This is a genomic window from Desulfosediminicola flagellatus, assembly GCF_005116655.2.
Lineage (GTDB): Bacteria > Desulfobacterota > Desulfobulbia > Desulfobulbales > Desulfocapsaceae > Desulfopila > Desulfopila flagellata.
The window spans coordinates 1,988,529-2,046,199 of sequence record NZ_CP050698.1; the positions used below are offsets into that span (position 1 = coordinate 1,988,529).

General features: G+C 44.8%; 44 protein-coding genes (1 of these 44 only partly in view). 27 read left to right on the plus strand and 17 right to left on the minus strand.

Annotated features, from left to right (window positions below; translation table 11 throughout):
* The 9 genes from guaD to FCL46_RS08305 form a co-directional block, all read left to right on the plus strand.
* Window positions 1–1,100, plus strand: the 3' portion of a protein-coding gene (gene guaD, locus FCL46_RS08265) for a guanine deaminase (RefSeq protein ID WP_136807275.1). Its footprint begins 232 nt before the window's first position; the window shows 1,100 of its 1,332 coding nt (coding positions 233–1,332); its start codon lies beyond the left edge, outside the window; its stop codon occupies window positions 1,098–1,100.
* Between the two features lie 552 nt (window positions 1,101–1,652).
* Window positions 1,653–3,413: a methyl-accepting chemotaxis protein gene (locus FCL46_RS08270; protein WP_167505861.1), complete on the plus strand. Its 1,761-nt coding sequence runs from the start codon at window positions 1,653–1,655 to the stop codon at window positions 3,411–3,413.
* A gap of 104 nt (window positions 3,414–3,517) precedes the next feature.
* Window positions 3,518–4,249 carry a substrate-binding periplasmic protein gene (locus tag FCL46_RS08275; protein ID WP_167505862.1) on the plus strand — a complete coding sequence of 244 codons (732 nt, stop codon included), beginning with the start codon at window positions 3,518–3,520 and terminating at the stop codon, window positions 4,247–4,249.
* 269 nt (window positions 4,250–4,518) lie between these two features.
* The gene (locus FCL46_RS08280; RefSeq protein ID WP_136807281.1) at window positions 4,519–4,860 is read left to right on the plus strand and encodes a TraR/DksA family transcriptional regulator; all 342 of its coding nucleotides are present in this window, start codon (window positions 4,519–4,521) and stop codon (window positions 4,858–4,860) included.
* A gap of 88 nt (window positions 4,861–4,948) precedes the next feature.
* Entirely contained in the window at window positions 4,949–5,491 is a 543-nt protein-coding gene (locus FCL46_RS08285; protein ID WP_136807283.1) for a hypothetical protein, read from the plus strand.
* 539 nt (window positions 5,492–6,030) lie between these two features.
* Window positions 6,031–7,074 (plus strand): thiamine ABC transporter substrate-binding protein, encoded by a 1,044-nt coding sequence (locus tag FCL46_RS08290; RefSeq protein WP_136807285.1) that lies wholly within the window; start codon window positions 6,031–6,033, stop codon window positions 7,072–7,074.
* A gap of 12 nt (window positions 7,075–7,086) precedes the next feature.
* Window positions 7,087–8,805, plus strand: a complete 1,719-nt coding sequence (locus FCL46_RS08295) for an ABC transporter permease (protein ID WP_136807286.1) — start codon at window positions 7,087–7,089, stop codon at window positions 8,803–8,805.
* A gap of 33 nt (window positions 8,806–8,838) precedes the next feature.
* Complete coding sequence (locus tag FCL46_RS08300; RefSeq protein WP_136807288.1) at window positions 8,839–9,936, plus strand: ABC transporter ATP-binding protein; 1,098 nt, start codon at window positions 8,839–8,841, stop codon at window positions 9,934–9,936.
* 18 nt (window positions 9,937–9,954) lie between these two features.
* Window positions 9,955–10,596, plus strand: a complete 642-nt coding sequence (locus tag FCL46_RS08305; RefSeq protein ID WP_136807290.1) for a thiamine diphosphokinase — start codon at window positions 9,955–9,957, stop codon at window positions 10,594–10,596.
* Here the strand turns inward: FCL46_RS08305 and FCL46_RS08310 are convergent.
* Window positions 10,585–12,264 (minus strand): AMP-binding protein, encoded by a 1,680-nt coding sequence (locus FCL46_RS08310; RefSeq protein ID WP_136807292.1) that lies wholly within the window; start codon window positions 12,262–12,264, stop codon window positions 10,585–10,587. The genes FCL46_RS08305 and FCL46_RS08310 overlap by 12 nt on opposite strands.
* A gap of 580 nt (window positions 12,265–12,844) precedes the next feature.
* Between FCL46_RS08310 and FCL46_RS08315 the strand changes: the two genes are divergently transcribed.
* Both FCL46_RS08315 and FCL46_RS08320 read left to right on the plus strand, forming a co-directional pair.
* Window positions 12,845–13,744 (plus strand): phosphate/phosphite/phosphonate ABC transporter substrate-binding protein, encoded by a 900-nt coding sequence (locus FCL46_RS08315; protein WP_136807294.1) that lies wholly within the window; start codon window positions 12,845–12,847, stop codon window positions 13,742–13,744.
* A gap of 17 nt (window positions 13,745–13,761) precedes the next feature.
* Window positions 13,762–16,056 (plus strand): response regulator, encoded by a 2,295-nt coding sequence (locus FCL46_RS08320; protein ID WP_136807296.1) that lies wholly within the window; start codon window positions 13,762–13,764, stop codon window positions 16,054–16,056.
* A 68-nt stretch (window positions 16,057–16,124) separates the two neighbouring features.
* On the opposite strand, the gene pyrC is transcribed toward FCL46_RS08320, so the two are convergent.
* A complete protein-coding gene (gene pyrC, locus FCL46_RS08325) occupies window positions 16,125–17,114 on the minus strand; it encodes a dihydroorotase (protein ID WP_136807298.1) in 990 nt (329 codons plus the stop codon).
* Window positions 17,115–17,486: 372 nt separating this feature from the next.
* On the opposite strand from pyrC, the gene FCL46_RS08330 reads away from it, so the two are divergent.
* The 14 genes from FCL46_RS08330 to ilvN all read left to right on the plus strand — a co-directional run bounded on the left by FCL46_RS08330 (window position 17,487) and on the right by ilvN (window position 35,646).
* A complete protein-coding gene (locus FCL46_RS08330; RefSeq protein WP_136807300.1) occupies window positions 17,487–18,212 on the plus strand; it encodes a class I SAM-dependent methyltransferase in 726 nt (241 codons plus the stop codon).
* 292 nt (window positions 18,213–18,504) lie between these two features.
* Window positions 18,505–19,830, plus strand: coding sequence for an acetyl-CoA hydrolase/transferase family protein (locus FCL46_RS08335; protein ID WP_228723358.1), 1,326 nt, complete (start codon window positions 18,505–18,507; stop codon window positions 19,828–19,830).
* Between the two features lie 442 nt (window positions 19,831–20,272).
* Window positions 20,273–22,447, plus strand: coding sequence for a cache domain-containing protein (locus FCL46_RS08340; RefSeq protein ID WP_136807302.1), 2,175 nt, complete (start codon window positions 20,273–20,275; stop codon window positions 22,445–22,447).
* A 107-nt stretch (window positions 22,448–22,554) separates the two neighbouring features.
* The gene (locus FCL46_RS08345; RefSeq protein WP_136807304.1) at window positions 22,555–23,217 is read left to right on the plus strand and encodes a response regulator; all 663 of its coding nucleotides are present in this window, start codon (window positions 22,555–22,557) and stop codon (window positions 23,215–23,217) included.
* 536 nt (window positions 23,218–23,753) lie between these two features.
* A complete protein-coding gene (locus FCL46_RS08350; protein ID WP_136807306.1) occupies window positions 23,754–25,367 on the plus strand; it encodes an AMP-binding protein in 1,614 nt (537 codons plus the stop codon).
* 84 nt (window positions 25,368–25,451) lie between these two features.
* Window positions 25,452–26,243, plus strand: coding sequence for an enoyl-CoA hydratase-related protein (locus FCL46_RS08355; protein WP_136807308.1), 792 nt, complete (start codon window positions 25,452–25,454; stop codon window positions 26,241–26,243).
* A 67-nt stretch (window positions 26,244–26,310) separates the two neighbouring features.
* A complete protein-coding gene (locus FCL46_RS08360; RefSeq protein WP_136807310.1) occupies window positions 26,311–27,600 on the plus strand; it encodes a thiolase family protein in 1,290 nt (429 codons plus the stop codon).
* Between the two features lie 232 nt (window positions 27,601–27,832).
* On the plus strand, window positions 27,833–28,681 hold the full coding sequence (locus FCL46_RS08365; protein WP_136807312.1) for a 3-hydroxybutyryl-CoA dehydrogenase: 849 nt from the start codon (window positions 27,833–27,835) through the stop codon (window positions 28,679–28,681).
* A gap of 55 nt (window positions 28,682–28,736) precedes the next feature.
* Window positions 28,737–29,186, plus strand: coding sequence for a PaaI family thioesterase (locus FCL46_RS08370; RefSeq protein WP_136807314.1), 450 nt, complete (start codon window positions 28,737–28,739; stop codon window positions 29,184–29,186).
* A 183-nt stretch (window positions 29,187–29,369) separates the two neighbouring features.
* Window positions 29,370–30,515 (plus strand): acyl-CoA dehydrogenase, encoded by a 1,146-nt coding sequence (locus FCL46_RS08375; protein ID WP_136807316.1) that lies wholly within the window; start codon window positions 29,370–29,372, stop codon window positions 30,513–30,515.
* Window positions 30,516–30,714: 199 nt separating this feature from the next.
* On the plus strand, window positions 30,715–32,700 hold the full coding sequence (locus FCL46_RS08380; protein WP_136807317.1) for a heterodisulfide reductase-related iron-sulfur binding cluster: 1,986 nt from the start codon (window positions 30,715–30,717) through the stop codon (window positions 32,698–32,700).
* Window positions 32,701–32,733: 33 nt separating this feature from the next.
* Window positions 32,734–33,504 carry an electron transfer flavoprotein subunit beta/FixA family protein gene (locus FCL46_RS08385; protein WP_136807319.1) on the plus strand — a complete coding sequence of 257 codons (771 nt, stop codon included), beginning with the start codon at window positions 32,734–32,736 and terminating at the stop codon, window positions 33,502–33,504.
* Window positions 33,505–33,513: 9 nt separating this feature from the next.
* Window positions 33,514–34,434: an electron transfer flavoprotein subunit alpha/FixB family protein gene (locus FCL46_RS08390; protein WP_136807321.1), complete on the plus strand. Its 921-nt coding sequence runs from the start codon at window positions 33,514–33,516 to the stop codon at window positions 34,432–34,434.
* Window positions 34,435–35,136: 702 nt separating this feature from the next.
* The gene (gene ilvN, locus FCL46_RS08395) at window positions 35,137–35,646 is read left to right on the plus strand and encodes an acetolactate synthase small subunit (protein WP_136807323.1); all 510 of its coding nucleotides are present in this window, start codon (window positions 35,137–35,139) and stop codon (window positions 35,644–35,646) included.
* A 213-nt stretch (window positions 35,647–35,859) separates the two neighbouring features.
* On the opposite strand, the gene FCL46_RS08400 is transcribed toward ilvN, so the two are convergent.
* Both FCL46_RS08400 and FCL46_RS08405 read right to left on the minus strand, forming a co-directional pair.
* Entirely contained in the window at window positions 35,860–36,042 is a 183-nt protein-coding gene (locus FCL46_RS08400; protein WP_136807325.1) for a hypothetical protein, read from the minus strand.
* 294 nt (window positions 36,043–36,336) lie between these two features.
* On the minus strand, window positions 36,337–37,158 hold the full coding sequence (locus FCL46_RS08405) for a TSUP family transporter (RefSeq protein WP_217909588.1): 822 nt from the start codon (window positions 37,156–37,158) through the stop codon (window positions 36,337–36,339).
* Window positions 37,159–38,954: 1,796 nt separating this feature from the next.
* Between FCL46_RS08405 and FCL46_RS08410 the strand changes: the two genes are divergently transcribed.
* Entirely contained in the window at window positions 38,955–39,260 is a 306-nt protein-coding gene (locus FCL46_RS08410; RefSeq protein ID WP_136807327.1) for a PilZ domain-containing protein, read from the plus strand.
* A gap of 30 nt (window positions 39,261–39,290) precedes the next feature.
* On the opposite strand, the gene FCL46_RS08415 is transcribed toward FCL46_RS08410, so the two are convergent.
* The 3 genes from FCL46_RS08415 to iorA all read right to left on the minus strand — a co-directional run bounded on the left by FCL46_RS08415 (window position 39,291) and on the right by iorA (window position 44,282).
* Window positions 39,291–41,726: an acetate--CoA ligase family protein gene (locus tag FCL46_RS08415; protein WP_136807329.1), complete on the minus strand. Its 2,436-nt coding sequence runs from the start codon at window positions 41,724–41,726 to the stop codon at window positions 39,291–39,293.
* A 99-nt stretch (window positions 41,727–41,825) separates the two neighbouring features.
* Window positions 41,826–42,422, minus strand: coding sequence for an indolepyruvate oxidoreductase subunit beta (locus tag FCL46_RS08420; RefSeq protein WP_136807331.1), 597 nt, complete (start codon window positions 42,420–42,422; stop codon window positions 41,826–41,828).
* 6 nt (window positions 42,423–42,428) lie between these two features.
* Window positions 42,429–44,282, minus strand: coding sequence for an indolepyruvate ferredoxin oxidoreductase subunit alpha (gene iorA / locus FCL46_RS08425; protein ID WP_136807333.1), 1,854 nt, complete (start codon window positions 44,280–44,282; stop codon window positions 42,429–42,431).
* 273 nt (window positions 44,283–44,555) lie between these two features.
* On the opposite strand from iorA, the gene FCL46_RS08430 reads away from it, so the two are divergent.
* Window positions 44,556–45,518 carry a LysR family transcriptional regulator gene (locus FCL46_RS08430; protein WP_136807335.1) on the plus strand — a complete coding sequence of 321 codons (963 nt, stop codon included), beginning with the start codon at window positions 44,556–44,558 and terminating at the stop codon, window positions 45,516–45,518.
* A 59-nt stretch (window positions 45,519–45,577) separates the two neighbouring features.
* Here the strand turns inward: FCL46_RS08430 and FCL46_RS08435 are convergent, their stop codons facing one another.
* From FCL46_RS08435 to FCL46_RS08480, 10 genes are all read right to left on the minus strand, one after another.
* Entirely contained in the window at window positions 45,578–47,080 is a 1,503-nt protein-coding gene (locus tag FCL46_RS08435) for a hybrid sensor histidine kinase/response regulator (RefSeq protein WP_136807337.1), read from the minus strand.
* A gap of 229 nt (window positions 47,081–47,309) precedes the next feature.
* On the minus strand, window positions 47,310–47,696 hold the full coding sequence (locus FCL46_RS08440) for a response regulator (RefSeq protein ID WP_136807338.1): 387 nt from the start codon (window positions 47,694–47,696) through the stop codon (window positions 47,310–47,312).
* 40 nt (window positions 47,697–47,736) lie between these two features.
* Window positions 47,737–48,663: a methylenetetrahydrofolate reductase gene (locus FCL46_RS08445; protein WP_136807340.1), complete on the minus strand. Its 927-nt coding sequence runs from the start codon at window positions 48,661–48,663 to the stop codon at window positions 47,737–47,739.
* Window positions 48,660–49,328: a methylenetetrahydrofolate reductase C-terminal domain-containing protein gene (locus tag FCL46_RS08450; RefSeq protein WP_136807342.1), complete on the minus strand. Its 669-nt coding sequence runs from the start codon at window positions 49,326–49,328 to the stop codon at window positions 48,660–48,662. The genes FCL46_RS08445 and FCL46_RS08450 overlap by 4 nt, the downstream gene beginning before the upstream one ends.
* A gap of 3 nt (window positions 49,329–49,331) precedes the next feature.
* Window positions 49,332–49,784, minus strand: a complete 453-nt coding sequence (locus FCL46_RS08455) for a hydrogenase iron-sulfur subunit (RefSeq protein ID WP_136807344.1) — start codon at window positions 49,782–49,784, stop codon at window positions 49,332–49,334.
* Window positions 49,781–53,464 (minus strand): 4Fe-4S binding protein, encoded by a 3,684-nt coding sequence (locus tag FCL46_RS08460; RefSeq protein ID WP_136807346.1) that lies wholly within the window; start codon window positions 53,462–53,464, stop codon window positions 49,781–49,783. Before FCL46_RS08460 ends, FCL46_RS08455 begins: the two co-directional genes overlap by 4 nt.
* A complete protein-coding gene (locus FCL46_RS08465; protein WP_136807347.1) occupies window positions 53,461–54,327 on the minus strand; it encodes a CoB--CoM heterodisulfide reductase iron-sulfur subunit B family protein in 867 nt (288 codons plus the stop codon). Before FCL46_RS08465 ends, FCL46_RS08460 begins: the two co-directional genes overlap by 4 nt.
* Window positions 54,324–54,887 carry a 4Fe-4S dicluster domain-containing protein gene (locus FCL46_RS08470; protein ID WP_136807349.1) on the minus strand — a complete coding sequence of 188 codons (564 nt, stop codon included), beginning with the start codon at window positions 54,885–54,887 and terminating at the stop codon, window positions 54,324–54,326. The genes FCL46_RS08465 and FCL46_RS08470 overlap by 4 nt, the downstream gene beginning before the upstream one ends.
* Window positions 54,859–56,421: an ATP-binding protein gene (locus FCL46_RS08475; RefSeq protein ID WP_136807351.1), complete on the minus strand. Its 1,563-nt coding sequence runs from the start codon at window positions 56,419–56,421 to the stop codon at window positions 54,859–54,861. Before FCL46_RS08475 ends, FCL46_RS08470 begins: the two co-directional genes overlap by 29 nt.
* Window positions 56,422–56,430: 9 nt before the next feature.
* Window positions 56,431–57,315, minus strand: a complete 885-nt coding sequence (locus FCL46_RS08480) for a methylenetetrahydrofolate reductase (protein ID WP_136807353.1) — start codon at window positions 57,313–57,315, stop codon at window positions 56,431–56,433.
* Window positions 57,316–57,671 lie beyond the last annotated feature (356 nt).

Sequence of the window (57,671 nt, forward strand, 5' to 3'; positions counted from 1 at the left end):
CGGGTATGATTGATACCCATATCCATTATCCTCAGGTTGAGGTGATCGCCTCATACGGTGAAAAATTACTGGATTGGCTTGAGAATTACACATTTCCCACTGAGGGGAACTTTGCAGACAAAGAACATGCAGCAAAGATTGCCAACTTTTTTCTGGATGAGTTACTTCGATGCGGTACAACCACTGCATTAGTATTTGGAACAGTTCACCCGCAGTCAGTAGATGCCTTTTTTGAAGCCTCAGTGAAGCGGAATACCCGAATGATCTGCGGTAAGGTGATGATGGATCGAAATGCACCTGAGTATTTGTGCGATACCCCTGAAAGCAGTTATGAAGACAGCAAGGTTTTAATTGAGAAATGGCATAACACAGGGCGTCAGTTATATGCGGTAACTCCGCGTTTTGCTATTACCTCAAGCAAAGAACAGCTCGTAAAGGCTGGTGAATTATATAACCAATACCCTGACGTCTATATGCAGACCCACATCTCGGAAGATAGAGACGAGGTTGCATTAGTTAAGGAACTTTTTCCTGAAAACACAGATTATCTTGATGTCTATGACCAGTATGGCCTGTTGGGTAAGCGCAGTGTTTTTTCCCACGGAATATATCTTACGTCACGGGAGCATAAGCGACTGCGGGAGACTGGTTCAAGTGTCTCATTCTGTCCCACATCCAACATGTTTATCGGCAGTGGATTGCTCGATATTACGACTCTGGAACAGGAAGACGTTGCTTACAGCGTTGGCACTGATGTAGGTGGTGGAACGAGTTTCTCAATGCTTAAGACATTACATGAAGCGTATAAAGTAACTCGCCTTAAAGGCAACAAATTATCGCCGTTAAAGAGCGTGTATCTGGCGACGCTGGGTGGCGCGAAGACACTTCAGCTCGAAGACAAAATAGGTTCATTTAAACAGGGTAACGAAGCGGATTTCGCTGTTTTGGATTTTAACTGCACACCACTTATGAGCTTAAAGCAGGGGACGTGTCACACACTGGAAGAAAAACTTTTCTCTATGATTATTCTGGGTGATGATAGAGCTGTTAAGGCTACCTATGTGGCTGGTGTCTGTGTTCATGAGCGCGATAACGCGTAAATATTTTGCTGATTTTCCCTATTTATCAGCTTGGCTTCATTAGAACTGTTTATCTTTTGTTCGTGATTTCCACGCATACTCACCTTGTGTAGTTGAGTATGCGTGGAAATCAGAAATACTTGTGCACTGCTCTCCTCTTGCCTCCCGCCTGCATTTCCCGAATTATAACTGGCAGATTTCAGGCCGATTACTTCAATTTCCACCATATTCGAGTTTTCAATATAACAGGTAATTCAGTTTTCCCCGGAGGTCGCGATATTACAGCTGGCTAGCTGTAATATAGAAATTGAAAATTTTGCATATCAGTCAACTAATTTGATAGGATTACCTTTAGGAGCCTGTCTGAGAATGTCTTTTGGGTCAAACTCTCCGGGATTTTCAAAAAATACTGTTCGCAGATAAGCGAACGAAGTGAGACTTCGATATCGTTTTTATGACTGTGCTTATTTTCTGAAAATGTCTCGATTTAGATCAAAAATCCTATTCTCGGACACTTTCCAGAAAACAAACATAGAGAAAGATTACAGCGTAATGCATCAGAGCATACCTGATATGCCTGGAAAAGCCTTAGGGGATCTAAAGCAAATGCCCATTAAAGAGAAGAGGGAAGAGGGAAGAACGTCATCGGTAACGCTCAAGCTTGCGATTATCAACAGTCTTGTTGTTCTGGTTTTGCTTGCCATAGTTGCAACATTTATCATGACACGCCAGAACGCACTGGTTAACTATATTCTAGGTGAATATCAGGGGATGGTTGAGGAGTCTTTTAATGATCAGGCCAGCCAAAACAGTTCCGATCTGAGTGGACGCCATAACATCAATACAAAAATTAGCAGTGGGATGGCCGGCTTCTTTGTCTATAATTTTGATACTGATGGTTTAAGAAACAATCTGCAAAATTTGATGGCATTGCCGGATATCGCGGCAATTCAGATAAAGGATGTGAGCGATAAGCCTTTTCTGGCTCTTTGGAAAAGTGAAGGTAGCGTAGAGTCAGCCGCAGAGGTAAATGGATCTGTTGTATTGCAGCCAGATAAGCAATTTACCGAAGATATGTACTATGGGGAGGAAAAGGTAGGAACCGTTACCTTGTACTACACTGATTCACTGTTGCTTGCACAAAGGGAAAAGAATCATCAGAAATTGACCAAAAAAGTTAATGGATTACGCAGTGAAATAGATAGCAAAGTTCGTTCTGCAACAATTTCTCAAAGTTCTGCATTTGTATGTATTATATTTGCGCTGGTTCTGTCTATCGTCCTTACCCTGAAAATTCTTGTGATAAACAGGTTGAAAAATATTACAAGCGGTCTTCGGGATATAGCAGAAGGTGAAGGCGACTTAACTAAACGCCTGGTAGATAAAACGAACGATGAAATCGGTGAATTGAGAAAGTGGTTCAATGTTTTTGTAGAAAAAATTCAGGATATTATTGCCGATGTTTCTGCAGGTTCTAAAGATCTCGATAATGAATCTGAGAGGCTCAACTTGCTCTCAACCAATATGAAAGATGATGCTGAGCAGGCATCTGTTAAGGCCGGTAATGTTGCAAACTCTTCTGAAGAGATGAGCACGAACATGAGCTCTGTAGCGGCAGCTATGGAAGAGGCTTCAACCAATATAAATATGGTTGCCGCTGCTGCAGAAGAAATGAATGCGACTATTAACAAGATCTCTGAAAATACTGATCATGCGATGACAATCGCTGTCAGTGCAGTTGATCAGACAGATAGTGCAACACGACAGGTCGATGAATTGGGAAGTGCGGCAGAAGGAATCGGAAAAGTTCTTGAGACAATTTCTGAGATATCTGAACAGGTCAACCTGCTTGCATTAAACGCAACAATTGAGGCAGCACGGGCCGGGGACGCCGGAAAAGGTTTTGCGGTAGTTGCCAACGAGATTAAAGACCTTGCCAAACAAACTGCTGAGGCCACTGGTGAAATCAAGAATAGGATTGAGGGCATACAAAACTCAACCAGAGGAACAGTTTCACATATTGAACAAATAGCCAGAGTGGTCAATGAAGTTAATGAAATAGTTTCGACCATATCTTTAGCAATCACTGAGCAGTCAACTGCCACAGAAGAAATCGCGCGTAATGTCGCACAGGCGAGTGAAGGGATTTCTGAAGTAAACCTGAATGTTGCGCAGTCTAACAGTTCGGTGGGAGCTATTTCAGAAGAAATTCATGAAGTGACTAACGCGGCTGAAAAAATTACAGAGAATAGTGTTGTGGTGAGTGAAAGTGCAGGAAAGCTGTCAAAACTGTCGAGTCAACTCAATACGATGGTAGGCAGATTCAAGGTGTGATTGGTAACCCGATTATGTCTTTCAGGGAAGGCAGGAGGTTGGTGCTTGCTTCTTGTATGAAAAAATACAAATCAATCCGAATCAAATACTCTGAGGAGAACACGATGAAAAAAGTTAACGTATTTCTATCTATTCTTGCTTTTGTACTGATGAGTTATTCTGGTGCGGCATTTGCCGAAGATTTTAAGATTATGACAGAAGAGTTTCCGCCATTCAATTATACTCAGGATGGAAAACTCACTGGGCTATCCAGCGAGGTTATGGTGGAATTGACTAAACGAGTCGGCCATCAGATGAACGCTGAAGTGTTGCCTTGGGCTAGAGCATACGGTTTAATTCAGCGCAAGGATGGCTTGATTCTTTACTCTATGACACGCACTGAAGCACGGGAAGAATTGTTTAAATGGGTAGGGCCGATTGCTTCAAACAAATGGGTGTTTTTCACAAAAAAAGGTAGCGGGATAGTAATCAATTCTCTGGAAGATGCAAAAAAAGTCAAGGCAATTGGCGCATATAAAGAAGATGCTGCTGAAACATTTCTGAAAGAGCAGGGATTTACCAATATTGATAGTGTTCCAAATGATGAACTGAATGTTCCAAAGCTTATGGGGGGCAGAATTGATCTCTGGATTGTAGGAGAGTTGCAGGGAATCCATAAAGCAAAGCAAAAGGGTGAAAGCGATAATCTTGAGAAAGTATTTGATGTTAAGGATACTCAGTTATACATAGCTTTTAGTAAAAACACTCCAGATGAGGTTATAACTACCTGGCAGAGCGCATTAGATGCTATCAAGGCTGACGGAACATACGATGCAATAGTAAAAAAATATATGTAGTTTTGTATCTAAACTACTTGGGTAAAATAGTTGTAGGTGGTTGCTGATTGAGTAACCACCTATGATTGTGTTGGGCTGTAAGATTTTCTTTTTACAGTTTCCAATTGTTACTTTCTTTGCAATTTCTTCGATGTAAACCTTCCTTGCGAATTCTCCTATATGATGATGTCCTTTGCAGTAATGCTTCAATACGCTATGGTAGAAGTTCGTAGCTGAGCTAACAGAAGCGGGAATTGCAAAAAAGAACCATAATTCGGATTGTAAATATTATGACAGAGCAAGAGTTACAGGAATATACGAATGTTCTTTTATCAGAGCAGAGAGAACTGAATGCGCTAAAGGCCAGTGAACAGGCCTCGACTCAGGCGGTAGCTCTTGATCAATCGAGTGTCGGCCGATTATCGAGAATGGATGCAATGCAGTCCCAGGCGATGGCGCTGGAAGGGAAACGCCGTAGAGATATTCAACTTACCAGGATAAAAGCAGCTTTAGAACGCATTGAAGAGGGTGAATATGGCTACTGTGCATCCTGCGATGAGGAGATTAATGTTCGTCGTCTCAAGGTTGATCCTGCCAACCCGTTTTGTGTGGAATGTGCATCGAAAATATGAAGAGCTTTTCGTATTTGTCTTGTGTTCCTCGGACAAGCTCCGAGAAAAAATATCTGCTTATAAATCATAATTCCGGAGTGCTGGCTGTATGCTCAAAGATTCAAATGTATTGCTTATTGGTGGAGTTGGTAGAAATGTTGGTAAAACGGAATTTGTCTGCAGAGTAATTGAAAAAATATCGCAAACCCACCAGGTGTATGGCTTGAAAGTTTCGGTCATTTATCCTGATGAACGACTGTTTCACGGAAGTCACTCTGATGAACTGGAGCAGAGCAGACTATTTGAAGAAACCAGTGCCGATTCCCGAAAAGATACTTCACGTATGCTGCGTGCAGGGGCCTTACGGGTGTTTTACCTGCAAAGTGACGAAGCAGGCATCCTTAAAGGGTATAAGGAATTTAGAAAGATCATTCCTGAAAATGCAGTGATTGTCTGTGAGTCAAACAGCCTCGGAGAAGTGCTGGTACCCGGTCTGAGCATTATGGTCAAATCTGAAACATCAGAGATTAAACCGAGAGCAATAGCGCAGCTTAAACGCGCCGATCTGACAATTGTTTCAGATGGCGTCTCCGGATTTACCGAACTGAACTCAATCGCCTTCGAAGATAAAAAAGGGTGGTATCTAGAATAGTGTAGATACGTGTTTCAAATTACCATTGAAACTCGGCATGTGTTAATGAGTCGCTTTTGTAATGGAGATGCAATCACTGACATAAGCCGGATCGACATGATACTATCTCAACAACATACAGAATATTCTATGTCTGATGAAGCTGGGCAGTTTATGTTTTTTACGCCTTACGCCTCACCTTACAGTTTATATGGTACGGCGATTTGCTGTGGAAGACCTGCAACGAAGTAGATCGGGCTTTTTACACGTCCATCAATGATCCTTGTTGCAAAGTTATGAGCGATAGCCTACTTTGACCGCAAAGAAACGGGAGCTTGAATGTACCGGGCTGAGAGGGGTTAAAAGTACAACCCGACCGTGAAACCTGATCCGGATAATGCCGGCGGAGGAAACATGAAGATCAAAACCGTCTCCTTACCTGAGACGGTTTTTTTTATTGGTTAATAGAATTTTTTATAGAGTGTATTTCCTATTGGGTTCCATCCCTGAATATCAATTGTCAGGGTAAAACTCACTACCACTTGGGAGGAAGATAAGATATGAAAAGAATGTGTTGCTTTGCAGCTACTGCTATCATGACAATGGTATGTCTGCTTGGATCAAATGTTTGGGCAGAGCAGGTAATTACCGTAATGACCCATGACAGTTTTGATGTCAGCAAGGAAGTTATCGCTGAATTTGAACAGGCCAATGGTGCCACGGTTCGTTTTTTGAAAGCAGGCGATGCCGGTGCTGCTCTGGTACAGGCAATTCTTTCCAAATCCAACCCGCTTGCAGATGTGTTTTACGGTGTAGATAATACGTTTTATTCCCGCGCGATTACAGGTGATATCTTTCTTCCTTATGATTCACCACTATTAAAAGACATTGCGCCTGAGCTTAAAATTGATAAAGAAAATCGCTTGATACCTGTTGATTATGGCGATGTCTGTCTCAATTACGACAAAGCCTGGTTTAAAGAAAAGGGTATTGCGCCACCTGCCGATCTTGATGATTTAATTAAACCTGCCTATAAGGGTCTTACTGTAATTGAGAATCCTGCTACCTCATCTCCCGGGCTTGCTTTTCTGCTGACCACAATCGGCAAATATGGCGAAGAAGGATACCTTGATTTCTGGAAAAAACTTCGAGCCAATAATGTCATGATATCAGCAGGGTGGGAAGACGCATATTTTGGTTATTTCACCGCTGCCTCTAAAGGCGACAGGCCTATAATTGTAAGTTACGCATCAAGCCCGCCAGCTGCTGTTTACTATTCTGAAACACCACTCACCGAGGCACCAACCGCTGCTGTTGTTATTGCAAACAATGCATTCCGCCAGATTGAGTTTGTTGGAATTCTAAAAGGAACCAAACAGGAAGAACTGGCCAGAAAACTTGTCGATTTCATGTTAAGTAAACGGTTTCAGGAAGATATTCCTCTTAAAATGTTTGTTTTTCCTGCTAACACCACAGCACAACTTCCTGAAGTTTTTGTTAAACATGCAGTAGTGGCTGAACAACCTGCTCAGGTAGATCCGCAAGCCATTGAAGAGAAGCGCGAGCAGTGGCTTGAGGACTGGACTAACACGATGCTTCGATAACCAGAGTTGCTCATGAGTATTTTGTTCGGTTTATCCGACAATAATGGAAAACGGTATTCCATCGCCTCATCTCAAGTTTGGCGCTGGTTACTGTTTTCGATCCCGCTGATCTTTTTGGCGCTGTTCTATTTTTATCCGCTTATAAAAATAGTTCTGCTGAGTTTTCTGCCAGAAGGCAGTTGGCAGCCGGATAAACTGAGCAGGCTATTCAGTAGTCCTGTCTATGCGCGTATTCTATGGTTTACTACGTGGCAGGCAGCGGTTTCGATGTTGCTAACCGTACTGTTGGCATTACCTGGCGCCTATATCTTTGCACGATACAGCTTTCGGGGTAAAAACATTTTACAGGCGTTGATGACGGTGCCTTTTGTTCTTCCAACAGTGGTAACCGCGGCCGCATTCAGGGCTCTGCTGGGTACAAACGGACTGGTTAACCGTATGCTCATGTCAGTGTTTGAGTTGCAGACTCCACCAATAGCAATAGATCAAACTGTCTATTTTTTCCTTCTGGCTCATATCTTTTATAATTACTCACTGGTTGTTCGAATTGTAGGTGGGTTCTGGGCTGGACTGGATCCTGATTTACGTTCGGCAGCAAAGATGCTTGGAGCTTCGCCCTGGCAGACATTTTATAGAATCACCCTTCCATTACTGCTTCCGGCCATTGGCTCTGCAGCGTTACTGGTGTTTATTTTCTGCTTTACCAGTTTCGGCGTTGTGCTGATACTTGGTGGTCCGGGTTATGCGACTATTGAGGTCGAAATCTACAGGCAGGCGGTACAGATGTTTAATCTGCCGATGGCTGCAGCACTTTCTCTTATTCAGATTGCTGTAAACTTTGCATTGATGTGGATCTATGCAAAGCTGGATGTTCAATCTAAAACCGGATTTTATACCGAATCGGCAAAATCCGTAGAGCCACTTCCTTCAACACTATTTAAACGTATATGGGTTGGCAGCAATATCGTATTTATGGTGCTGCTTCTCGCAACTCCGCTGACTGCGTTGATTGCAAGATCGTTTACAGGTGAAAATGGGGCCACCCTTGTATATTACACAGCACTCTTCACCACACAGGCACGATCTGTGTTTTTTGTTGAGCCGATTAGTGCTGTGGCAAACTCTATCGGATTTGCTGTTGCGGCTATGCTGCTTGCTGTCGTTCTTGGTCTTGCCGCCTCGATATTTTTATCACCTTCAAAAAGGCGCGGCAAATCGTTCTGGGATGCTCTGATTATGCTTCCATTGGCAACTTCTGCGGTAACTCTGGGTTTTGGTTATATCATCACCCTGAACAAACCTCCGCTGAACCTGCGCGATTCAATAGCAATGGTGCCGATTGCACATGCCCTCGTTGCCTTTCCGTTTGTTGTGCGATGCATTCTGCCGACTCTTAGACAAATTCCAGAATCTCTTCGCGAAGCGGCAACTATGCTTGGGGCTTCTCCTGCCCAGGTCTGGAAATATGTAGATCTGCCTATCATTACACGGGCAATTCTTGTAGGTGCTGTATTTGCGTTTTCGATCAGTATGGGGGAGTTCGGGGCTTCAGCGTTTGTCACACGTCCACATACTCCGACAATGCCCGTGGCAATTTTCCGATTTCTGGGCCAGCCAGGCGATTTAAACTACGGGCAGGCAATGGCTATGAGCAGTATTCTCATGCTTGTTACCTGCTCAGGTTTCTGGCTTATTGGTAAGGTCGATTCATCGCGATCACGCTTAAGCTGATATTTTTTACTCTATTCAAATCTTTCTAATAGCATGTCTATCCCAGCGAATAACACAAAAATTCTTGAGGTAAAAAATCTCACCAATCATTACCTCGGGCAAAAGCTTTTAGAGGATGTGAATCTCTCTTTAGTGAAAGGTGAAATTCTTTGTCTGCTTGGACCTTCAGGGTCTGGAAAGACAACATTGCTGCGCCTTATTGCCGGTCTTGAGCAGGAAACATCCGGTGAAGTGATGTTCAATGGCCGAAATATCCTCAAGGTTGCACCGCATAAGCGAAATATCGGTATGATGTTTCAGGAGTATGCACTGTTTCCACATAAGAGTGTGAGCCAGAATATCTCATTTGGGCTGGAAATGAAAAAATGTTCCACCAATCATCAGGAAAATGTAATTAAATCGATGCTTGAGCTGGTCGGCCTGACCGGCTTTGGTGATCGTAAGGTAGATGAACTGAGTGGCGGAGAACGCCAGCGTGTGGCACTGGCGCGAAGCCTTGCTCCTGAGCCTGATCTGCTATTGCTTGATGAGCCATTGGGATCGCTCGACCGGATTTTGCGTGAAAGACTCACCATAGAAATTCGAAGTATCCTCAAAAAAATCGGTGTTACGGCAGTTTTTGTGACCCATGATCAGGCCGAGGCGTTCAGTGTAGCTGACAAGGTCGCAATCCTTCAGGATGGAAGGTTGCAACAGATTGAAACTCCTGAAAACGTATACAGGTTTCCTGCAAACAGGGATGTTGCAGAATTTTTGGGATTTACCAATTTCATTGACGGCCAGATTACAGAAAATGGTAATTTTGTTTGTGGAGTCTCAGGCGTAAAAAATCTGCTGTTGAATGCAGAGAAATGGTGCGGAGATCATACACTTCTTATACGCCCGGAAGGTGCATGCGTGTGTGAAAACGGTGATGTTGAAACAGTTCAACCGACCGTTTCAGGCAGGGTGGTACTGTCCCGATTTCAAGGTTCAACATATAAGGTTGTAGTTGATGCCGGTGGTCAGGAGTGTATTTTTGATTTGCCTCTGGAACCAAAACCACCAGGGCCCGGCGAACACATAGATCTGGTGTTGCAACCATCGTCAATTCTGCTATTACGTTCAAAAAAAAGACTAGAAAATATTTAAAAATGTAAAGGAAGGGTTATGCAGGTCGTCATCTTTGCAAATGGAAAAGAACCATGTCCACCTGATGCAGTACGTAGAGCCAATAGTGCAGATTTCATTATTGCAGCAGATGGTGGAGCTGAGTATTGCGACAATTTCGGAATTGTCCCTGATGTGCTTGTAGGTGATCTGGATTCAATTGCAGCGAATCTTCTCAAACAGTATGAAACAGAGGATGTTGAAATAATTCGTCACCCTGTAAGAAAAGATTCAACTGACTTGGAGCTTGCACTCGAAATTGCCTTGGAAAGAGGCGCGGAACGTATCGAATTATACGGTGCCCTGGGTGGAAGATGGGATATGAGCATCGCCAATATTTTCCTTGCCGGTGCTGGAAAATTCAGTGGTCTTGAAATCACGCTTTACGGGGTTGATTGCCAGATGCATATTCTCCAGCCATTACGCGAACAGCGGTTTAGCAATTACCTGAATACACCGGTCACATTGCTGCCATTATTTGGTGATGTGACCGGTGTATCATTGCAAGGGTTTGAATATCCACTTAGAGGTGCAAAAATTGTCTCAGGATCAACGCATGGCGTCAGTAATGTCATTGTAGAACGGTCTGCCACGATTAATCATCAGGATGGCGTTCTGCTCTGCATTATTTCATGTACCTGATCCTTTCAGTTCTCCTATCATTGCCTCTTTCATTTTGAATTTCTGAATCTTACCTGTAACTGTCATCGGGTATTCCGTTACCATACGAATATGTTTCGGTATTTTATAATGGGCAATGTGTTCTTTGCAGTAATTGTATATATCCTCTGCTGTTAACGATTGATCGGGGGCCGGACGTATCCAGGCGCAGACCACTTCTCCTAATTTCTCGTCTGGCACACCAAACACCTGAACATCGAGAATGTGCGGATGTGTATAGAGGTATTCTTCAATTTCCCGCGGGTATATATTTTCCCCCCCCCTGATAATCATATCTTTTAGTCTGCCAACGACACTGCAATATCCCTGATCGTCAATAACGGCGAGGTCTCCGGTATGCATCCAGCCTGCTTCGTCTATAACCTCGCGTGTCCGCTCTTTGTTGCCCCAATATCCCTGCATCACCAGATAACCTCTGGTCAACAGTTCACCGACAGTACCTCTTGGTACGACATTACCATGAGCGTCAATAATTTTTGCTTCGGCATGGGGCTGTATACGTCCTACAGTGGTCACCCGTTTTTCAACGTCATCTTTTGTCGAGCTTTGAAAGCTGACCGGGCTCGTTTCTGTCATGCCATAGGCAATGGTAATTTCGGACATATGCATCTGGTCCATTACTCTTTTCATGACTTCTATTGGGCAGGGGGCTCCGGCCATTATGCCTGTACGCAGGGTATCGAGCCGGAAGTCTCGAAATCCAGGATGATCCAGTTCAGCAATAAACATAGTGGGCACGCCATGAAGCGCGGTGCAATGTTCTCTTTGGATGCTCTCAAGTGTTGAGACTGGATCAAAGCCTTCAGCAGGATAAATCATTGCTGCACCATGAGTTGTGCAGGCAAGGTTGCCAAGTACCATGCCGAAGCAATGATAGAGTGGAACAGGGATGCATAGCCTGTCTATTTCACTGAATTTCATTGCTTCGCCAACAAAATAACCGTTGTTGAGGATATTGAAATGAGTAAGTGTGGCACCTTTTGGTGTCCCGGTTGTGCCGCTGGTAAACTGGATATTTATCGGTGAATCGAATTGGAGGGACTGTGCAATATCCACAAGGCGTGCATGGTCTTTTTCACGGGCCAATTCCAGTACTTCTTGAAATCTGAACATACCCGGTAGTGGTTCGTCCCCTGTCTGAATCAGAAATTTCAGGTGAGGTAGGATCTTAGCTCGTATATTTCCAGGCGTAGATTGAGCGATCTCCGGTACAAGTGAATTGATCATTTCCAGATAATTGCTCGTTTTGAACGTACTTGCGAGTATGAGAGCTTTTGCCTGGACTGTTTTCAGTGCGTATTCCAGTTCTGAAAGCCTATAGGCGGGATTGATGTTTACCAGAATAAGACCGCATTTCGCCGTTGCATATTGCGTTATGACCCATTCGCTGCAATTGGGTGACCATATACCAACTCTGTCACCAGGTTCTAATCCCAGGGCTAAGAGGCCTGCAGCAAAATCGTTAACCCGTTTTTGGAGTTCTTTATATGACCAGCGGACCTTCTGGTGTCGAACAATCAGGGCATCCTTATCTGGAAATCGAGCGACAGTGTTGTCAAAGTTTGTGCCGATTGTTTCGCCACGAAGAGCAATAGGACTGGCACCGTGGACATACGATTGTTTGAGCATCCTGAACCTCCTTTCGGTTAGGAGATTGTCGGGCTGAACCTTTTAGATCAACTCGGCGTTGTGTAGAAAAATTAGTGCCCGCAGGTAGGTGTTGACTCCGATAACCATTAGAATGATGCACTTAATTTTCCAGCAATGCCGAGATTTGAGGTCAAAACGCTTAAACCGACAGACTCCCAGGATTATCCATATTTGTAGATGCAATATTACAAGGAACTTCTATATGGCTGATGTTCAATCGTATCGCATTCCGGACAAAGCAGGCAAAGAAAAATGATAGTAAAGTTATAGTACGGTATGAGATTCAGCTGTTTCACCGTTAGCCAGGAATTCTCATCGATACAATTTTTCGTAGCCAGGTGATTGTAGTGAACCAGGAAATGTCAGGAATAGGTATTCTTTCAATTAATTGATCTGAGAACAGTTGGTGTGATACACTTATTAGGTAAAAGTATGAAGATATATAATTTTTCTGCTCGCAGAAAAATTAGAGGTAACACGTTCAATCTTAAAGGATCAGCAGATAATAACATGCTGAAGCTCCTCATTCTATAATAGATTCGCTACAAGGTTTGAGTGTATGTTTATACCTAAAAAAAGATGGACACCGGTTGTACTGTTCATTCTGTTTGTCGTTTTCCCGCAGATGCTTTTGGCACGAGACATCGTTATTGGCTCTATAAATGATAACCCTAAAGAAGAGGTTCAAACTTTTCTACCCATTGCAAAGTACCTTGGAGAAGAATTGCAAAAAGATGGGATAGAAAAGGGGAAAGTGGTCATAACACGAAGCATGGAAAAGATGGCAGAACTGTTATCAGTAGGAAAAGTTGATCTCTATATTGATAGCCCCTACCCAATCCTCAATGTGAGTAACTTGAGTGGCGGGGTGTTTTTTCTAAGGCGCTGGAAAGGTGGTTTGAGTGGGTATCATTCTGTGATTTTCACACATAAAGATAGCACTATTACGACGCTGGAAGATCTTAAGGGAAAGATGATTGCCTTTGAAGAACCGTGGTCATCATCTTCATATTTTCTGCCCAAACACAGCCTTATGCAACACAACATATCTCTTGTAGAAAAGAATAATTTTAGAGAATCTGTCGAAGGTGGAAAATTAGGGTATGTGTTTAGCTATTCTGATAAAAATACCATGTTTTGGGTCTTGAATAAACAGGTGGATGCGGGCGGAATGAGTCTGGAAAAAATGAACCGACATGCTAAAGACAATATAGACAGTATCCGTATCATTCATCAGACGTTTTATATCCCACGCCATGTGGTTTTACATCGTGCAGACCTCGAACCTGAACTGGTTGCACGAATCACAGAGATTCTCACAGAAATGGATAAGACGGAAAAAGGTCGGGAGGTCCTGAAAGCTTTTGAGGAGACAGCTAAATTCGATGCAATTCCAGAGGATTCTCTTAAGGCAATGCAGGATGGATTGAAGTTTATGCGCGAAAATGTCGGCGAATAATACTCTGGTTTAATCGTATGAGTATTCGTTCAAAACTTATCCTTTTTACTCTTGGAATCATATTATTCGTAGGTGCAGGGATTAGTTTCTATTCAATTTATTCTGATAATACGAGAGCCTATGAGATATTTGAGAAAGAATGTAAAATCACAATCAGTTTCCTCACGTCTGCAATAATCAACGATGTCTATTTCCTCGATGTTAACTCTCTCGACGGTAAGTTACAGGATGCCTTTGTGCACCCTGGTATAAACAGTATGGTTGTTTATGATACACAAGGAGCTGTTCTGGTAGGCCATGGGCGTGAAGGACAGAATGAAGATTTTACAGTAAAACTGGATAAAACGATCTTCGATGAACGTCTTTCCTCACATATTCAAAAGGAAGATACACGCTGGCTGATGATTGGAGAAATCCCATTTCCTGATGGTACCATTCTTGGCTATCTCGCTATAGAGTTTTCTATTGAAAGTCTTAAAGAACGGATTGCCGATACTCTGAAACGACAACTTATGGCCACCGCCCTTGCCCTCCTGCTTGGCACAGCCCTAGCCTACTTTCTGGCTACTGCCCTTAGTAGCCGCATTAAGATAATTCTCTCAGGGTTTCAGCGTGTAGGTGAAGGGGAACTCGAAACACAGTTGTATATTAGTTCAAAAGATGAGCTCGGAGAATTAGCAATCCAGTTCAATAAAATGACAAATCGCCTTGCACGATATTGGAGTGATGTGGATGAGGCTCGTATTAAGGCGGAGAGAGCTAATGAGGCTAAGAGTATGTTTTTGGCCAACATGAGCCATGAAATTCGTACTCCTATGAATGGTCTAATGGGGATGGCGGAACTCCTGCTTTCTACTGATTTACGATCAGACCAGAGGCGATATGCCAATACCATCATTAATTCAGGGGATACCCTTTTAAACGTAATAAACGATATTCTTGATTTTTCAAAAATCGAACAGGGGGAACTGATATTTGAAAACAGGTGGTTTGATATTCGCAATGTTCTTGAGGATATTGCTGAGTTGTTTGCTCCAAGGGCGTATATTAAACGACTGGAGTTACTGCTCTCTATATCTGACGATCTGCCGGTTAAATATTACGGTGATTCCCACAGACTACAGCAGGTAGTTTCAAACTTTTTAAATAATGCCATTAAATTCACCCATGAAGGGGAAATAGAAATAGAGGCCTTTGCTGGGGAGGGACATGGCGGGATACAAACGTTATCCATTTTTATTCGAGATACAGGTATTGGAGTGGATGAGGAAACCAAAACGCGTCTTTTCACTCCATTTACCCAGGCTGATGAATCGACGACACGTAAATACGGTGGTACAGGCCTTGGGTTGGCTATAAGCAAATCCATAATTGAAACTATGGGTGGGGCAATCAGCATGGAAAGCAAAGTCGGTTATGGTACACGAATTGGTTTTGAAATTCCGCTTAAGGCTGATGATTCTATCCCGAAAGATGGTTCAATCGACAGGCTGGCCGGGTTGAGATCGTTACTAGTTGATGATAATGAGCGATCGTTGGAAATTCTCAGTAAACAATTATCTTCATGGAACGTTCAGAATGTAATAACAGCACATGGCTTTGATGCAATTGCGGAATACAAGCAATCGATGAATGCTGGTGTGGCTTTCGATGTAATTATAATTGATCAGGAATTACCAGATATCAATGGGGTGAAACTGGCTGAACACATTTTTGATATAGCAAAAGGTATTCCTCCCAACCTGATTATACTTGTTCCCAACTGGGCTAATAGTGAATCTATTTATGCCAATGGCAGGATACCGTTGCACTGTATTGCAAAGCCGGTAAGGTCGAATGATTTGCAACGGGCTTTACTGGCAGGACGTCAGGAAGATATATCATACGACCGGGCTGAAATACGCCGTGGCGGCAGTTTAAAAGTTTTCCGAAATTCACTGGCAGGTAAAATCCTTCTGGTTGAAGATAATGCAGTGAATCAAGAGGTTGCGCTTGGCACACTGAGGCTGTTCGGCTGTGTGGTTGATTGTGCAGTTGATGGTAATGAGGCTATTGAGATGTGGGAAAAAACATTTTACGATCTTATTCTGATGGATTTGCAAATGCCGGAAATGGATGGATATCAGACAACAAAAGAAATCCGGTCCCGTGAAAAGATCAAAGGAGGCCATACACCAATTATCGCTCTCACCGCACATGCTCTCAAAGGTGAGGAGGGGAAATGTATTAAAGCGGGAATGGACGGTTATCTACCGAAACCGTTTGACACTGTCGAACTTCACGACACCTTGCAACACTGGATTTCGGAGTAATGTAGAAATTCGTGGCGTAAAGAAATGCCGTGCATCTGTAATGTATTATCTGTTTGTTGCTAAGAGTGCTATATGAGCGACCAGCGGAGAGTCTGTTCTGCATAATAAGGCACCACATCACCATACTTTGCAGGAACCTCCCACGCAGTATCGGTAAGCGCGACCTCTTTTTTAGGAACAGTGAGTCCGTAGCGGTTAATAGCATAGTCACTCACGAATCCCTGCAGCAATTCAAGACAGTTTTGTTCTTCGAATATCTGGGCAAGCAGTGGAAGAGCAACAGGAGCAGAGAATACGCCTGCAGCACAACCTACACATTCTTTTTTATGACGTGGATGTGGAGCGGAATCTGAGCCAAACAGGATTTTTTTATTGCCACTGAAAACAGCTTCACGCAGTGCTTCGCGGTCGGTAGGTCTTTTTGCTATGGGCTTGCAAAACAGATGGGGTTGCATCATTCCGCCTACAACATCATCAAGTGTGAGTAGAAGGTGGTGGACGGTTACTGTTGCTGAGACATTTTCATGTTTTTCAAGAAACCTTACCGCTGCCTCTGTTGTGATATGCTCCATTATTACATGCAGGCGCGGGTATTGAGTTGCTATAGTTTGATATACATCGAGGAACTCTTTTTCTCTATCCATCACAAAGCCGTTACTCTCACCATGTACCAGCAGCGGTATCTGCAGATCTTCCATTATTTGCAGAGTCGGTTCAATTGCTGAAAAATCTGATACACCATTTTCACTCTGGGTGGTAATTCCGGCTGGATAGAGTTTAATACCAATAATTTTATCTCTGACTTGCTCTAGCTCTTCTCGTGTATAGGGTCTGAAAAACAACGTCATAAATGGTTCGAAATTTTCATGGCCACAACATTTTTTGATATCATTACGGTACTGTTCAACTTTTATAAGCGAATCAACAGGGGATATGAGGTTGGGCATGATTACAGCGCCGGAAAACTGCTGGGCAGTAAATGGAGCAACATGTTTAAGCATGTCACCTTCACGAAGATGAAGGTGCATATCCAGGGGCGAGTTGAGTAGTAATTTCATAATGTAAGCGTCTTGAGTAAGGAAAGAGTTGAGATAATAGACTTGATTGAGAATAACTGAAAAATAGCGTGATTGACAGTCCTAACCTGGATTTCTCATCAATACAGGTAGTCGCAGGCCGAGGCACAAGCAACGCTATTGTAATAAAACACTGCAAATGGCCTGTAATGATGTAGTTGCTGAAAAAATTCTATTGATTTGAAGGGTGATCCTTTTTGATTTCAAATGAAAAACACTCTGTTGTTTGAATTTGTTATTATTTCCGCTTAAAATCATTTGTTTGAGTTTGTAATCTAAATACCAATGAGGAATGCGGGCTGAAGAACATCTGCGGACGCAATGTATGTAATAGCGTAAACAATCTAAAAGAGAATGAAAAATATCATATTGGATAATAGAAAAGATCCGCTGGGTGCAATGCTTTTGGATTATATGGCGGGCAAGCATGATGCCTGTCTTGAAGTAGAATCAAGCACGCTTGATATGAGCACAATGTGCGGTGAATTAATGTTCAGGCCTCATCAGCTCATGAGTGGTCTTGAGAAAAAAGCACTGGAGTTGTGTCACGGTGATATACTCGATGTTGGGGCAGGAAGTGGGTGTCACAGCCTCTATTTACAGGAGCAGGGGAAACGGGTGGATAGCCTCGATATCTCTCCTGGCTGCATTGAGGTAATGAAAAAACGGTCCGTGCGTAATCCCATTTATGACAACCTGTTTTCTCTGGATATTGTGAAATACGATACAGTTCTCATGCTCATGAACGGTATTGGACTATGTGGCACGCTTGAAGGACTGCATCTATTTCTTCAACATCTGCCTTCAATCTTAAAAGATGGCGGGCAATTGCTTGCAGATTCAACGGATCTGACCTCATTGTACGATAAGGCAGCGGGTGATGGATATTCGCTGGAAGGGTACATGGGGGAAACCGAATTTGTAATGAGCTATCACCATGTGATATCAGAACCGTTTGACTGGTTATATATCGATTATCAAACTTTGCTCCTGCTTGTTCAGCACTATGGCATGCAGTGTGAGCTGGTCATTGAAGGAGAGGGCGGTCAATATCTTGCCCGAGTGTTTGGTACACACTGAAATGTATTTTATATGTTTTATCTGCATATTCAGAAAAATGTCTGCAATTACGCAATTACGCAATTACGCAATTTCCGATTGAAATTATAGTTGTTTAGCTGTGGTACCCTCTCCATTTCTAGGTGATGAACCTAGTCCGCTTCGGAAAAACGCCCAGTTCAAATTCAGTCTCAAGCCGATTGCCACTATACGTAGAAATCCTCTATTGTCTATTGCATAACCACCGACAGGGTCCTTCCGGGCTGAAATCTGGAAGCATGAGACGATATTTCCTATTTTTGAGGAGAGTACAGTGGAATACGGAAGAGCATATACCAGCAGGTTGATGGCAGCCAGTGATGCGGTTGATTTGATTAAATCAGGTGACTGGGTAGACTACGCATGTTTTCTCTCTACACCGATCACTCTTGATCAGGAACTGGCTAAACGAGCCGGTGAGGTCGAGGACGTAAAAATTCGCGCATTAGGTTTCCCGGGGCTTGCAGCAGTTGCGAAAGCAGATCCTGAAGGCAGGAGTTTTAAATACAACAGCTGGCATTTCACCGGCGCAGATCGAAAACTTCATGATCAGAAGGTGTGTAATTATATACCTCTTCTTTACCATGAGGGGCCGGGGTATTACGAAAAACACGATATAACCACAGATGTTATGTTGCTTCGAACAACTCCTATGGATCACAAAGGTTTTTTTAACTTCGGTGTTTCCAACTCATTTACCCGTGCACAGATAAGTGCAGCCAAGAGGGTTATCGTCGAGGTCAATGAGAACATGCCGTATTGCTATGGCGGTAATGAAGAACAAATTCATATCTCAGAAGTGGATGCGATTGTTGAGAGTAATCACGAAGAGATGTTTTCTATGAAAGAACCGAAAATATCTGATATCGACGAGCAGATAGCAGAAATTGTCGTTTCCCAGATTCAAAATGGCTCCTGTCTACAACTTGGAATAGGTGCTATGCCCAATGCAATCGGAAAGCTTATTGCCAACTCCAACCTCAGAGACCTTGGTGTGCATACAGAGATGCTCTGTGATAGTTTTGTCGATATCTATGAGGCCGGGTGTATTTCCAACAGAAACAAGAAGCAGGATGTAGGTAAATTCGTCTACACGTTCGCTCTTGGTTCAAAGAAATTGTACGACTTTCTTGATCGTAATGCATCCTGTTCCAGTTACCCTGTAGATTATACAAACCACCTGAACAATATCGCGGCAAATGATAAGGCTATCGCCATTAATAACGCGCTCGAGATTGATCTGTTTGGCCAGGTTTCCTCAGAGTCATCGGGTACCCGTCATATATCAGGGACCGGTGGCCAACTGGATTATACATATGGGTGTTATCACTCCCGTGGCGGCAAGGCGTTGATATGTCTTACCTCAAGTGTTGTAGATAGAGAAGGAACAAGGAAATCGCGCATCAGACCGTTTCTTGATCCAGGCACAATCACAACATTACCAAGGGTTATGGTAAATTATGTTGTAACCGAATATGGCATGATCAACTTAAAAGGTAAGTCAACCTGGGAAAGGGCCAAAGCTCTGATCTCGATTGCTCATCCTGAATTTCGTGATGAGTTGTTGGAACATGCGGAGCGCATGAATATCCAGATGTAACATACAGAATACGGCATTTCACACTGTGTATCGGGAGATTCCGTATTATCAATATGATAAAGACTGAAGGGAAAGGATTGCTCCTGCACTCCTGACCGACTCACCGTCCGCCCACCCCAAGGAATCATCGGGCAGTTTTTTCCCTTCTGTTTCGTAGCGGTTCAGTAGTATTCGATTATTAATCAGGCACTGCCGGACAGGTGTAATTCCGGATAGAATGCACTTCGTCAAATTCCATTCCAATTAACGGGTTTCAAAAAACGAGCATTTTCAATACAAACCGCGACAAACACTTTTCCTTCAATTCATTATCTGTTAGAAATGAACTGCAACGCCACTGAATCTCGTTTATTAACTGGTGCTTCAGAACATCTGGAGGGTGGTGGATGATATGCAGTCGCCATTGTAATGGCCTGAGCTTTTCACAAAGGATGTGAAGGATATGTTTGCAGGAACGCGGATTCGTCATAAGCTTCTTTTCTCGTACTCTCTTCTCTATATCCTCTCTCTGTCTATCGGGTTCGGTACGTTCTATATCGTTATTCGTGATACTATCGAATCGAATATCGAAAGCGAATTGCAGAATACGACCACTGCTATTTATAATCTTGTACGGACTTCTGCTACTGTTTCTATAAAAAACTATCTGCGGGGTACCGCGGAAAAAAATGTAGAGATTATCAACCTGTTTTATCAGGACCATCTCTCTGGAAAAATTACTGAAGAGCAGGCGAAAGAGAGTGCTGCACGGGTGCTGTTGAGCCAGACAATCGGCGAGTCGGGATATATCTATTGTCTCGATAAAAAGGGTATCGTTGTTGTTCATCCTTCGCGGGCGCTGCTGCAAACCGATGTTTCCGAATATTCCTTTGTAAAAGATCTCATTAAGCAAGAGCGTGGTTATCTGGAATATGACTGGAAGAATCCCGGTGAAGATGTGGCGAGGCCCAAAGCTCTTTATATGATGCACTTCGAACCGTGGGGCTGGTATATCGCAGTATCCTCCTATCGTGCTGAATTCAAGAATCTGATAAATGTCGATGATTTTAAACACAGTGTACTTGATTTGAAATTCGGTAAAACCGGCTACACCTATGTGATGAATAACGAGGGCACGGCCATTATTCACCCGAAACTCGAAGGACGTAATATTCTGACACTTGAAGGATTGCCAAACGAATATCTGGCCTATATTCTCAAGGAGAAAAAGGGCCGGGTCGTATACCCGTGGAAAAATCCAGGTGAATCCGAATCACGTCTCAAGCTCTGCATCTTCAACTATATTGAGGAGTATGATTGGATAGTCGGGGCTTCCAGTTACCATGATGAATTTTACGAGCCGCTGCGAACCATCGGCCTGGTAGTGCTGATCACCTTTACCATCACCATGTTTCTTGTTTTGTCGCTGACGTATAAAATCAGTGATTCTATTACCAGCCCCTTGCAGAGATTGATGACGCATTTCGGAAACGCAAGCCAGGGTGATTTCAGTTTGCGAATGCCGGTGAATTCGCGTGATGAACTTGGTCAATTGGCAAGCTATTTTAACAGGTTTATGGAACAGCTTGCAGATTATAGTAGCAGTTTAAAGAAACAGATCCTGGTTCGCCAGGAGACGGAAAAGAGTCTTCGGATCAGCGAGGACAGATATCGTTCGGTGATGGAGGCGGCAGCAGACCCAATAGTTATTTATGATATGCAGGGACATGTTACCTATTTTAATCCCGCTTTCCATAAAGTTTTTGGCTGGGCACTGACTGAATGTTACGGCAAAAAGCTCGATCATTTCGTCCCGCAGGAAAACTGGCAGGAAACATCGGCCATGATCAAAGCGATTCAGGAAGGAAGAGTATTGCCTGCGACAGAGACGAATCGCTATACCAAAACAGGTGAAATCCGTGATGTCAGCATCAGCGGTGCGGCCTTCAGGAGTGATGATCAGCAGCTTGCCGGCAGTGTGGTGATCTTGCGTGATATTACCGAGACGAAACGATTGACCAAGCAGTTGATGGATATCGGTGATAATGTTCGCCAAAATATCGGTCAGGACCTGCACGATGATCTCTGTCCGCATCTCATCGGTATCGGCGGTCTTGTTTCGGCACTCAAGATTACCATCGAAAAGAGCAATGGCGAGGGTGCAGAACTTGCCGGCAGGATTGTCGATCTGATCGGTGAGGCGACCTCCAAAGCACGCGGGCTTGCACGTGGGCTTTGTCCTGTTCATCTGGTTGCCTATGGTTTGCAGTCGGCGCTTGAGGAAATTGCAGAAAAAGCGGCAGAGGGAGCGGATATTCCCATCACGTTTCATGGTGATGCAACATTGAAATTTGATGACAATACGTTGGCGACACATTTGTACTATATTGTTCAGGAGGCGGTGAACAATGCAATAAAACATGCGGTTGCAACACGTATTGATATTTCCCTTTGTCAGGAAGAAGAGTATATTCATCTACGAATCACCGATGATGGCAAGGGAATGGAGGAAAAGCAGGATAGAAGAGGAATCGGCTTGCAGATTATGCAGTATCGTGCCCTGGTAATCGGCGCTTTCCTTGAGATAACCACAAGTAGCAAGGGCGGTACAGGTATCCATGTATATATGAAGAGGTAAGGATACCTATGAGAAAGAGAAATACATTTTTATCGTAGCTGAAGCATTATCACTAAAAGGTTTCTTGAAAAGCAATTTTCAAATCAGCCTGAACGCGGAGAACGTGCATGGCCCCGCCGAAAAAATATAAAGTACTGATAATTGATGATCATCCTATATTCTGTCTCGGAATGAGCGAGTTGATTAATAAGGAAGATGATCTAGTGGTGTGCGGCAGTATTGAGCTGATGAAAAAGGCCGGTGAGGCAATTGATAACCTGAAACCGGACCTTGCAATCATAGATATATCGCTCAAAGACGGCAACGGTATAGAGCTGGTTCAGGAAATCAAAAAGGAGTACGAGGGATTGCCGATGCTGGTACTTTCCATGTACGATGAATCCCTTTACGCTGAACGTGCACTGTTGGCGGGAGCAAGCGGCTATATTATGAAACAGGAGGCGATCTCACTTGTTGTTAAGGCAATTCGCAAAGTGCTTGACGGTGATATCTATGCCAGCAATTCTGTGAAGGAAAAAGTCTTTAAGCGTCTCACCAACCAGCATACAGCCGATAGTAAATCACCGCTGGATATTCTAACTAATAGAGAGCTTGAAGTGCTCAGGCTTATTGGTGAGGGCTATTCAACTAAAGAGATAGCGGAGCGGTTACACCTCAGTATTAAGACCATTGGTACGTATCGAGAAAATCTCAAAGAAAAACTCAAGCTTAAACACTTTACCGGGCTTGTGAAATTTGCCGTGCACTGGTCGAACAAAATTCTTCATTGATAAATCAGGGCGCTGATGTCTTTGTGCTAAACTGAAAATGTCAAGAGTTGAAGCGTGTAGAGAAAGCGTCTTTTCTGCTCTGCTATATTGATCTGTATAGAGCCGGACCTCCGCATTCGCTCTGAAGCAGACGTTTAAGAATTTTTCAATGCGTGTTTAACAGGTGTTTCTCCCGTAATTACCTTTGAAATCTCCGTGCCCGCCGCCCACTTCCCACTATGAGTCATCAATCACGCTGAAATACCCTCTTTTAGATCGTGATTCGACGGCGAATTCAGAACTACACTCGATAATTCCAGGCCCTTTAATAAGCTATCAAAAAAAGCCAGTTATCTCAGTTGTCTACTCTGCTAGGTTCAAAACCTAGTCCTCCTCAGTTTTTATTGCAGATACAAATAGGTTTTGTACCGATTGTCCGCTTGGGCCGGATCTAATAGTGTTCGCTTCAGTTACATTGGCATGTGAAGAACAGATAGAACGTTCTTTGTTTAACTGTTCAAGATGAAAGTAATCAGCCAGTAAATGGAGTGGTCCAGATGTTCAGAGCACGTGTGAATCGTGATATTCTCAGTCCGGTTTCTTTTTTAAATAGAAGCGCAAGCGTCTATCCGGATAAGATCGCAGTTGTCTATGGGGATAAACGATACAGTTACAAAGAGTTTTTTCAACGGGTAAATCAGCTTGCTAATGCACTCCATGAAAGTGGGATTGGAGTCGGTGACAAGGTAGTTTTTATCTGTCCCAACACTCCACCGATGCTTGAAGCACATTATGCAATACCACTTATTGGTGCGGTATTGGTGTGCATCAATACCCAGCTTTCCAGTTCAGAATATCAGTATATCATCGAACATTCAGACGCGAAGGCGGTCTTTGTCGATAATGAATTTGTCAATCGCCTGCATCCGGTTATTGAGGAGTTGAGCGAGGTCGAACTGTTCGTCAATATCTGTGAGTACTCCATTTCGCCTCTGGTGAAGGGACCTGAGTATGAGTCATTTATTGGTGGTGGCGCGACAACTGTACCTGAGTGTGACGGGATCAGTGATGAAAACGATATGATCGCCATCAACTATACCTCTGGTACTACGGGCAAGCCCAAAGGTGCAATGTATAGCCATCGTTCCACCTATCTGCATACACTGGGCGAAATTATCGAGTCGTCACTTACCCCGGAGTCTGTTTATCTCTGGACACTACCGATGTTTCATTGCAATGGCTGGAGTTTTCCCTGGGCGGTTACCGCAATAGGGGCAACCCATATCTGCATGCGTCAGTGTTTACCGAAGGATATTTTCCATCTTATAGAGAAAGAAAATGTTTCACATATGTGCGCGGCACCAACCGTTTTACTGATGATGATCTGCTACCCTGAGTCGCGATATGTAAAACTCAGGCGTCCTTTGCAGGTGTTGACAGCAGGGGCTTCTCCGTCACCCGCGATTATCCAGGGCATGGAAGAGATTGGTGCAAATATCACCCATGTCTATGGCCTCACTGAGCTACATGGTCCCCATAGTGTCTGTGCATGGCAGGCACCATGGGTTGAGCTTGATCCGGAAAACGTTTCACGCATGAAAGCACGTCAGGGCGTACCGTATACAACCTCTATGCATATGTCTGTGGTCGATCCGCTCACTTTGCAACCGGTGCCTTGTGATGGACTGACCATGGGAGAAGTGGTGATGCGGGGTAACAATGTGATGCTTGGTTATTACAAGGATGAAGCTGCAACCGAGAAAGCATTTCGCGATGAGTGGTTTCATAGCGGTGATCTTGGAGTCGTGCATCCAGATGGCTATATCCAGATCATGGATCGGGTTGGCGATATTATTATGCGTGGTGGTGATATCATTTCGTCAATTGAGATCGAAGATGTGATTTACCAGCATCCTGATGTGCTGGAGGTTGCTGTGGTTTCTACACCGGATCCGGTGTGGGGCGAGGCTCCCAAAGCATTTGTGGTTCCGAAGCTCGGCAGAAACCCGACGGCTGAAGAGATCATAGAGTTCTGCCAGCAGAATCATGCCGAGTTCAAGGCACCGAAAACAGTTGAATTCTGTCAGTTACCGAAAACAGCAACCGGCAAAACCATCAAATCGCAACTTCGTAACCGTGAGTGGGTGGGGTGGGAGAGAAATGTAAGCTAGAGAGAATCAACGCTTCGCCAGAATGGTTTCGGAAGTTTTAAACCTATGACTGATAACGTAAAAGGACCGGAAAGGAGAAATACCATGAACTACGAGTGTCTGGAATTTCAGCAGGATGGTGGTATAGCGACTATTACCTTTAACAGGCCCAAAGCACTCAATGCCCTTAACAGTGCCACGCTGCGTGAACTCGATAATGCACTTGACTGTATTGCCGGGGATGAAAATATCCGGGTACTTATTCTTACCGGCGCAGGGGATAAGGCCTTTATCGCAGGTGCTGATATTACAGAAATGCGAACTCTTACTCCTCTGGGTGCGCGAAAGTTTGCCCAGCTTGGTCAGACAATAATAGATAGATTGCAGCGACTTCCTATCCCGGTGATAGCTGCGGTGAATGGGTATGCATTGGGAGGCGGCTGCGAAATGGCGCTGGCCTGTGATTTTATCTACGCTGCTGAAACAGCAACATTCGGTCTTCCGGAGATCAGCCTGGGTATTATCCCAGGATTTGGCGGCACCCAACGACTGCCGCGTCTGATCGGTGCGAATATGGCACGGGAACTCATCTTTACAGGTAAATATTTGTCTGCAGAAAAGGCACGTGAGGCGGGGCTTGTCAATACATGCCTTCCTGCAGATCAATTGATGGCAGGCGTGGCTGAAGTTGCACGCCAGATAGCCAAAAAGGGGAGTGCCTCATTACGGGCGGCCAAGGATGCAATTCGCCAGGGATTGAATTGTGATCTGAACAGCGGTCTTGAGATTGAGCGGGATGCATTTGCACTCTGCATCAGCAGCCCGGATGCCAAAGAGGGAACCTCAGCATTTATTGAAAAACGTAAAGCTGAATTCGCAGGTAGTAGAGATATCTGAACGATTACCGGAAAATTCTGAGTGCCCGGTTTATCCATAAAAAGATCAGCAAAGGAGCCAGACCAAAATGAATAAAGTTGTCATCGTTAGTGGAAGCAGAACGGCAGTGGGAACATTCGGCGGTGCGTTAAAAGATGTGCCGGTTGTTGATTTGGGCGCGACAGTGTTGCGTGAGACCATGAGCAAAATCGGGTTGCGACCGGTAAAAAATAGTGATTTTTCTGACACTGTGCCTGACAAGCTTGCTGACCAGAACGAGATTCCTATCGAGAGTCAATATGCAAATTGGGATTCAGCAGCACAGGAACTTGCCATTGATGAAGTAATCATGGGTAATGTTCTGCAGTCGGGGCAGGGCCAGAACCCTGCACGTCAGGCGATGGTACGCGCAGGTATCGCAAAAGAGACTCCAGCATATTCAATTAACAAAGTGTGTGGTTCTGGTTTGAAAGCGATAGCACTGGGTGCCCAGTCAATTATGTGCGGTCATGCAGATGTAGTTCTGGCGGGTGGTCAGGAAAATATGAGCCAGGTGCCGATGGCAATGCTGAAAGGACGCTGGGGCTACCGAATGGAATTGACCGGAGTCGGAGAAGTGCATGACCTTATGGTCTATGACGCGCTCTACGAGATATTTTATGGCTACCATATGGGCGTGACTGCCGAAAATATCGCCAACCTCTACAATATCAGCCGTGAAGATCAGGATAAGCTCGCCAGCATGAGTCATGCACGGGCAATGGCGGCGATTGAAAAAGGATACTTTGCTGACGAGATTGTACCTGTCAAAACGATGGCCCGAAGAAAAGAAGTAATTGTAGACCGGGATGAGCGTCCTATGGAAACAAGCGTCGAAAAACTCGCCAAATTACGGCCGGTGTTCGCTAAAGATGGTTCTGTTACTGCAGGAAACGCTTCGGGCATTAATGACGGTGCTGCAGCAGTACTGCTGATGAGTGAAGAAAAAGCCAAAAGCATGGGACTCAAACCACTTTTGACAATTGAGAGTTTCGCATCAGGTGGCCTTGATCCCGCTTTTATGGGCCTTGGACCTGTACCTGCAGTACGTCGAGCACTGAAGCAGGCGAAGATGACTGTTTCAGATATCGATCTGATTGAACTCAACGAAGCGTTTGCGTCTCAGGCTATCGGCTGCATGCTTGAGCTTGGTATTGATGTGGAAAAACCGAACCAGTGCGGTAGCGCTATCTCCATGGGGCATCCTGTAGGTTGTACGGGTGCACGCCAGATGGTGACAACTATCAACCAGATGCAGCGCGGTGGTCTTGGTACAGGTCTGATTAGTATGTGTATAGGCGGTGGAATGGGCATGGCAATGGTGGTGAGCAATAAATAATACGCTGATTACCGGGCTAATACTCAGCTATCACATGTGAGGTGTAAGGGGACAGACGTCAGGGGGGAATTGCACGACCTGAATAATAGCCCTAATTACGACATGCCGAGTTTTTAAGGTAATCAGAAAAAAGATAAAAATATCTATAAAAAAAACGCTGGTGGGTGGGGTGTTGAGATATACAGAACAATTGTGACCCACCTGCCGGCGTCCTCTTATGAAGGAGCATGGTATGAAAGTACAAACCTTCGGTGTTATCGGTGCAGGACAAATGGGTGGCGGCATAGCCCAGGTAGCTGCAGCAAGCGGTTTGAATGTAATTCTGCATGATATCTCAGAGGAATTCATCGAGCGCGGTATGGCTCATATCCGCAAGAACCTGCAACGAAGTGTTCAAAAAGACAAAATCACCGTGGATGAGCAGGAAGCAATTCTTGACCGTATATATGCCGGAACTGATCTTACAGCCATGAAAAATGCGGATTTTGTGGTTGAAGCTGCTTCAGAGAATGAGGAAATTAAATTCAAGATCTTTGCACAACTCGATGAGATCTGTCCTCAACATGCAATTCTTGCTTCCAATACTTCATCTATTCCGATTGGTCGTATTGCTTCACGCACAAGCAGACCAGAAAAAGTAATTGGTATGCACTTTATGAATCCAGTGCCGGTAATGAAGCTGGTTGAAGTCATTCGTGCGCTGCCGACCTCTGATGAGACCTTTAATATTACTGTAGAACTCTCTAAACAGATGGGCAAAACCCCTGCTCAGGCAAACGACTTTCCAGGATTTATTGCCAATAGAATTTTGCTGCCGATGATTAATGAAGCCATTTTTTGCCTCTATCAGGGTGTTGGCGATAACGAGTCTATCGATAACGTCATGAAGCTCGGAATGAATCACCCCATGGGGCCACTGGCTCTTGCCGATCTTATCGGTCTGGATACCTGTCTGGCCATTTTAAACACGCTGCATCAGGGATTGGGTGACCCGAAATACCGGCCATGTCCATTACTTCGTCAGTATGTTGAGGCTGGTTGGCTAGGTCGAAAATCAGGCCGGGGTTTTTACACATATTAATCTATGCCCGCACGCTGCAGCGCAGGCGACAACTCTTCAGGAAATGAGGTCATATATGGAGGTTTTGGCATTTCAGGACCAGTATCCGGATGATTATGCAAATTGTTTCGGTTGCGGCCGCAACAATGAGCACGGTCTGCATCTCAAAAGTTATTGGGAAGGCGATGAGAGTGTCTGTCACCATACTCCGGAAGGCCACTATACCGGTGGCTTTCCAGGCTACCTCTATGGCGGAATGATAGCCTCTTTGCTGGACTGTCATGGTGCTGGCACGGCTGCTGCAGCAAAGGCATGGGAAGACGGTGGACCGATTACACGATTTGTCACAGCTTCACTCAAGGTTGACTATTTGCAGCCAACCCCTATCGGAGTGGAACTTGAGATCCGCGGCAGGGTTATTGAAATTAAAGGGCGAAAGGTCACTGTTGATCTGCGTCTCATTGCAAACGAGATAGTGTGTGTTGAGGGGCAGGTCATCATGGTTCAAGTCCCGCAATCATCGTAAAAAAACAGAATAGCAGAATAGAAAACCGAATGGGATAACGAGTCGAAAGTACATAAGTAAACTACCAATGGCCATGAGACCACGGGCTCGGCGTTGATTAGACCGAACAATGTACCAGGATAAGCCTGGAATTCCGGGGCCTGCAGCGGCTGCAGATTAATACCTCTATATGGGAGCATGAGTATGAACTTCGAGCTGACAGAAGAACAGAACCTTATTCGTGATATGGTAAGGAGTTTTGCAGAGACTGAGATAGCACCTACAGCCGATGAACGTGATGAGAATGAATCGTTTGATCGTGATCTAATGTTTGGCAGGCTCGGTGAACTTGGTTTGACCGGAATTGTTTTCCCTGAAGAGTATGGTGGTGCAGGAGCAGATTACCTGAGCTACTCCATAGCTGTTGAAGAGCTATCTCGCGTATGTGCTTCTACAGGCGTTACGCTTTCTGCTCATCTTTCATTGGGTTCAAACCCTATTTACCTGTTTGGTAATGAAGAGCAGAAGAAAAAGTTTCTTACACCATTGGCCACAGGTGAGGCGATGGGTGCATTCGGATTAACTGAGCCATCTGCCGGATCTGATGCCGGAGGCACAAAAACGTATGCGGTCCGTGAGGGTAATGAATGGATTCTGAACGGCAGTAAGGTTTTTATAACGAATGCGGGTGAGGCTGATATCTACGTAGTTTTTGCACGAACAGATAGAGACGCGCAAAAGCATCACGGCATCAGTGCATTTATCGTTGAAAAGGGAACCCCGGGATTTTCTTTCGGTAAAAAAGAGAAAAAGATGGGAATACGTTCCTCACCAACGCTTGAGCTCGTTTTTGAAAATTGTCGTATACCGGCTGAAAACCTTCTTGGAGAAGAAGGCAAAGGGTTCAAGGTCGCAATGAAGACCTTGGATGGCGGCAGAATCGGTATTGCTTCCCAGGCGCTTGGAATTGCGCAGGGAGCACTGGATGCCACGAAAGAATATGTAATTGAAAGAGAGCAATTTAATAAACCTCTGAGTGCTTTTCAGGGGGTTCAATTTCAGCTGGCCGATATGGCCACCCAGGTGGAAGCAGCACGTCTGCTCGTTTATAACGCTGCCTATCGGGCTAGCGCTGGTCTTTCATATTCTCAGGAATCAGCTATGGCCAAGCTTTTTGCCAGTGAAACGGCAATGAAGGTGACAACACAGGCGGTACAGTTACATGGCGGCTACGGCTATACACGTGATTTCCCGGTAGAACGAATGATGCGTGATGCGAAAATCACAGAAATCTATGAAGGTACCAGCGAGATTCAACGTGTCGTAATTGGCGCGAACATGACTCGCTGAAATACGGACTAACCATGGGGCAAACTCCTCCTGCCTCTTATGGCCCCGGAAGGTCTCCGCAAGTGTCTTTCCGGCTGCGACGGGGGAATGGTGTTTTTACTTGTCGTTCTCCTGACTATTCCCCCGTCGGTTTTCTATGTGTTGTGTAGTAGTTGTTATTATAACAGATATTTTTGCCTTTCCGCTGATGGAGGTCGCAATGGAATTTACCCGTGAAATATATTGGAACGTCGGTCATGGACTGACCACACTCGGGCCTATGTATTTACTGGCGCTTGCTGCTTTGACTGTGCTTGCCTACGGAACATTTGAACGTATAAAGGTCTACAGGCAGGGGCAATCGCTTGATCGAACCGATGAACCGCTGGCACGGTTTGGCATGATGATGAAGAATATGGTGTTACAGTCCAGAGTGTTGCGGGTAAAGGGTCCAGGTCTAGCTCATGCTCTGTTCTTCTGGGGTTTTCTTGTACTCTTTATCGGTACCGGGCTTATTGTCATTCAGGCGGATTTCACCGATTTGCTTTTTGATATCGTGTTCTTAAAAGGAACGGTATACAAAATATTTAGTGTGGTGCTTGATATTGCCGGATTAGCCGCGGTCGTTATGCTGATTGGTCTGTTGGTACGCCGTTGGGTGGTACGTCCTGCAGGCCTTGAGACAGGTCGCGATGACGTAATTATGCATACCTTGCTGCTACTCATTCTTGTGAGCGGGTTTGTAATTGAAGGGGCGCGGATGGCCGTGACTGAGATGGGTAGCGAGCTCTCGTACTGGTCGCCGGTCGGTTTAGTAGTTGCCACAGGAATTGAAAGCCTTGGCGAGCAGGTAATGCTCTCGCTTCATAAAGGTTTGTGGTGGTTACATCTATTGCTGGCTATGGCTTTTATTGCCCTTATTCCTTTCACCAAGTTTCGTCATATCCTTTCGACCAGTGCTAACTATTTTCTGGCAGATCGCGGACCAACAGGCAAATTGACCACTCTTGATCTCGAAGACGAAGAGAGTGAGAGCTTCGGGGCCAGGCAGGTAACTGACCTGAGCTGGAAAGATCTGTTTGACGCAGATGCCTGTACCTTATGTAAGAGATGCCAGGACCGATGCCCAGCGTATACGACCGATAAGCCCTTGTCACCAATGCAGGTTGTAAACCGAATAGGCGATATTTCACGCACTGATCCTCAGGCAGATCTCGTCGATGAAGTCACTCGTGATGCCATCTGGTCCTGCACCACCTGTCGCGCCTGCCAGGATATCTGTCCTGCCTCTATTGAGCATGTAAATAAAATAATTGAACTGCGCCGTAACCTCGTGCTGATGGAAGGAGAGTTTCCCGGTGAAGAAGTGATGACCGCTATGGAGGGAATGGAGGTGAATGGTAACCCTCTGGGTATGGGATATGCGGGGCGTGGTGACTGGGCAGAAGAGCTCGGCCTGCTGCGACCTACAGAAGGAACTGATATCGATATTCTTTATTTTGTCGGTTGCTATGCAAGTTTTGATAAACGTAACCAGGAGGTTGCTAAAAATTTCATTACCCTCTGTAAGGCTGCAGGCATAAAAATTGGTATTCTCGGCAAAGAGGAAAAATGCTGCGGTGAGCCTGCACGTAAGATGGGTAACGAATATCTCTACCAGACCCTGGCACAGGAAAATATCGAACTGCTGAACAGCTGCGGAGTTAAGAAAATTGTTACCACCTGTCCGCATTGCTTTAACACACTGGAAAAGGATTACCGCGATTTCGGTTTTGAGATCGAAGTAGAGTCTCACGCAGTCTTTTTAGCAAACCTGGTTGAAGATGGGTCGCTGAGGATTAACAGCGAAAGCTTCGATTGTACCTATCATGATTCCTGCTATCTGGGACGTCATAACACTATTTATGATGCACCTCGAAAACTGATTACGGCATCAGGTGGCAGGATCACCGAGATGGAAAAGAACCGGGATCAGGCCTTTTGTTGTAGCGCCGGTGGTGGCAGGATCTTGGCAGAGGAGAAGCTTGGTAGCAGAATCAATGTGAAACGGGTGGAGATGGCAGCAGCCACAGGAGCTGGAACATTGCTCTCTAACTGCCCATTCTGCCTGACTATGTTTGAAGATGGTGTAAAAGGCGCAGATGTAGAAGAAAGCTTACGACCAAGGGATATAGCAGAAGTACTGGTGGAGCGGTTACAAGGCTGATTTTTATATAGGGTTTTCGGACGGAGGAAGATTATGAAACTACTCGTATGTATCAAGCAGGTTCCAGACATGGAGTCCAAATTCAAGATTGATGCGGATGGACTATGGTATGACCGCGGTGATCTCGCCTGGCGGATGAATGAATATGATGAATATGCGGTAGAACAGGCCGTGCAGGTAAAAGAGCAGAATGGTGGCGACCTGACTGTGTTGTGCATCGGTTCTGATCAGGTGAAGGAAACAATGAAAAAGGCCTTGGCAATGGGATGTGATCGCGGTGTTCATATCATCGACAATCAGAGTTATATGAAGGATCCTTTTGAGATCGGCTCGATAATTGCTGAATTTGCCAAAGATAAAGATTTTGATCTTATTTTTACAGGTATGCAGTCTCAGGATAGAGGCAGCGGCCAGGTTGGTGTGATTACGGCTGAACTGCTTGGTATTTCAGCTGTAACTACCATTGTTGATTTTTCCTGTGAGAATAACTCCATTGTCGTAAAGCGCGAGCTTGAAGGGGGCGTGAAGGCTCAGGTAGAAACGACGCTTCCTGCCCTTGTAACCTGTCAGCTAGGTCTTAATACACCGCGATATCCAACCCTGCCTAATATCATGAAGGCTAAGAAAAAGGAAATGCTCAGCCTTGCGGCAGATGACCTCCATTCAGTGGGTGCGATGCAGAAGACAAAGAATGTTACTTTTCCTGAGAAGCAGGGTGGCGGCCTGTTCCTGGAAGGGGAGGTCGACCAGATAGCCGATCAGCTGATAGCGGTTCTGAGAGATAAAACGAGTGTGTTCGCTTAGGAGAAAAATATGAAAACCCTGTTAGTTGCAGAATACAGACAAGGAAAAGTGCAGGAGAGTTACACTGAACTCATGGCCTTTGCCGATAAACTGGGTGCTGATAGTGCAATGTTTATAGTTGGTGACAGCGCAGGACAACTGCCGAAATTTCAAGGAACCCTGCATGTTGCGGAGGTGGATGATTTTGGCGAGTACAATCCGGATGTTCACAAATATCTGCTTCTTGACGTTGTAGCTCAGGAGCGGCCGGATATGGTTGTCTTCTGTCATAGCTCTTATGGATGGGATCTTGCGCCGCGGGTAGCGGTGAGCCTGAAAGCTCCGCAGATCTCTGAGGTAATCGATGTAGAAGACGGAGCGATGGTTGTACCTGCCTGTAATGCAAAACTTCGCAGAACCATTGTCGGTAGCGGAGATGTTACCGTAGTCACCATTCAGGCGGGTGCATTCTCGCTCGGCGAAGCGGGTAATGGTATCCCCAATGTTGCTCCTGTTATTGGTGATTATCAGGGTGTAGTTAACCTGTTGGGATATGAGGCTGCGGAGCATGGTGGTGTCGATTTGACGAAATCCGAGGTTATTGTCAGTGCTGGCAGAGGGGTTGGCAAACCTGAAAATGTATCAATGATTGAGCAACTGGCCCAAGCGCTGGGGGGCGAGTATGGGGCCAGCCGCCCTGTTGTTGATGCTGAATGGGTAGCGCATAATCGCCAAGTCGGCACCACCGGTTTGACTGTTTCTCCAAAACTCTATGTGGCATGCGGCATATCAGGTGCGGTGCAGCATCTGGCGGGCATGAAGAAATCAGAGTTCGTGGTTGCTATCAACACAGATAAGGACGCGCCGATAGGCGAAGTGGCTGATGTTTTTGCTGTGGCAGATCTTAAGCAGCTTCTACCTGTGTTAACAGAGAAAATTCAGACGTTGTAGGTAGTATCTATCCGAATCCGTCATTTCGGTGTAGAAAATAATTAGAAAACAGGTGATGGGTTGTGCAGACTGGCCATCACCTGTTGTTAGTATTGTAAGACCTCTGCAATATTCCACAAAAACACACTACTTGTGCCTCATTTTCTTTCTTGAAAATCAATAACTTTCAGCAGGTTCCTATTGCATTTCTGGTTCTTCAGAAACTCTAATGGAAATGCTGGTTATTCCCTCAACTGTCAACATGTAATCATACGTTTATGCTTTTGAAATGTCTAAATAAATCCATCCACTATTTTAGTTATATCAAGTGAACACATTACTGTTTGAGCTATGATAGTTGTTATCTGTAACGGTAGTAGAGTGATGTGGTAGGAAGTATTCTTACATGGAATGGTGAACTGGATTCGGTTATAGAAGCCTTGTGTTTTTGTGCCGATGACAGACCGATAACTGTTCAATATTTAGTCTAGAGCGAGTGGCACAAACACGTAGTAGTAAACTTTGGTGGAATTGCGATATTGCCTATCAGGGATGAGCGAAATTGCACCCATACTCTGTCGTAAGTGAGTAGAATACAATCTCCAAATTATCATTATGTATGAGAATGAGAGAAAAAAGGATTAAAAACTCTCTTCAGTTAATGACCAATACAGGTTAGAATTGGTTCCTTTATAGATATAATTGCCAATTTTGGAGAATATAATGGAAGAACGAGCCTATACAATATCAATGCTGGTAGCGAATAAACCAAGTGTGACTTCACGGGTGACCGGGCTGTTTGCTGGAAGAGGGTATAATATGGAGAGCATTTGCGGTGCTCCGACCCATGATCCAAATATTTCCCGCATCACAATCAAGACCCGGACTACACCGGAAAAATTTGAGGGGCTCAGAAAGCAACTTGACCGCTTGATTGATGTGATCAAGCTGCGCGACATGTCTTTCGAAGAACTGGCGGTCCAGCGGGAGATGGCGCTTATCAGCATTGAAATAACACCGGAGAATACTGCGAATTTAGCTGCTCTTGTAGAGTCCACTGGTGCAAAGATTATTAACGAAAGTGCTGACTCGTATATTATTGAAGTAACGGGATATGAGCATGATGTAGATGAACTGATAGAACAACTTCGACCATTCGGTATCAAGAAACTTACACGGTCTGGAGTTCTGGCACTTTACAGGGAGCTGGATGAGGAGCACAGATCGATGTGAGCGTAATTGGATCAGCGCACGAACCTAGGAGGCTGTCCGAGAATGCCCTTCCCACCCATATCTTCGTTAAACTCGAAAAATTATCCTCGGAATATCGATTATATGCCTTCGGTAATTTTGCGAGTTTGCCTTGATCTGAGCGAAAATTCCTATTCTCGGACACCCTCCTAGTAAAGGGCTAAGTGGCTCAATAACGGATTAAGCTCACATCTATTACTGCAGCGATTCTTCATAGGCTTTATGAATCCAGATATCCGCCTCTTCCTCACTGAGGTCTGTTAAGGTGTTGACTGTTTTACCGATGTATTTCATCGAGAATGCGGCAACATATTGATCAGGTTCCATCTGCTGCTGGCTGCCGAGTTGAGTAAATATTTGTAGCTGTATTCTATTCATAATTTGTTCTCTGCTCCTATGTCGATTAATTCAAAGAGTCCTGATCACTGGTCAATACACAGTGATCAGGCCTTTATTCAAACTTCCTATCTCTATCCGGTCTGTATCGGAACCCTCGTTATTCCTTTGTGCCCTGTGTTTTCTTTTGGCCCGGTGCGATCACAATGACCTGATGATCAGAGAAACCGTACCAGCGCCTTAAAAAAATCTTGGTATCAGCTAAAAAAAATCTGCAGAAACGTAAGGTTCACAATATTGATTAGATAGGAAAAAAGTGCATTCCCGGACAGCTTCTTAATCAAACCAGCCCATTGCAAAGGCATATTTCGTAAGCATTCCTAAACACATCATGACCACAATATATCTCAGGTATTGAGGGTTTATTTTAAAGAGCGACAGTGACCCTCCCCAGGCGCCAAGGAATTGCCCTAGCATCATAACAATCCCTGCAATCCACACCACTTTTCCCGCGACAAGGAAAACTATTAATGATGCTATATTCGTCGCGAAATTGAGAGTTTTCGCAATAGCTGTAGCATCTATGATTCCTTGAGATCTAAGTGATAAGCCAGCAAGAACAAAAAAAGATCCGGTTCCGGGTCCAAACATGCCATCATACCAGCCAATAACAGGCACTACGGTTTTTTGATATACACCATCGGATAGACGCGGCGTATCGCTAGTCTTGCCAAGTAGTGGTGCAATCAGGAAGTAAATAACGGTAAATATCAGAGCAGCCGGAATTACAAAGTTGAGAATGTCCGTATTAATAAACTGAACAGCGATCGTTCCAAGAAATGATCCAATAAACGCTGAAAGCATAAGGTGCTTAACATTATCCCAACTAACCTTTTTGGTTTTGAGCATGATAAAGGATGCGGTAAACGTTCCCATTGAGCCTTGCAACTTGTTGGTGCCCAAAGCAAAAAGCGGAGGTACACCACTGACGATAAGTGCTGGTAGTGATATAAGACCACCGCCACCAGCCAGAGTATCAAGAAATCCGGCAACGAAGGCGCATAAGAATAAAAATGATAATATTTCTAGTGAGATACTTGTGAGTTCCATGTCGAGTGATTGTGCCTTAATCCTGATGGTTGTTTGACCTGATATCATTTTGAAATGACAGCTAATTCGTACGTAAATCGTACTGTATATCATAACCGAGTTAAACGTTTTCAACCGCAGGAAAAGTGTGACAGAGCAATTATTGGTTCATGAAAGAGGCTGTAATCGTAAGGTTTCTGCCTCAATTGTTTCAAAAGAATAGTGTTATTACGTTACGATTACGGACATAGATGTCAGTTACGATTAAGAGCAGAGAAGGCGGGATTTGGCGAAAGGTGGAGCGTGTAAACTATGCGTCAGGCTATCTTTGTCGTTGTTGAAATATAAGTCCCGGTTTGTTGTACCTCAGCTTATCAAGCCGGGATGATAATTTTTCAACCTCAATTTCATTAAAAGATGACCCGAATATAATGTCGTGTTTGATTTCAATGACCTTCGTTTTATTTGTATTGAGTTTGATTGGCATATAGCTATACCTGTATTGATAATTTGAGTGTCTTGTCGGTATGGCGTAGCAACCTAAAATGTTTTCATTCTGATTTATTTCAATTTCAGTATATTCATCGACTTGTAATGCTGAAATTACAGTGTTATTAATCAAAATGTAGTAAAAGTCATTTTCCTGGTGACCAAACCATTTTGATATATAAATGACTAACTTGCTATTTCCTTTTTCTCTCTGTCTAATTCGACACTTTTTTTCTTCTAATTCATTTTTAAATTTAACGATGCTGATTTGGTTTAGTATATTGGATTCAAATTGTGATTTTGGCTGGATATGAAATAGAGCTTTATTCAGAAGTAGTATGGTTAAGGGTGGGGATGTAAAAGAGAGTAACGCCCATGAGTAATATTTTATTTTATTTGCGGAGAAGAAGTTGTTCGTGAAATCGATGTTTTGAGTTAGATCTATGGATAGTAAATGATCTCCTACTATTAGAATGATAGCGATAGTTGTGAACGATATGAGTTTGAAAGCACTTTGGTATTGTGGGTTTAAAGGCAAAATGCGTTTAATACAAAATCTTACAATCAGAAAGTAGGTAATTACAAGTGATAATAGCGATATCATATTGAAGTTGAGTTCCTTGCGTAGAAGTAACTTGTCGTCTTGATAGAGTCTGCTTTAGCCTGTTGCATTATCAAATATTTTAAAAATTTGGTTCATTCGAAATTGAGTGAATAGTAGCATATATAATACATTATTATAGTAACGTTGAGAGTGTCGGAGCGCTTCAACCCGATCGAGTTAAATGCTTGGTGTGAGCCAGGTATCGGCAAGAAAATTTGTGCTAAGAAGTCTTGTGAATGATTAGATGCTATGTCATATGTTTAACATAGAACACTAACTAAAAGCAAGAGCAATGACACCGGATAGTGTTCGGAAATGTTAAGGTAAAAATGAAATAAATAGCTGTATATGAAAGTGATTGAGGTGAAGATGGTAATGTGACGTCATGCTTAGTAGAGTCGAAACGTCATGCAAATCAACCTTTGCTATGATGGTCGTCGAAATTCCACTAAATGATTTTCTACACTCAGTCTGATGGTTGCTCTTCTCACATGGCTTTATCGATGTAATTTCATCAAAGAATGCTAATTGTAGATATCCTCTAAACTCCTGGCTCATCGTTGGACTCTTAAACATACATACTAAAATACGAAAATCGGGAAACTTGATTCTCATCTGAGATATAGATGTAAGCTTTTAGTAAGGATTGCACTATGTCGGTTGATTAGCGTTCTCTGATTCATTAATACTGATAGCTATACAGATATTTCTGTTCTCTTAAAGATAAGAGTCAGAATATTCGAGCCAATAACATCATATTTGAGTCAATTGTATGAGAATGATAGAAAAAGAAGACCACAGGGAAAAACGAAGCGACGTTCGGTTACCGTCAACTATGCTGGTAGAGGTAAGTACAGCTGGAAGACTGCTTTTTAAGGGGAGGCTTCGTGATATCAGCAGGAACAGCCTATATATCGATGTTTGTACGGGAATTGAAAAAATTCAATTTACGGACAACCGAGAGCAGGTCGAACTGAAAGTGATCAATGAATCGAATTCAATTACGCTCAATCTCGCTGCATCTGTTGCCCGCTATGATTCAGAGGGTGTTGCATTGCTATTTTCTTCAATCAATTAAAGCATAGCACAATATCTCCAGTGGTCACGCTTATAGAAGATGATCTGATTTTTTGATCTTTTCAGCGTGGAGTCGGCCTTCCATATAGATGGCTAGAGCATGTACGGCTCTATCTGATGACCTGAAAACCGCAACATCTTTTGCCACCAGTTCATCAACCAGTGGGTCGTAAAGGCGCCCTGCATCAACGACACCGATAATAGGTTTATCTTTATCGGTAATAAGTTTTGGAAGGAGGTGAGCTATACTCTCCCCGGAATGGAAGCTATACCTGTCTGTGCTTTCTGTATTCAGGGTTCTTACTGAAGGCGAGAGTGGGTCAAGGCTAAGAACTATTGCGTCTACCTGAGGGTCATCAGCCAGATATCCTGCTATTGCAATATGTACTTCATCATCAGAACCCGGGTTGATGTCCATGGGGTTCTGAATCTGAACCAGGCCATCAAGTCGTTTATTCTTTAAGAGTTTTGTAAGTCGCTGATTGGTTATTTTCGAGAAATCCGCCATTTTCATTCTAAAGTCATCTGATTGGATATTATCAGCCATACCAACAGCTTCGAAGCCGGCTCCACTCATAGCAGCCAATCTGTTACCAAGAATTTTTTTGCTATGCAAACGTTGAGAAAGCATCAGCAGATCTTCAAATTGAGAGAAGGTCTGGGCAACTATCCCGCCTGCCTGTCGTACGCACGACTCACAGACCATATAATCGCCAGCAAGAGAGGCGGTATGGCCTGATGTGGCTGTTTTGCCTTCTGGTGTTCGTCCAGCCTTGTAAAAGATGACATCTTTGCCTGAAATTACTGCAGCCTGTACTGCCTGTGTAAAAGATAATCCATCGAGATCCTGAAATCCTTCGGCATAGACACCAATTACATCAATTTGTGGATCATCTTTGAGGTAATGTAGGAAATCACCAAGCGTGAGATCTGTCTGGTTACCGATGGAGATCATATATGCCGGATCAAGCTCAGGACGTCTGCTTTGCCTGGTAATCATAAATGCTCCGCTCTGGCTTACAAAAGCGGCATTTCGTTTACGATCGCCTCGCTGTTTTGGCAGCTTGGCTTCAGGGATAAAGAGCGTATCATATTTGCCGGGATGGGAGATAACCCCAAGACAGTTGGCCCCAAGAATTACAGGACCGCCATCATCTGTAGTATGAGCAGTTTTTATTGCCTCCACCACCTGGGCTGCACGATCTGCGCTTTCCTCTGTTTCACCCATTCCACCAGCTATGAGCATTACTGATTCAGCTGTATCACGTTCTATAACCTGATCTATAACTTCAGGAATCTGATTAGAGCCTAAGGCTACAACAAGCAGATCGAGTTTGAAATCAAGTGAGGCCAGATCGGGTATGCAGGTGACCTCTTCAAACGTTGAAATACCTGGTTTAATAATTCTGATCTTCTCAGGATCAAATCCACTTGCCAGAATGTTACCAAGGATTACACGACCAAAATTGATCCGTGATGTTGAAACACCCATGATGCCGATAGATTTCGGGTTAAGCAGATTGCCAATTTTACGAACAGGACGTTTTTCCGGTGCAGATCCAGGCGCAGCGAACCTGCACATTCCATCAAGCGGCACCATAAGAAAATCGGTAAAGGCAAATGGATTGATCTCAAGTTCTTCAATCACATAGGGTGCATCCGGATTTATAGGTGAATACTGGTTTGCCAGTTCAATCATTGAAGAAAAACATTCAATGATCTGTTCATCAGTAACAATCCTTCGTTGGCCGCGGGTAAGACCTGCCAGTTTTTTGTAACAGATGGTCGAGGTGAAGAGTTCGAAAAACGTTGCGCCGTCAGTGAGTGCAGTCGATGCTGCTACGATTGCCTGGCCTTTTCTGAACCGTTCAGCATACAGTTCGGTATCGGTGCCGCCAAGACCTGCACTGATGATCATGCCAAACTCACGCGTGTTACGGATACCTACTATAAGCTCGTTACCAAAGGCCTGTGAATCAGGCGGCATAAACTGCACCAGTAACACCCCTCTGATATCACGAGATATAGCCTGACGAAGTTGATCACCTGTTAAGCCCTTATAGGCATCGGGTGCATGAGCCTGATCGCGCTCTATAAGGTTTGCATAGTTTTCAGGAACTTCATACATCATCCGACGCCAGGCAGAACGAATCTTCTCTGGTGATTTCTGGATGATTTTTACTCCACCAACCTCTGTTTTATGAATAATCGTCGGTGACACTATTTTTAGTACAACAGTGTCACCAGTCATAGACATCAGCTCGTCATCTGTCGGGCGACCGGTTTTTGCAAGAAAAATGGTCGCCGGAGGTGTTTCTGCACCGCTATTACGAAGCAGGGAGTAGGTCTCCTGCTCGTAAAGGAAGTCTCTTCCCTGACTCTGTGCGGTAGAAAACAGCTCTGTTATTGCAGTAAAATCGATTGCAAGCTGATAGGCTGGCGGGGTGAAATTGTCTGTATTGGACATGTAGAAGTTCCCTTGTAACTTTTGCTGGGAGGTCGTATGAGAATGGTCTTACAACCACAATCCCTGTTCTCAGACAACCCCCCTGTTACGCGTAGTACGTTATCCTAAAATGCGGCGGGCAGTTTCAAGACCGGCATCGAAACATTGCAGGTTTGCTTCAACAAACGCAGCTTTAGTTTTGGTTGAAATGGCCTCACGCAAATATTCTTCCGGCAGATTAATATCGCCAACTGCCATAAGTGCGCCAAGCATTACCATATTTACACCAAGGGGATTGCCTGCACTGCGGGCAAGTTCCATAGCGTCAAAGGCGACAACCTTATCTACCTTATCTTCGAGGAGTTGAAGAATTTTATCAAGGGCAGGGTATTCTCCCTGCCCAAGGGAAACAGTAAATGGCTGGATCTGGGCAAGTGAGGTAATCAGTATCGTTTTGGGGTTTGCTTTTCTAAGCGCACGGAGCGCCTCAAGTGGTTCGAAAGCGACGATTACATCAGCTTCACTATCAGAAATAATGGGGCTCGCGCCACCAATTACTGCAGTGGACTCAACTACACCACCACGCTGCGCCATACCATGGGTCTCGCTGATGCTTATGCGGGTGCCTGCAAGCACCGCTGCTTCTCCAACCAGTTTTGTGGCGAGGATATTGCCCTGGCCACCAACACCAACAAAAAACACTCTTTTAGTCTGCATATCTACTTACTCCTGTTCCTTGTTGATTTTGATCGCACCTTCAGTACAGAGCTGTACACATACAGCACAACCGTTACAAAGGCCCTGGTTAATGAGTACCTTCTTATCGTCCATATAAAAGGCAGGACATGCCCAGTCGCTGATACATTTTTTATGCTGCTTGCAGATGTTCTGATCGATTGTGAAACTGACCTTTTTTCTCTTCTTCAGCCTGTTAACATGCAGTGGACATGGTTCGCGGGAGATTATTACCGAAACACCATCATGTTGAAGCGCGTCTTCAATGAGTGCCTGTGTCTTTTTCAGGTTTTTGGGCTTTACGACCTGAACATTTTCTACCCCGAGACCTCTCACAACATTTTCTATTTCAATATGAGTTTTCGGTTTTTTCGAGTAGGAAACATCCATGGCAGGGGAGGGCTGGTGGCCGGTCATTGCCGTGATGCTGTTATCAAGAATAATGAGTACAAACTTATGATTGTTAAAGACCGCATTTGCAAGCCCGGTCATACCGGAATGAAAAAAGGTGGAGTCTCCGATAAAGGCAATTGTGTGCTGGTCGGTAACCACGTCATAACCTGATGGCATGCTCACCGAGGCACCCATGCAGATAGCGCAGTCAACCATCTGATATGGAGGGAAGAAGCCAAGGGTATAACAGCCGATATCATTAGAGAAAATTGTATCTTTTGGTGCTGCCTGTTTTGCTGCATAATAGGTCATGCGATGCGGGCAACCGGCACAAAGGTTTGGTGGACGCCTTGGCAGGACCGGAACGTCAGCCAGATCAAGAGGCTTTTGTTCTAAGGTTTGACCAGTAAAGTAGATCGCTATGGCTTCACGAACCATTGCCGGATCATATTCCAGTAGGCGTGAAAGACGGCCAATACCTTTGCCCGCAATCTCGCAGGTAATTTGATGTTTTTGCGCTGCAATACGAACCGCGTCTTCAAGGTAAGGTTCAAGTTCTTCAACTATCAGAACTTTAGATTTTCCTATTAAAAATTCGGTGATCAGTTTTTCAGGAAGAGGGTTGGTGAAACCGAGATTGAGGATACTGACGGATTCGGTAAGACCAAGTTCCTCGACAGCATCTGCGCAATAAGAGCGTGAGACACTGCTGCAGATAATTCCAAACTCACCGTTTCCGATGATTGTGTTGAATGTGCTGGTGTTGGCAATATTTTCAGCTTTATCCTGTTTCTCTAGCAGTCGCTTATGCATTGCTGGAGTTGTCGCTGGCAGGGCTACAAGTGACATAGGATCTTTTTCAAAACGTCCTTTGGGTTGAACAGGAGTCATCTCTCCATAGACAACCGCGCCACGTGAGTGAGCGACTCTGGTGGTGGAACGGACAATGACAGGCGTTTGCAATTGCTCAGACAGCTCAAAGGCAAACACGGTCATGTCTTTCATTTCCTGTGCGTCTGCAGGTTCGAGCATCGGCAGACCGGAAAATTTGGCAAAATATCTGTTGTCCTGCTCATTCTGGCTTGAATGCATTCCCGGATCATCGGCATTATAAATAACCAGTGCCCCGCGAATGCCAGTGTAGGCAAGTGTCATCATCGGGTCTGAGGCCACATTCATGCCGACATGCTTCATGGTCGTGAGGCTGCGAACACCGGCTATTGCAGCTCCGCCTGCGGCTTCCATCGCCACTTTTTCGTTAGTGGCAAACTCCATATACAGGCCGGCCTGATCCTGTATTGCATAAAGGGTATTAGGTACTTCAGATGATGGCGTACCCGGGTAACAACTGGCATAGGCAAGGCCTGCTTCCAGCGCACCGCGGACAAATCCTTCATTGCCAAGGAGCAGGGCCGTATGGCCGGGTTTGTTCAAGAGCAATTCCGACATGTTTTCTCCAGACGAGTGAATTGAATAGTGTGTATTTAGTGCCTGAAAGAAGACCTGCAATTTTTTTCACGTTCAACGCAGTCGATAATTTTAACCATATGAATACACTTGGTATTTTGGAGATTAAAATTTGAGACCAGCGAAGAAATTTGGAAAATTGGTGGTTTTCTGTCGGGCACTATTTAAGAAGGTTCTCTCATTGAGAAGGGTATTTACTGTTTTTTCACGATGTAGTAAACATACATTAAATACATCTTAGGATTAGAAAAACTAATGCAACCAGATCTCAATCGTCTTCGGATATTCTCGCACATTCATTCACGCTTAAGCATTACAGATGCTGCGGATGAGTTGCATATAACGCCATCAGCGGTAAGTCAGCAGCTCAAAAAACTGGAAGCTGAACTTAAGACACCACTCTTTACCAGATTACATAAACGGCTTGTACCGACACCGGCGGGTAAGCGATTGTATGAATTAGTACAACCATTACTCAATGATTTGCAGGAAGGGATTATCGGTCTTGAGCAGGAGCGAACAGAACCCACGGGTATTTTGAAGATAGGTTCGCCAGTGGAATTCGGCTCAATCTACCTGCCACGTGTTATGGCATCTTTCAGGGGGATATATGATAAGGTAAGGTTTGATCTCGTTTTAGGTAGGCCATCCGACCTGCTTCCGAAAATACACTCAGGTGAGCTTGATTTCGCTTTTATCGATACCTTCCCGACCCGGCAACAACACTATAGTGATTATGGAAGTTTCAGTATTACTCCTGTAATCGAGGAAGAGGTTGTGCTGGCCTGTTCTAAACAATTTTTTGCAAACAGTTTGAATAGTGATTCTTCATTTGAGAATCTTATGAAGTCTATATTCATATCGCAACAGCATGATGCACGGGCCCTCAATAACTGGTTTATGCACCATTTTGGCAAAACCGTGCCCAGATTTGAGATTGCATTAACTGTTGCAAGCCATCAGGCAGTGGTGTCGGGTGTAAGAAATAATCTGGGGCTCGGGATAATCGTAACTCATCTGGTCTGGAAAGAGATTAAGGCAGGAGATATTGTCGTCATCAACCAGGCAGACACGCAAGCGGTAAACAGGATATCGACAGTACTGTTACAGGATAAAATACCGACAATCTCAGAGAAGGCATTTCTATCACATTTTTATAGTGCTGCCAGAAAAAGTAAGACGCTGAGGAGATTTAACTTATGTGTGGATGAGGGATAATTTTCTCCTGTTGTGTCTCTATCCCTCAATTACACCTATTCAGCTATCCAGCTATCCAGCTATTCAGCTTCTGCCACTTCAGCGTGTTCAGTTGCTGGTTGAGTAACAGGGAAACTCAACGTGAACGTTGTTCCCTTGCCAAGTTCAGAATGAACGTCAATATATCCCTGATGGGCTTCAACAACTTCTTTTACTAATGAAAGCCCAAGTCCTGAGCCTGTGATATGGCGGGTCGCTTTCCCTTTCACTCTGAAAAAACGATCGAAAATATGGGGAAGGTCTTCTTTGCTGATTCCAATACCTGAATCGACAACGCTGAGATTGGCAAAACCGCCGCTCACTGATGTAGTAATATCTACAGTTCCACCATCTGGCGTATACTTCACTGCGTTGGAAATAATGTTCATAAACGCGGTGCGGATATGATCGTAATCAACATTAAACCACCAGTCGATCTCCGTTGGTGTATAGTTGATGGTTATCTTTTTGCTCTCTGCCTGTTCTGTAATTATATCAAGAATATGATCCAGTATTTCATGACCTTTGATGGGTTCGAGGTTAAATTCGACGGTTCCGTTTTCCATCTTAGAGAGATTGAGCAGGTTGTCGATCATTCGTAACAGGTCACGGGTACGTACCGTAATCCGTTTGTGCATTGTTGAACATGCCTGGCCCGCTTCGTGCTCACAGCCAATTTGTAATGCGTAAATCATCTGTTCGACAGACGCCAGAGGCGATTTAAGTTCATGAGCGACCATGGCAACAAAATCAGATTTCATCTGGTCAATTTGTTTATGGGTACTGATATCTTCAAATGCGGTTACTGAGCCGATGACTTTGCCACTCTCTGCGGTCACCGGTGCACAATGAGCGCGAAGGTATTTTCTTGAAATAGTACCTGGGGGGAATTCTTTAGTAACAACCTTAGAGTGTTTAATCGCCTGATCTACCATTTTTACTGCAGTTTCATCTAAAATCGAATCCGCTAATGGTTTTCCTATTACCGGGTCTGTTTGAATTTCTAAAATTTTAATAGCAGCAGGGTTATGATGAACCACGACTGATTGATGATCAGTTATGACCACTGCCTCAACCATACAACCGAATACAGTTTTTAGGCGACTCTGTTCGTTTTGAATCGCCGCGAGGCTGAGAGTATGTTCTTCCCGGAGTTGTTTTGCTTCTGCTTCGAGTTTGATTTTCTCAGCTGCCCGACTAACAACAATTCGGATATAATCAGGTGTAAATGGTTTTCCTACAAAATCAAAAGCCCCCTGTTTCATGGCGGTTACAGCTTTTGAGACTGTTGCAAACCCAGTAATAACAATAACTTCGATAGAAGGTCTATGCTCTTTGATCCAGTCGAGTACGGCAAAGCCATCAATACCCGGCATCATCAGATCGAGCAAAACAATGTCGTACCCTTCCTTACGAATCATATCGATCCCCATTTCTCCATTTTCGGCTTTTGAAAATTGATAGCCCCTGCCGGACAGAGCTCTCTGGACACCTTCACGGATAACAGTTTCGTCATCAATTATGAGAATGCGAATTTCAGCCATTTCCTACTCCGGAAATATTTTGAAAAAATGGGTCATAACTATTAAGTCCCTCTACAAAGAACACACTCATGTGCTTGCAGGAAATATTACAAATGTTGAGTAAATCAACGATCTCCCCAAGCTGTTCGAAAGTGCTCCATATGATTACAAGCCGACAGGGCAGCAATACTTTTTTGTATGCTGCCTTGCCGGATCGTGATCAGATGGTGTGCTTACGAATAGCGCTCAACTATAGGAGCCAGCGTCTAATAAGGCTGAGCAACTCCGGCGGATCTACAGGCTTTGGCATGTAATCTTCCGCCTCGCTCTCAAGCATATCCCTGTGAGAATACTTTGAGGTCGTCACTCTGTCCGCAACAGCAGTGAGCAGAATGATTGGGATATCTTTAGTTTCCGGGTCAGTTTTTAAGGCGGCGCAAGCTGCATGGCCATCCATTACCGGCATCATGACATCAAGCACAATGATATCCGGTTTTTCTTCTTTTACAGCCTCAAGACCTTCCTGGCCGTCATAGGCCACCCGTACGTTGTAGCCTCCACTCTCGACGATCACTTTTACAGCTTCAACGAAATCCGGATCATCATCTACCAAAAGAACATTTTTTTTCTCAGTCATAATTTTCTCCTCTTGATCTGTAGGATTGATCCTGCACGGGTCAATCAATCACGGGCCGTGGTAATAGCCCGGCAGTTCCAACTATTTCTTCAAGCTTTTCTTCCCACTCGATGGCCATTACGTGGACACCGGCTACTCCTTCAATTTCTTTTAGTTCCTGAATCTGTTCAACACACATCTCAATACCTTTTGCAGCCTGTTTTTCTTTAGGTTCATCGGCGATGCGTTTGATCACTTCATCAGGGATGTCCATACCTGCGACAAATTTTTTCATGAACTTGGCCATGCCCGCCGATTTAAGCGGGGTAACTCCAGCCAGGACATATGCCCGTTCATGTAAACCTTCCTGTCTGGATTCTTCCATATACTGTTTAAATTTCGACATGTTGTAAATGCACTGCGTCTGCACAAAGTCAGCACCTGCATCTATTTTGAGCTTAAAGCGTGGCACTCGGATTTCATATGGATCGGCGAACGGATTTACCGCACAGCCGATAAAAAACTTAGGTTCTCCCTGAAGCTTTTTACCATTGGGGAATACACCTTCATCCCTCATGAGTTTGACCATGTTAATCAACTGAATTGAGTCGATATCAAAGACATTTTTTGCCCCTGGATCTTCACCGAATTTCTGGTGGTCACCTGAAAGACAGAGCAGGTTATGCACGCCCATCGCAGAGGCACCGAGCAGGTCTGATTGCAGGGCTATTCTGTTTCTATCCCGCACAACCATTTGAATGAGTGGTTCGGTTCCGCTCTCTTTTACGAGCAGACAGCCGGCAAGCGAACTCATACGAACAACCGAAGTCTGATTATCTGTTACATTACAGGCATCGACATTGCCTTTAACATATGCCGCCTTTTTTCTGACAAGGTCGGCGTCTGCACCACGGGGGGGGCCACATTCTGCGGTGACAGCGAAATGTCCGGCCTTCAGGACCTTTTCAAGGTTGCTTCCAGCTTTCATTGTGTCATGTCCTCCCTGATAATGCGGCGAGGGCCGCCATCCCTTGAAGTTGACCATCCTTTATAGGGGATAATCTTTCCGTAGTTATGGAGCTGATTAAGTGCCTTCAACCTGTCTACAATCAATTGCCAGCCGCATGCAACATCAGGAGAAACTTCGCAAATACCCTTTGAAGATCCACCGCAGGGACCGTGAAAAAGCTGTTTTGCACAACGGCTGACGGGGCAGATACCACCAGTGAGATGCAGTACGCAATCACCGCACCCCTGACACCGCTCAGACCATTCTCCCTGACGTTCAGTAACACCAAGAAAACCTGTATTGATACCTGGGAGCACAGGTGTTTTATGGTATTTTTCCGCTACAAACTGAATACCTGCTCCACATGCGATCGAAAGCACCGCATCATAATCTGATACATAAGGTCTGAGCTGCTCTAGATATTCAGGGTCGCATTGGCGTTCCAGGCAAACCTCTTTAATTTCAACAGGGTTGCCGCTTGCTTCTCTGGCGAGTCGCAGTGATGACGAGAGAATCTGAACCTCTTTCTCTCCTCCGACTCTGCAGACAGTTACGCAACCAAAACAGCCGGCAACAACAATCCTTTTGTACGGTTCAACCATCTCCAGAATCTGCTCGAGTGGTTTTGGTGTTCCGGTGATCATCTGTTATGCCTCCTCTAATACCGGCTTGGTAAGGTTATTTCGGGCTATGTTAACCGGGCTTTGGCCGAGATCTTCAATGTGCGCTGAAAACTCGTTAGCGTATGCGGCAAATTTAGCGCCTTCACCGGCGCTCAGGTTGTACATCCGTACACGCTCCCGGCCAAGACCTGTATCTTCAAGTATCTGGGCTACCCGCTCAACCCGTGCGCGTGCACGCAGGTTGCCGGATATATAGTGGCAATCACCTTCAAGACAGCCGACTACCATTACGCCATCAGCTCCGCCCTCAAATGCCTGTAACACCAGTGCTTCTTCAATCCTGCCTGTGCAGGGAAGCATGACGATTGAGATGGATGGCGGGTATTGCCTTCGTTCCGAACCTGCCAGGTCCGCAGCTGAGTACGCTCAATGGCGACAGGCGAAGGCGACGATATTTTTCTCTTTCGCGCTTATCATGCTACTTCCTCCTCGGCAGTTTTTTGTGAAGCTTCCAGTTTATCCGGCCGTACCTTGGCAAACATGTTCTGGTCATTGTAGCGGCCGAGATATATTGTTTTTGCGGGACACTCTGCAACGCAAATTCCACACCCCTGGCAGAGTGCCGGGTTGATTTCAGCAGTATGGTCTTCTGTAATTACCGGTACTCCGTAAGGACATGCTCTGACGCAGGTGAGGCAGACTGCACAGTTTTCTGGTTCCACTCTGCTGACAACTGCGGATAATGTAAGTTTATCTTGAGAAAGAATTGTCAGAGCGCGGGAAACAGCGGCCTGAGCCTGTGATATTGATTCCGGAATGTTCTTAGGGCCGTGGGCAGTGCCTGCCATAAACAGCCCTTCAGAAGGAAGGTCGACAGGTCGTAGTTTGGCGTGAGCCTCTATGAAAAAGCCGTTGGCATTACGGGTACAGCGAAGCATCGACGCCAGCTCATCGGTATCGTTTGGCTTAATACCGGTCGATAACACCAGAAGGTCCGGCTGCAGATCTACCTGCATTCGTATTGATGGATCAAAAATTGAGATATGTATGCTATTGCCCTGATGTTCGCAAATAGGTGCGTTCTGTTCAGGTTCGTAGCGAATGAAATTTACTCCCTGTTCACGTGCTTTTCGATAGCTTAACTCACCTAGTCCATAGGTTCGCATATCGCGATACAAAACATCTATACGACTATCAGGATGCATAGCTTTGAAGCTCAGGCTGTTTTTAACGGCCTGGTTACAGCAAACTCTCGAGCAATAATTCTGCTCATTTTCATCTCGTGAACCTGCGCACTGAATCATCACGATATTTTTATATTGACTCGTAACTTCAGTGCCTTCTGATATAAGACGTTCAAAGTCGGTTTGGGTTATAACATTGACCTGTTCACCGAGACCGTAGAGTTTTGGGCGGTTTTCGGTGGTTCCGGTTGTCAGGAGGATTGCTCCGTGTTTCAGTGTTCGCTGAGAGCCCGACGGGGTGATGATTTCGGTCTCGAAAGCACCGACAAAACCTGAGTGCTCGACGACAACTGAGCTGGTGTAAACCTGGATTTTTTCATCCTGTTCAACTTGCTGGACAAGCGTGCCAAGGTAATTCTGGATATCTCTAAAATCCGTTGTCTGGCGAAGTCGGTTAAGCTGACCACCAAGCATAGGCTCTTTTTCAAGCAGATAAACGTTGCATCCCTGGGCCGAAGCTTCCAGTGCTGCTGTCATCCCTGCAACCCCACCACCAATAACGAGGAGTCGGTTATCGACTGAAAATTCCATTTCATATAATGGTTCGGCCTGTGAAGCGTTGGCAACGGCCATCTTGGTAAGGCGTTTAGCTTTCTCCGTGGCAAGGTCAGGTGCCATTGGGTGTACCCAGCTGCACTGATCACGGATATTGGCCATATCAAAATAGTATTTGTTTAATCCGGCCGCCCGCATGGTGGACATAAAGAGTGGTTCGTGGGTAGTAGGAGAGCAAGCTGAAACTACAATGCGGTTGAGCTGATGCTCTTCGATGATGCTTCGCATCTGCTCCTGCGAATCCTGGGAGCATGTGTATAGCGGTTTATCAACATAGACAACACCGGGTAAGGTTCGTGCATATTCCATGACCTCATTAACATTTACGACAGAGGCTATATTAGTGCCGCAATGGCAGACGAATACACCGATCCGGAGTTCCTCGCCTTCTGCAAGTACTCGTTCATCCGGTAATGTTTCTTCTGTAATGAGACTCCCCCGCGACATTGAAAGAGTTGCGGAAGCTGCCTGGGCTGCCCCTGAAGCTTCGCTGACGGTTTCCGGAATATCTTTAGGACCGTTAAATGCGCCGCTAACGAAAATACCTGGGCGGGTTGTTACAAGCGGACTGAACGATTCGGTGACGGCAAAGCCATAGTCATCCATTTCAATCTGCATGAGGTTGGCAAGTTGTTTGCTTGACTCCTCAATCTGGATTCCCACTGACAAGACGACCATATCGAACATTTCAGCTTTTCTCTGGCCTGACTCATCGGTATAACGGATCTCAAGATTTTTGTTTTGCGGATCTTCAAAAAGACGGCTTACCATTGCACGGACATATTTCACATTATTCTGCTTTGCACGTTCAATATATTCGTCGAAATTTTTGCCAAATGAGCGCATGTCTATGTAGAAGATTGTCGGCTCGATGGACTTATCGTGCTCTCTGGCAATGTACGCTTCTTTAGTGGCATACATACAGCACACTGATGAGCAATATTCGCGATTGCAACTGCTGTCACGTGAACCTACGCATTGAATCCATGCTATCTTTTTAGGATGACTTCCATCACTTGGTCTGGTTACTGTTCCCGACGTTGGGCCGGATGCAGAGAGTAAACGTTCAAATTCAATTGAGGTGACAACATTTTTATAGATGCCGTAACCGAACTCGCTTCTGATACTCGGGTCGGAAACTTCAAAGCCGGGCGAGAAAATAACTGAACCGATATCGATGGATTTTTCTGTGAGGATATCCTGATAATTAATGGCGCCAACGCCGCATATTGATTGACATATTCCGCAATTACCTGTGTTAAGGTTTACGCAGCTTTGTGCATCAATTACCGGAACGCGAGGGACAGCCTGGGGGTAATGGATATTTACAGGTTTTCTTCGATTGAGCCGCTCATTAAAATCATCAAGTAAAGGTTTCGGTGTGCGTTTGGTTAACTGATCCATAGAGAGAAAGTCAACAGGACAAACCGAGATACAGGCACCGCACATCTGACAAATATCAATGCCGGCTTCAATACCCTGCTCATGGAGTTTCAGGGCGTTGATTCCCATCACCTCTTTGCACATCATGGAGCAGAGGCCGCAGCGAATACATTTTTCGAGAGCTATTTCATCCTGCTCCTTGCTGATCTCTTGAGATCTGGCAATGATAGCTGCACCGAGACTTTTCTCAAGTTCAGGGGCATTACTAATTTCGACCGCACCAAACTTAGCCGGACACGATGTAAAGCATGCTCCACAGGCGGTACAGCTTTCCTGATTTATAGTCGCGGTTTCGCCTTTGGCCCAGCTTACAGCATCTTGCAGGCATGCCTTTTTGCAGAGACCACATTTACCGCATTTGTCTTCATTGATGCTAAAGGTCCATGCATGTGGGGAGGATGCTTCAGGCGGACGCGAACCTGAAATAATGCGTTTTTCTTTGGCACGTAACGGTTTCTTTTTTCCTCCAGCATCTGCTGTGTTTTCGGTATTGAGTACATCCGGGAATTCAGATTGATAGGTGACAGGGCAGGTGTGCTCACATAATCCGCAACCGGTGCATTTATCGATATCGACATATCGTGCACGGCTGGTCACTGTCGCAGTGAAATTTCCCTGTTCACCTGTAATGCCGGTAAGTTCACTGTGGGTGAACAGTTCGATGTTTTTATGTCTGCCGACTTCGACAAGTTTTGGCGATACAATGCACATCGAGCAGTCGTTAGTGGGAAAGGTTTTATCGAGTTGCGCCATCTTGCCGCCGATCGCCGGAGACTTCTCAACCATATAGACTTTGAAGCCACTGTTCGCCAGATCCAATGCCGATTGCATACCGCTTATACCGCCACCGATAACCATGATTGCTCCGGTGGGTTTGTTTTTGGGCGTTGATGGAGGGACGAGATTAGAAGTCATGATAAATCCTCCCTTCTGGTGTCAGCCTGAGCCAGATGCTTTTTCAGAACATCGGCCGGCACAAGATGTACTTTTTGCTGTTTTTCTGGATAGGTCCCGCTTAAAGCCGCGTTGATAAGTTCTGTTATGTAATAGACAGGCAGAAGAGGTCCTGCCGGGTTTATATCGAGTTGCCTGCTTTCGACATTGGCCTGACACATGGGGCAATCTGTTACCATTGCAGTTGCACCACCTCGTTGTGCGGCTTCAACGATATTACCGACAAGTTTTACAGCAATGTCAGGACGAGTCATAGTCAGACTTCCTGAACAGCACTCGGTTCTATGAGACCATGAGACAGGTTGAGCCCCGGTGGCCAGAGTGATCTGTTCAAGAGTGGTTGGCATTTCGTGATTTTTGCTATCCGTCACATGGGGTGGGCGTAATGAAAGGCAGCCGTAGTAACAGGCAACTTTCATATTATCGATTGGATGCACCATATGCTTTTCAAGCATCTCAAGGATATCCAAACGGGAGAAAAAACTGCTTATATGGATGATTTCATACTCGGGAGCATACGAGTCGACATCCCAGAAATGAGGATCTTGCCGTAATGCCTTATCGGCAGCTTTTAACCGCTGATAACATGCGGCGCAAGGGACCAGGATATCGAGGTCGTTATCTTTCACCATCAGCAGGTTGCGAATCGACAGTCGCATAGATATTTCATGGTTGGTCATATGTGCCGAAGATGCACCGCAACAGTTCCAGTCAGGAAGTTCCTTGAGGTTGATTGCAAGCTTCTCACAGATTTCCTTAATAGATTGATCGTAATCCCGGGCTGTACCCTGTAGCGAGCATCCGGGGTAGTATGCCATGTTCATCGTTCATACTCCTTGCCTTTACCCGCAAATATTTCGCGTATTTCCGGTTTACCCTCTATTGAGTGAGGGAGAAGGTTCAGTTTACCTTTTCTGAACATGTTGAGACCGAGCTTCATGTCTCCCATAAAATCTTTCGAGCGAATTTTATATGCGCCAATCATGCCAACTTCATAGGTGCGTCCCCATCTTTTGATCGATTCCATAAATGAGAGATGAAAGGCGGGAACCCGTGGTTGTGCAGGTTTGATGTTCTTTCGAAGAGCAAGCTCGCGCAGTACATCCATAAGAGCGGTTATGTCTATGTCGTTCGGGCACCTGGTGGCGCAGGTATCGCAGGATGCGCAGAGCCAGATGGTGCTGCTGGAGAGGAGTTGCTGTTCCATCCCATAGCTGGCAAGACGAACGACCTCCATCGGTTGCAGGTCGAAATAATCGGCAACAGGACAACCGCCAGAACATCGACCGCACTGGTAGCAGGTCTGCACATCGATTTTTCGTGATTCTAGTTTTTTCAGCAGCTTCCTGTTTCCCTTAGCCGGTGAAATATTCATGCTCTTCATGGGTTTCTCCAGTTGGGGTTTCCTGTACAGCCGGAAATCTCAGAGCAAATGTAGTGCCTGAGGGCGAAGATTCTGTAACGCGAATGGTACCCTGATGCTCTTTGACAATGGCGTATGAGACTGACAGCCCGAGTCCTGTTCCTTCACCGGGCTTTTTCGTGGTGAAAAACGGATCAAAAATTTTCTCACGCAGTTCAGGTTCGATACCTGAGCCTGTATCTGAAATAGCAATTTCTGCGATGCCGCTACTGGCTCTGTTTCGTGTGGTGATGGTGAGTGTTCCGCCATTCGGCATAGCCTGAGAGCTGTTGACCATGATATTCATTACCACCTGATTGAGTCGGATGGCGTTGCCGAATACCGGTCGCAGGTTTTTCTCGAGTTTCAGCTCAATTTTAATATTATGGAATGACGGCTGGTTTTTGAGGACACCAAGAGTTTTGGTAACTACGTCATTGAGGTTGAGCAGATCCATTTCGTAACTTGTCTGATGCGAAAATTCGAGCAGATCAGCGACAATGACCTTACAACGTTCTGCCTCGCGTATAATGGTTTTCAGATCATCCTGGAGTTCGTGATTTTCTCCAAGGTCTTCCAGTACCATATTGGCGTAGAGCATTATGCCGGACATGGGATTATTTATCTCGTGGGCTACACCGGCAGCAAGCCTGCCAAGACCAGCCATTTTTTCTGACTGCATCAGCATCTGATGTGTATTTTCCAGATCTTCCTCAATTTTATGCATGGCGCGGAGATCTGTGAAAATACCGTAAGTAGCTATTTCCTGTCCGTTATCATAGATTATCCCGCCTGAGAACCTGACCGGAATATCCTGTCTGTTTTTATGGGTAACAACTAATTCCTGATGTCTGAGCTTGCCCATCCCGCCATATTCATGGCTTCGCATACGAGAAATTACTTCATAGGCGACACCTTCTTTATACAGTTGGGTCACATGAAAGTTTGAAAGTGTTTCTTCCTCAGAATATCCAAGTAATGACTGAGCACCCTGATTAAAGAGGATGATGTTCCCCTCCATATCGGCTGCAATAATGCCGTCTACTGAGGAATCAATGAGGTTATGGAAAAACACATTGCGCCTGCGTAACTCGCGCTCAAGAATTTTGAGATGAGAAATATCTATGAGATACAGAATGTAGTAGTCAGGTTTGGATGGCGGGTAGACAAAGACAACATCTATTACTCGTTTTTCTGAACCTTCCTTTTCGATACTGATCTCTTTTCTGAAACGGGATTTCTGATTACCCTGGCTGCTTTTAAAAAAACTATCGAAGAGTTCAATGAGTTCCGGATTGTTCCCATGTAAAATTGAGTTAAGACTGCTGCCTGTTAATTGTGAAAAAGGAACATCTAAAAATAACCCTGCCGCAGGGTTTGCGTAAATTACCCTATGGTTAGTATCAACAACCATAACGCCGTTGGGCGTTTCTTCCAGAATCTGATAAAGATACGGTGCTGATTGCAGATCCGTATTATTTTCGATAGAAGGATGTAATGGCGTTTGGGTTGCCATAGAACTCTCCTATCGACCAATCATGTCGAGGAAATCAGGTAAACGATCTCGTAAACCGATTGCAAGCAGGACTGTACCGTCACACATCCCTTCAAGATCACGAAACAAATCTGCACCGATCTGCATACCTGCATCTTTCTTTACCGGAGCATTCATCATTTTTTTGAGAAATTCCTGAGGGATGGAGGGAACTCCCGGAAGATTATTGAGGTACCTGACCATAACAACAGATTTTAGAAACATGATAGAGCTGTATAGCTTTATCCCGGTTCGCTCTGCTGCCGGTTGGAAAGTGTCGATGATGTTTAGATCGTAAGTAGGGCCAAGGGTGACAGATTTAACGCCATGGTCAGCCATGAAATCAAACGAATCTGCAAGTTTTCTGTTAATACCTGCATCATCCGAAAGCTCCAGTGCTACACCCGCAATAAGGTTTGTGGCACCGTCGAGTGTTTCACCGGCAAGGTCGCGGCCCCTGTTAAGGGCAGCTGCTGACTTGATCATGGTCGGTAAATCAAGGTCTTCACTCGAGCGGGTTACTGGTTGATCACCTTCTTTAGGGTCATGCCCCTGTTTGATGAGGATATGCGTGATACCAAGAGAAGATGCGGCGAGTAAATCAGCCTGGAATGAAATGCGGTTACGATCACGTCCATTAATGACCATGATCGGGTCAATATGAATGTTTTTTAAGGTAAGGCAGGGCGCGATGGGAGCCATCCTCATGATAGCGTGCTCGCTGTCAGTAACCTGAACTGCGTCTACCCGGCCTCGCAGTTGCTGTACTGAACTGACAAACGAGTCAAGATTCGTGCCCTTTGGAGGGTCAACTTCGGCAATGACATTGAAGGTTGATGAAGTGGGTTCTTTACTGTTGTCTTGAGCGTCTTGCATGGTGCCTCCTGTATGCAGAATTGCAGAGTGCGAATTCGCAAATCGGTAATGCACGAATGGCTGTCATGATTGAGCAGGTTCTTTATCATGACGACATAGTGCACCAGCTGTTACGTAAAACAGGAAGCAGGCACGGATAACGCATTGTGAGCAGACTGATGTCGAAGGAAAACGCTGTAGAGTAGAGCAGTACTCATGGGCAGTGTAGGGGACAGGTAGGGTGATATCAAAGGACTGCTCCTCCATTACACGTGGAGTGCTGGAGAGACCTGTCGTCGCTTGTTTCAAGGAATGAAATCAAGCGCTTTCACTCTAAGCCCGTATTCCACCGACGTTGTGTGTATTTCAAATCTACA

Excerpts from the sequence above, each read along its gene's own strand:
- FCL46_RS08270 (WP_167505861.1), top strand. The coding sequence starts at position 1,653 with ATGCCTGGAAAAGCCTTAGGGGATCTAAAGCAAATGCCCATTAAAGAG.
- FCL46_RS08275 (WP_167505862.1), top strand. The coding sequence starts at position 3,518 with ATGAAAAAAGTTAACGTATTTCTATCTATTCTTGCTTTTGTACTGATG.
- FCL46_RS08280 (WP_136807281.1), top strand. The coding sequence starts at position 4,519 with ATGACAGAGCAAGAGTTACAGGAATATACGAATGTTCTTTTATCAGAG.
- FCL46_RS08285 (WP_136807283.1), top strand. The coding sequence starts at position 4,949 with ATGCTCAAAGATTCAAATGTATTGCTTATTGGTGGAGTTGGTAGAAAT.
- FCL46_RS08290 (WP_136807285.1), top strand. The coding sequence starts at position 6,031 with ATGAAAAGAATGTGTTGCTTTGCAGCTACTGCTATCATGACAATGGTA.
- FCL46_RS08295 (WP_136807286.1), top strand. The coding sequence starts at position 7,087 with ATGAGTATTTTGTTCGGTTTATCCGACAATAATGGAAAACGGTATTCC.
- FCL46_RS08300 (WP_136807288.1), top strand. The coding sequence starts at position 8,839 with ATGTCTATCCCAGCGAATAACACAAAAATTCTTGAGGTAAAAAATCTC.
- FCL46_RS08305 (WP_136807290.1), top strand. The coding sequence starts at position 9,955 with ATGCAGGTCGTCATCTTTGCAAATGGAAAAGAACCATGTCCACCTGAT.
- FCL46_RS08310 (WP_136807292.1), bottom strand. The coding sequence starts at position 12,264 with ATGCTCAAACAATCGTATGTCCACGGTGCCAGTCCTATTGCTCTTCGT.
- FCL46_RS08315 (WP_136807294.1), top strand. The coding sequence starts at position 12,845 with ATGTTTATACCTAAAAAAAGATGGACACCGGTTGTACTGTTCATTCTG.
- FCL46_RS08320 (WP_136807296.1), top strand. The coding sequence starts at position 13,762 with ATGAGTATTCGTTCAAAACTTATCCTTTTTACTCTTGGAATCATATTA.
- pyrC (WP_136807298.1), bottom strand. The coding sequence starts at position 17,114 with ATGAAATTACTACTCAACTCGCCCCTGGATATGCACCTTCATCTTCGT.
- FCL46_RS08330 (WP_136807300.1), top strand. The coding sequence starts at position 17,487 with ATGAAAAATATCATATTGGATAATAGAAAAGATCCGCTGGGTGCAATG.
- FCL46_RS08340 (WP_136807302.1), top strand. The coding sequence starts at position 20,273 with ATGTTTGCAGGAACGCGGATTCGTCATAAGCTTCTTTTCTCGTACTCT.
- FCL46_RS08345 (WP_136807304.1), top strand. The coding sequence starts at position 22,555 with ATGGCCCCGCCGAAAAAATATAAAGTACTGATAATTGATGATCATCCT.
- FCL46_RS08350 (WP_136807306.1), top strand. The coding sequence starts at position 23,754 with ATGTTCAGAGCACGTGTGAATCGTGATATTCTCAGTCCGGTTTCTTTT.
- FCL46_RS08355 (WP_136807308.1), top strand. The coding sequence starts at position 25,452 with ATGAACTACGAGTGTCTGGAATTTCAGCAGGATGGTGGTATAGCGACT.
- FCL46_RS08360 (WP_136807310.1), top strand. The coding sequence starts at position 26,311 with ATGAATAAAGTTGTCATCGTTAGTGGAAGCAGAACGGCAGTGGGAACA.
- FCL46_RS08365 (WP_136807312.1), top strand. The coding sequence starts at position 27,833 with ATGAAAGTACAAACCTTCGGTGTTATCGGTGCAGGACAAATGGGTGGC.
- FCL46_RS08370 (WP_136807314.1), top strand. The coding sequence starts at position 28,737 with ATGGAGGTTTTGGCATTTCAGGACCAGTATCCGGATGATTATGCAAAT.
- FCL46_RS08375 (WP_136807316.1), top strand. The coding sequence starts at position 29,370 with ATGAACTTCGAGCTGACAGAAGAACAGAACCTTATTCGTGATATGGTA.
- FCL46_RS08380 (WP_136807317.1), top strand. The coding sequence starts at position 30,715 with ATGGAATTTACCCGTGAAATATATTGGAACGTCGGTCATGGACTGACC.
- FCL46_RS08385 (WP_136807319.1), top strand. The coding sequence starts at position 32,734 with ATGAAACTACTCGTATGTATCAAGCAGGTTCCAGACATGGAGTCCAAA.
- FCL46_RS08390 (WP_136807321.1), top strand. The coding sequence starts at position 33,514 with ATGAAAACCCTGTTAGTTGCAGAATACAGACAAGGAAAAGTGCAGGAG.
- ilvN (WP_136807323.1), top strand. The coding sequence starts at position 35,137 with ATGGAAGAACGAGCCTATACAATATCAATGCTGGTAGCGAATAAACCA.
- FCL46_RS08400 (WP_136807325.1), bottom strand. The coding sequence starts at position 36,042 with ATGAATAGAATACAGCTACAAATATTTACTCAACTCGGCAGCCAGCAG.
- FCL46_RS08405 (WP_217909588.1), bottom strand. The coding sequence starts at position 37,158 with ATGATATCAGGTCAAACAACCATCAGGATTAAGGCACAATCACTCGAC.
- FCL46_RS08410 (WP_136807327.1), top strand. The coding sequence starts at position 38,955 with ATGAGAATGATAGAAAAAGAAGACCACAGGGAAAAACGAAGCGACGTT.
- FCL46_RS08415 (WP_136807329.1), bottom strand. The coding sequence starts at position 41,726 with ATGTCCAATACAGACAATTTCACCCCGCCAGCCTATCAGCTTGCAATC.
- FCL46_RS08420 (WP_136807331.1), bottom strand. The coding sequence starts at position 42,422 with ATGCAGACTAAAAGAGTGTTTTTTGTTGGTGTTGGTGGCCAGGGCAAT.
- iorA (WP_136807333.1), bottom strand. The coding sequence starts at position 44,282 with ATGTCGGAATTGCTCTTGAACAAACCCGGCCATACGGCCCTGCTCCTT.
- FCL46_RS08430 (WP_136807335.1), top strand. The coding sequence starts at position 44,556 with ATGCAACCAGATCTCAATCGTCTTCGGATATTCTCGCACATTCATTCA.
- FCL46_RS08435 (WP_136807337.1), bottom strand. The coding sequence starts at position 47,080 with ATGGCTGAAATTCGCATTCTCATAATTGATGACGAAACTGTTATCCGT.
- FCL46_RS08440 (WP_136807338.1), bottom strand. The coding sequence starts at position 47,696 with ATGACTGAGAAAAAAAATGTTCTTTTGGTAGATGATGATCCGGATTTC.
- FCL46_RS08445 (WP_136807340.1), bottom strand. The coding sequence starts at position 48,663 with ATGAAAGCTGGAAGCAACCTTGAAAAGGTCCTGAAGGCCGGACATTTC.
- FCL46_RS08450 (WP_136807342.1), bottom strand. The coding sequence starts at position 49,328 with ATGATCACCGGAACACCAAAACCACTCGAGCAGATTCTGGAGATGGTT.
- FCL46_RS08460 (WP_136807346.1), bottom strand. The coding sequence starts at position 53,464 with ATGACTTCTAATCTCGTCCCTCCATCAACGCCCAAAAACAAACCCACC.
- FCL46_RS08465 (WP_136807347.1), bottom strand. The coding sequence starts at position 54,327 with ATGAACATGGCATACTACCCCGGATGCTCGCTACAGGGTACAGCCCGG.
- FCL46_RS08470 (WP_136807349.1), bottom strand. The coding sequence starts at position 54,887 with ATGAAGAGCATGAATATTTCACCGGCTAAGGGAAACAGGAAGCTGCTG.
- FCL46_RS08475 (WP_136807351.1), bottom strand. The coding sequence starts at position 56,421 with ATGGCAACCCAAACGCCATTACATCCTTCTATCGAAAATAATACGGAT.
- FCL46_RS08480 (WP_136807353.1), bottom strand. The coding sequence starts at position 57,315 with ATGCAAGACGCTCAAGACAACAGTAAAGAACCCACTTCATCAACCTTC.